The organism is Sphingomonas populi (assembly GCF_004208535.1).
Classification (GTDB): domain Bacteria; phylum Pseudomonadota; class Alphaproteobacteria; order Sphingomonadales; family Sphingomonadaceae; genus Sphingomonas; species Sphingomonas populi.
The window spans coordinates 17,701-75,020 of record NZ_SGIS01000007.1 but is presented as its reverse complement, the minus strand read 5'-3'; the positions used below and the strand labels follow the sequence as shown (position 1 = coordinate 75,020).

Genomic DNA, 57,320 nt, shown 5'->3' with positions numbered 1-57,320 from the left:
CCTGGGCGAGGATCGCCGCCGTTTCGACCATCTCGACCATGAACGTGGACCGTCCCCGCGCGAGATTGTCCGACGCGCCGACGCGGCTGAACAGCCGGTCGACGAGGCCGAGCGTGGCTGCGCTCGCCGGCACGTAGCTGCCGGCCTGCGCAAGCACCGCGATCAGCGCGTTCTGGCGAAGGAAGGTCGATTTGCCGCCCATGTTCGGCCCGGTCACGAGCCACAGCCGCGAGTCTTCTGAGAGTCGGCAGTCGTTGGCGACAAAGCGCTCGCCGCGCTTCGCCAGCGCATCCTCGACAACCGGGTGGCGACCGCCGACGATGTCGAAACAGGCATGATCGACCAGCGACGGCCGCACCCAGCCACCCTCGCACGCGCGCTCGGCCAGCCCCGCCGAGGCGTCGAGCCGGGCGAGCGCGTCGGCGGTGGCGGCGATAGCCTCGCGCCGGGCGAGCGCGGTGTGTGTGAGGTCTTCGAGATGCGCTGCCTCGGCGGCGAGCGCATGCGCGCCGGCCTGCGATACCTTGACCGCGACTTCATGCAGTTCGGGCGCGTTGAAGCGCACTACGCCGGCGAGCGTCTGGCGATGGGTGAAGCCGCTGTCAGGCGTCATCAGCGCATCCGCCACACGCGCGGCAACCTCGATATGATAGCCGAGCACGCCGTTATGCTTGATCTTCAGCGCGGTGATGCCGGTGCGGGCGCGATACTCCGCCTCCAGCGCGGCGATCGCGCGCCGCCCGCCCGCGCCGGCATCGCGCAGATCGTCGAGCGCGGCGTCATAGCCGGGCGCGATATAGCCGCCGTCCGAGGCGTCGATCGGCGGCGTCGCCACCAGAGACCGCGTGAGCAGGTCGATCAGCGCGCCGTGGCCGCGCAGCCGTGGCGCGAGATCGGCGAGCAGGGCGGGGGGACGCTCGACCCCGCCGAGCTTTTCGCCCAACCGCCACGCGCCATCGAGTCCGTCACGCAACTGGCCCAGGTCGCGCGGAGACCCGCGCCCCGCCGCGAGCCGGCCGAGCGCGCGGCCGATATCGGGCAGCGCCCGCAACGTCGCGCGGAGCGACTCGCGCAGGCCACCGTCCTCGCACAGCAACTGGACGAGATCGAGCCGCGCCTCGATCGCGGCACGGTCGACCAGCGGCGCGCCGATGTCGGCGGCGAGCGCGCGCGCGCCCGCGCCGGTCACGGTACGATCGACCGCGTCGAGCAGGCTGCCCTTGCGCGCGCCCGAGGTAGTGGCGGTGAGTTCGAGGCTCTCGCGCGTCGCCGCGTCGATCGCCATTGCCTGCGCGCTCTGGCGTAGCACCGGCGGGCGCAGGAACGGCAGCGCGCCTTTGCCATTATGGTCGAGATAGGCGACGAGGCCGCCCGCCGCCGCCAGCGCGGCGCGGCTGAACTGGCCGAAGCCGTCGAGCGTCGCGACACCGTACAGATCGCGCAACCGCGCCTCGCCGCGCGCGCTGTCGAAGCCGGGCTTGGGCCGCAGCGACGTCGTCACGTCGGCGAAAGCGCTGTCCTCGGCGGCGATCGTCTCGGCGGGGTTGAGCCGGGCGAGTTCGGTGGTGAGATTGGCGGCGCTCGTCTCGATCACTTCGAAGCGGCCCGTCGAAATGTCGGCGGCGGCGAGCGCCACCTCGCCGCCCGCCTCGCCGATCGCGACGCACCAATTGGCGGCACGCGCGTCGAGCAGCGCTTCCTCGGTCAGCGTCCCCGCCGTCACCACGCGGACGATGCCGCGCGCGACCAGCGTCTTCGATCCGCCGCGCTTTTTGGCTTCGGCGGGCGACTCGGTCTGCTCGGCGATGGCGACGCGGTGCCCGGCCTTGATGAGCCGCGCGAGATACCCCTCCGCCGCATGCACCGGCACGCCGCACATCGGGATCGCCACGCCATGATGCTCGCCGCGCGCGGTCAGCGCGATGTCGAGACAGGCGGCGGCGATCTTGGCGTCTTCGAAGAACATCTCGAAGAAATCGCCCATCCGGTAGAAGAGCAGGCAATCCTGCGCCTCGGCCTTGAGTGCGAGATATTGCGCCATCATCGGCGTGGGAGCGGAAACGGGGTCAGTCACGCTCCCAGCCGATAGAGGCTTGGGGTCGGCGGCTCAATGCCGCTGGTTGAGCATCGCGAACGTCTCGTCGTAGTGGCCGTCGTGCTCGGCGTTGCGCAGAAAGAGCACGCGCTCGACGGTGTTCTCCGGGCCGTGCGGGTGCGCTTCGAACAGCGCCATCGTCTCGGCGATATAAGCGTCGAGCGGCATCGAATTGGGGTTCTGCGCGTGGCCGGGCATCAGATCGGTCGCGACGGCGGGCGGCGCGATCTCGATCACGTCGATGCCGGTCGGCGCAAGCTGCGCGCGCAGCGACTGGCTCCAGCTATGGATCGCCGCCTTGGTCGCGGAGTAGGTCGGCGTCGCGGCCAGCGGCACGAAGGCGAGGCCCGACGAAACGGTGAGGATGCTTGCCTTGGGCTGCGCACGCAGATGCGGCAGCAGCGCGGCTGTCAGGCGGATCGGACCGAGCAGGTTGGTCGCGATCGTCGCCTCAGCGGTGTCGAGCGCGAAACCATCGGCGAGCAAATCTTCAGCCCGCATGATGCCGGCGTTATGGATGACGACGTTGAGCGCGGGGTGGGCGGCGGTGACCGACGCCGCGAACGGCGCGATCGCGTGCGGGTCGGCGATGTCGAGCTGCGCGACGGCGATGCCCGGAACATCGGCGGCGAGCTGTTCGAGCGGCTCCAGCCGGCGGCCCGCGACGATCACGCGGTTGCCGCGTTCGTGCAGCGCGATGGCGAGCGCACGACCGATCCCCGATCCGCCGCCGGTGATGAGAATAACGTTGCCGGTGATGTCCATGCTGCGTCTCCTGATGAAGGGTGATGGACGCGGATGTAGCGCCTCGGTTACGCATGGAAAGTAAGCACCGAAAAGTTCGGTACTTACCAAAAGGAGAGTTATGGAAGATACGTCGTGCCACCCGGAACTCGATCCTCGTGTCGAGGCGCTCGTCACCGATGTGATCGGCCGCGTCGCCGACAAATGGACGATGATCGTGCTGGAGGCGCTGACCCAGCATCCGGTGCTGCGCTTCACCGAACTCGTGCGCGAAGTAACCGGAATCAGCCAGAAGATGCTGACGCAGACGGTGCGCGCGATGGAGCGTGACGGGTTGCTGGTACGCACGGTCCACCCCGTCATCCCGCCGCATGTCGATTACCGGCTGACCGATCTCGGACACACGTTGAGCGAAGCGTTCTGCGGCGTGTGGACTTGGGCCGAGACCAATATCGACCGTATCGAGCGCGCCCGGCAGGACTTTGATACGCGCAAAATCCGATAGCGGCGTTCCCTTTCGGGGACAGGGACACTAAGGGCTGGACGCTTCTGGAGAAGGCTGCCCCATGTCGAACGAATCGAACGTCCAGTTTTCGGAGCGTGAAGCTCTGCTGTTCCACTCCGAGGGACGCCCCGGCAAGATCGAGATCATCGCGTCCAAGCCGATGGCGACGCAGCGCGATCTCGCGCTCGCCTATTCGCCCGGCGTCGCGGTGCCGGTGCTGGCGATCGCGCAAGATCCTGCACTTGCCTATGATTACACCGCCAAGGGCAATCTCGTCGCGGTGATCTCGAACGGCACCGCGATCCTGGGCCTCGGCAATCTCGGTGCGCTCGCGTCGAAGCCGGTGATGGAAGGCAAGGCGGTGCTGTTCAAGCGCTTCGCCGACGTCGACTCGATCGACATCGAACTCAAGACCGAGGACGTCGATCGCATCATCGACGCGGTCGAGCTGATGGAGCCGAGCTTCGGCGGCATCAACCTCGAAGACATCAAGGCGCCCGAATGCTTCGTGATCGAGCAGACCTTGCGCGAACGCATGAACATCCCGGTGTTCCATGACGATCAGCACGGCACCGCGATCATCGCCGCCGCCGGCCTCATCAACGCCTTGTTCCTCACCGGGCGCGACATCAAGACCACCAAGCTGGTGGTGAACGGCGCCGGCGCGGCGGCGATCGCCTGCGCCGCGCTCATCAAGGCGATGGGCTTGCCCGGCGACAATCTGCTGATGTGCGACCGTACCGGCGTGATCTATCAGGGCCGTGAGGGCGTCAACCAGTGGCAGTCGGCACACGCCGCCGTCACTGATCGGCGCACGCTGGAGGAGGCGCTCGACGGGGCCGACGTGTTCCTGGGCTTGTCCGCCGCCGGCGCGCTGCCGGCCGAATTCCTGGCCAAGATGGCGCCCAAGCCGATCATCTTCGCGATGGCCAACCCCGACCCCGAAATCAGCCCGCCCGACGCCAAGCGCGTTCGCCCTGACGTCATCATCGCGACGGGCCGTTCGGATTATCCGAACCAGATCAACAACGTGCTCTGCTTCCCGTTCATCTTCCGCGGCGCGCTCGACGTGCGCGCGACGACGATCAACGACGAGATGAAGGTAGCCGCCTCGCAGGCGCTGGCGGCGCTGGCGCGCCAGCAGGTTCCCGAGGAGGTCGCGGTGGCCTATGGCGTCCAGCACAGCTTCGGCCCCGATTACATCATCCCGGCACCGTTCGATCCGCGCCTGATGGAAATCGTCCCCGTCGCCGTCGCCAAGGCGGCGATGGATTCGGGCGTCGCCACCAAGCCGATCCTCGATATCGAAGCCTATCGCCAGAGCCTCAAGGCGCGGCTCAATCCGACCACCTCGGTGCTGACGCTCGCGTATGAAGGGGCCAAGGCGCATCCCAAGCGCGTGCTGTTCGCCGAGGGCGAGGAAGAGACCGTGCTGCGCGCGGCGATCGCGTTCAAGGACGGTGGCTACGGCGTGCCGGTGCTGGTCGGTCGTGACGACGTGCCGGATCGGCTGCGCGCGCTCGGCGTCACCGATCCTTCCACCTATGAACTGCACAACAGCCGCAATTCGCCGCTGGTGCCGCGCATGGTCGATTTCCTGTACGAGCGGCTCCAGCGGCGCGGCTATCTGCGCCGCGATTGCGAGCGGATGATCAATCAGGATCGCAACATCTTCGGCGCGGTGCTGCTCCAGCTCGGCGAAGCCGATGCGATGATCACCGGCACGACCCGCACGTACGCGCACACGATGCGCGAGATCCGTCGCGTCATCGATCCGGCGGCGGGGCGCACGCCGTTCGGCATTCACCTGATGGTCGGCCAGAGCCACACCGTCTTCCTCGCCGACACCACCGTCAACGAGCGGCCGACCGCCGAGGAACTCGCCGACATCGCCGAGGATACGGCGGCGGTCGCGCGCCGCATGGGGCATGAGCCGCGCGTCGCGTTCCTCAGCTATTCGACCTTCGGCAATCCCGGCGGCGACTTCCTCGACAATATCCGCGATGCGGTGACGGTGCTCGACGGGCGGCAGGTCAGCTTCGAATATGAAGGCGAGATGGCGGCGGACGTCGCGCTCAACCCCAAGCAGCTCGCCAACTTCCCGTTCGCGCGGCTGTCGGGGCCGGCCAACGTGCTGGTGATGCCGGGCCTGCAATCGGCCAACATCTCCGCCAAGCTGCTGCGCGAACTCGGCGGCGATGCGGTGATCGGCCCGATGCTGATCGGCATGGAAAAGAGCGTGCAGATCGCGCCGATGACATCGACCGCGAGCGAGCTGGTGACGCTGGCGGTGCTCGCCGCAGGCGGCATCGCGCGGTAAGTGCGGCAAACCAGATCCGTTCGTGCCTCGACGTCGCTCGGCACGAACGGGTCCGGGTAAGTTTCTCTACCCGGCCCGCGCCCGCACGAACGCGGCCGAAACCCAGCCCGAGCGACACGGCCCGGCATAGCCGCGCGGCGATGCCACCGGCGCCGAGACGCCGCAATCGGCCGCAGCGCCGCCGGCGGGCGGCACCACCACACCCTGCCAGCGCTGGTCGAGCGAATGCGAGCACAATAGCAAAGCGGTGCCGTTTTCCAGCCGCCCGATCTCGCTCGCTTCGGCGAACGGCGCGGTGCGTATCGGCAGATAGGGTTGGTCCTGCGGCGACAGGTTGACGACCGTTCCCGCCGCCGCGCACGCCGCGAAGCCCGGGCCGCCCTCGCCGATCCGCACGGGCTGTACCCCCGGCGACAATTGCGCCTCCTGCTCGCCGGCATTGTAGATCGCATCGGCATCGCCGCTCCCGCCGCGCGGGGAGCAGGCAAGCGATAGCAGGCACAGGGCCAGGGCGATGCGTTTCATATAGGTGATTCTACCGCGTTCGCAGGGATATGGCGAGCGCAGACGCCGACCTGTCGCGCCGAAGCACGGTGCCGAGGGGCAGTCATCGTTGGTGTAACACGCTTCATCGGAAAAGGTTCCGTTCATCGCTGCGACAGGGTTTTCATCGTGTCCGCGACCTGCTCAATAGCCTCAACGAAGCAAAAGACCTTTGGGGGGTCGCATGAAATTCCAATTGATCGCAGCGCGTTTTGCGCTGGTGTTGTGCTGCGCCCTAACGGCAACGGCCCCTGCGGCGGCTCAGTTCTGGCAGTGTGCGCCTTATGCTCGCACGATCTCGGGCATCGAAATTCGCGGCAACGCCAATACCTGGTGGGGTCAGGCCGCTGGCCGGTATGATCGCGGCCACGCTCCCAAGGTCGGCGCCGTCCTCGCCTTCGCCTCGACCGGCCATATGCGCCTTGGCCATGTCGCGATGGTCAGCGCGGTGGTAAACGACCGCGAAGTGCTGCTCACCCACGCCAACTGGTCGCGTCGCGGTGGCATCGAGACCAACGTTCGCGCGGTCGATGTCTCGGCCAATGGCGACTGGAGCAGGGTCAAGGTCTGGTACGGCCCGCAGCACGATCTCGGCACCACCGCTTATCCCACCAAGGGCTTCATCTATTCGGGCCATGCCGGCAATGACGATGTCGAGCCGGACACGAGTGCTCCTGCGCCGAGGATGACGCTGGCGAGCGCGCAGACCGGCGCGATCGAGACCGCCGCCTTCTAAAGCGCGCGACACACGTTACCCCCTAAAATCCACTTGCCATTTTAGCGCGTTCCCCGTCCGTTAGAGCGGTACAGGGGGAACAGGCATGTCGCAGGCAACACGCATTCTGCTGGCGCTGGTGAGCGGGCTGTTGATCGGCATCGCGCTGGTCGCGGTCGACGCGAAGCTCGCGCTGACCATCACCGGCTTCACCCAGCCGGTCGGGCTCGCCTGGCTGCACGGGTTGCAGATGGTGATCGTGCCGCTGATCGTCGGGTTGCTGGTGACCGGCGTGGGCGCCGCTGCCGATGCCGCGCGCGCCGGCAAGCTCGCACTGCGCGCGGTGCTGACGATGGTCGTCATCCTGTGGTCGACCACGATCATGTCCGCGATCGTCACGCCGCTGCTGCTCGATCTGTGGCCGTTGCCCGCAAGTTGGTCGGCGGCGCTGCGGCAGGCGCTGACCGGCGCGCAGCCGGTCGGCGCGGTGCCGACGCTGGGTGCGTTCTTCGAGACGATCGTGCCGTCGAACGTGGTGAGCGCGGCGGCGGGCGATTCCTTCCTGCCGCTCACCGTGTTCGCGCTCGCGCTCGCCTTCGCGATCACCCAGCTCGCGCCCGAACCGCGCGCGATGCTGACGCGCTGGTTCCAGGCGATCACCGATGCGTTGCTCATCATCATCGGCTGGGTGTTGCGGCTCGCGCCGATCGGTGTCGGCGCGCTCGCTTATGGCGTGGGCGCACGCACCGGCGCGGCGGCGTTCGGCGCTTTGCTGCATTATATCGTCGTCGTGTCGGCGATCGGCTTCGTCGTCTTGCTGTCGGCCTATCCGGTCGCGGTGCTGTTCGGCCGGGTCTCCCTGTTCAGCTTCGCGCGCGCCGCTGCACCAGCGCAGGCGGTGGCGATCTCGACGCAATCCTCGCTCGCGACCTTGCCGACGATGCTGGCGGCCAGTGAATCGCTCGGTGCCGCGCCTGCGGCGGCGGGGATCGTGCTGCCGCTTGCCGTCGCGATCTTCCGCGCGACCAGCCCGGCGATGAACCTCGCGGTCGCGCTCTATATCGCGCACTGGCTCGGCGTGCCGATCGGGCCGGGTGCGCTCGCGGCGGGGGTGTGTACGGCGGCGATCACGACGATGGGGTCGGTCAGCCTGCCCGGCACGATCAGCTACATCGCCTCGGTCGCGCCGGTCGCGTTCGCGATGGGCGTGCCAATCGAGGCGCTCGGGCTGTTGATCGCGGTCGAGACGATCCCCGACCTGTTCCGCACCGTCGGCAACGTGACGATGGACATCGCGATCACGGTCGGGCTGGGGCGGGCGCGGGAGGGTGGGCAAGAGCCACCGTTCGTCCCGAGCGAAGTCGAGGGACTGCAACGAGGCGCAGGTGTCTCGACTTCGCTCGACACGAACGGTTGAGGGTAGGATTACAGGATTACAGCGGCCCATTCCTCTACAACGCCAGCATCCGCTTCGAGCAGCATCTGCCCCGTTTTCTCCCGAAGCGCGCGATCGACATCCAGCCGCGCCAGCGCCCACACCGCTGCGCCGCGCACCACCGGCGCAGGATCGCCCAGCAGCCGCGCGACCGGATCGACCAGCGCCGGCACCCCACTGTTACCCGCCGCGATCAAACAATTGCGCACCATCCGGTCGCGACCGATCCGCTTGATCGGCGATCCCGCGAACACCGCGCGGAAATCCGCATCACTCAGCGCAAGCAGATCGGCGAGCGCGGGCGCGGCGAGTTCCGCGCGCGGCAGAAAGGCGCGGTTGGCGGCGGCGGCGGTGGCGAACTTGTTCCACGGGCACACCGCGAGGCAATCATCGCAGCCATAGATGCGATTGCCGATCCCGGTGCGAAATTCCTGCGGGATCGGCCCGGCATGTTCGATCGTCAGATACGAGATGCAGCGCCGCGCATCGAGCCGGTAGGGCGCGGGAAAGGCGTCGGTCGGGCAAGCGCGCTGGCAGGCGTCGCACGATCCGCAGCTATTGCGCCCACCCACATCGGGGTCGAGATCGAGCGTCGTGTAGATCGCACCGAGAAACAGCCAACTCCCGGCATCGCGGCTGACGATGTTGGTGTGCTTGCCCTGCCAGCCGAGACCGGCGGCTTCGGCGAGCGGCTTTTCCATCACCGGCGCGGTATCGACGAACACCTTGAGGTCGGTGCCCGGCGCCTCCGCCATCAGCCAGCGCGCCAGTGCCTTCAATGCGCGCTTGACGACATCGTGATAATCGCCGCCCTGCGCATAGACCGAGATGCGGCCTATGCTGCCTTCCTCCGCCAGCGCGAGCGGATCGGCGGCGGGCGCGTAGCTCATGCCGAGCGCGATCACGCTGCGCACCGCCGGCCACAATGCCGCCGGGCTTTCGCGCTGCCCGGCACGCTCGGCCATCCACAGCATGTCGCCGTGCATCCCTTGCGCGAGCCACTGGTGCAGCCGTTCACCCGCACGCGGCGTCGCGTCGGCGCGCGCCACGCCGCACGCCACGAAGCCAAGCTCCGCCGCTTTCGCCTTGAGCCGGCTGCCAAGCAGGTTGTGTTCGCTCATCATTGCCCGCTACCACGCCGCCATGCGGCCAGCACTCTTTCCGTTATTATTGCGCGAAAACGAGGCCCCGTGCGGAACCTTCGTGTGCGTGGAATGTCCCTCGACTGCGCTCGGCACCAACGGGAATGGAACGCGATGAACGATCTGGCGATCAGCGCGACCGGGCTGGTCAAGACTTTCGGCGGCAAGCGCGTGGTCGACGGCGTCGATGTCGCGGTGCCGCGCGGCGCGATCTACGGTGTGCTCGGCCCCAATGGCGCCGGCAAGACGACGACGTTGCGCATGTTGCTCGGCATCATCGAACCCGATGGCGGCCACCGCAGCCTGCTCGGCCACAGCCATCCGCGCGATGCGAGCGACCGCGTCGGCTATCTCCCCGAGGAGCGCGGCCTGTATCCGGCGATGCGCGCCAAGGACGCGATCGCCTTCATGGGCGCGTTGCGCGGCCTCGATCTCAAGACCGGGCGCAAGCGCGCGGTGACGCTGATGGAGGCGGCCGGCCTCGGCTACGCCACCGACACCAAGATTCGCAAACTCTCCAAGGGCATGGCGCAGCTCGTCCAGTTGCTCGGCTCGGTGGTCCACCAGCCCGAGTTGCTCGTGCTAGACGAACCCTTTTCCGGGCTCGATCCGGTCAACCAGGAACGGCTCGAAGCGCTGATCCTCGCCGAACGCGATCGCGGCGCGACGATCGTGATGTCGACTCACGTCATGGCGCATGCCGAGCGGCTGTGCGACCGGCTGACCATCATCGCCGGCGGCAAGCACCGCTTCGAGGGCACCGTCGCCGAGGCGCGCGGGCTGCTGCCGATGCGCGCGCATTACGTGCCGGATCGCGATGACCCCGCGCTTGCCGCGTTCTTGCCTGAAGGCGCGGTGCATCAGGCGGACGGTTGGCGCTTCCCGGTGCCCGACGGCGGGGTCGAGGCGGCGCTCAAGCGGCTGATCGACGGCGGCCACGGCATCGCCGGCCTATCGATCGAGCGGCCCGGATTGCACGACGCCTTTGTCCGCATCGTCGGCGCGAGCGCGCTCGAAGGCGCCCAGGAGATCGCGGCATGAGCGCCAATTCCAACCGCATCATCCGCCAGACGCTGACGATCGCGCGGCGCGATTTCGTCGCAACGGTGTTCACGCCGACCTTCCTGCTGTTCCTGCTCTCTCCCGTCATCATGCTGTCGTTCGGGCTGGTCGGCGCGGGCGGGGCTACGTCGATGGCGACCAATGCGGCCGAGAAGGCGCAGATCGTCGCGATCGTCGCGCCCGACCAGCAACCGGCGATGCGCGCCACCGACGCGCGGCTGCGCCGGCTGTTCGGCCGTTCGGACCAGCCGCCGGTGCTGACGTTCGAAACTCCCAAGGCACAACCCGCCAGCCAAGCGCGCGCGACGTTCGCGGGTGCCGGGGCGGACACCACCGCCGCGCTCTACGGTGATCTCGCCGCGCCGACGATCCTCTACGGTGCGCAAGGCCGCGGCGATTCGCGCTATCTCGCCGAGCTCGCCGAGGGCACGCTGCGCGCCGACAAAAGCGGCGCGCCGCCGGTGAGCACCGCCACCTTCAAACCGATTGCACGAGAACGCGCCTCATCGGGCGGGCACAGCCAGGCGGCTTTCTTCAGCGTGTTCGGCATTTTCTTCCTGTCGCTGCTGCTCTCGGGCCAGGCGGTCAGCACGATGGCGGAGGAACGCAACAACAAGGTGATCGAGATCCTCGCCGCCGCAGTTCCGCTCGAAGCGGTGTTCTTCGGCAAATTGCTCGGCATGTTCGGCTCGGCGGTGCTGTTCGTCGGCTTCTGGGGCACGCTCGCCAGCCAGATCGCCGCGTTGCTCCCCGCCGGCATGGCGGGCGGGCTGGGTGAGATCGGCCCGGCGATCGGCCTGCCGCTGTTCGTGCCCCTGTTCTTCGCCTATTTCGCGATGGCGTACATGCTGCTCGGCGCGGTGTTCCTCGGCGTCGGCGCGCAGGCGACCACGCCGCGCGAGTTGCAGATGCTGTCGCTGCCGATCACGATCGTCCAGGTGCTGATGTTCAGCCTCGCCCTGCGCGCGGCGGGTGGCGCCGACGGTTGGGTGACGCGCTTCGCCGAAATCTTCCCGTTCAGTTCGCCGTTCGCGATGGCGGCGCATGCGGCGAACTTCTCCGACGTGTGGCCGCATCTGCTCGCGCTGGCGTGGCAGGCGTTGTGGGTGGCAATCGCGATCACGGTCGGCGCGCGCGCGTTCCGGCGCGGGGTGCTGCAATCCGGGAGTGGACGCTGGTTCAGGCGTGCCGCGCGCGCGCCTGTAGCTGGCGAGTAGCAGGATCAACCCCCGTTCGGGCTGTATGTTGCGGTCGCTCAAGCTGCATCCGTGCATTCGCTCCTCGCGTACTTATATACCTCGCATCCTTCAAAGAGGCTCTCTGGAATGCACGATCGCAGACAGTTCCTGACGCTTTCCGCCTCGGGCGCGGCGGCGTTTCTGTTGTTCGGGTGCCGTGGCGCCACCGCCGCGCCGCCCGAGCATTTCGAGGTCACGCTGTCCGACGCGCAGTGGAAGACGAAGCTCTCGCCCGCCGCCTATGACGTGCTGCGCCACGAAGGCACCGAACGCCCCTTCACGAGCCCGCTCAACGATGAGCATCGCAAGGGTGTGTTCGCCTGCGCCGGCTGCGCGCTGCCGGCATTCGCGTCGAAGACCAAGTTCGACAGCGGCACCGGCTGGCCGAGCTTCTGGGCACCGCTCGCCAATGCCGTGCGGACGCGCAACGATGGGTCGCTCGGCATGTCGCGCACCGAAGTCCATTGCCGGCGCTGCGGCGGGCACCTCGGTCATGTCTTCGACGATGGCCCGGCGCCGACCGGCAAGCGCTATTGCATGAACGGCGCGGCGCTGAAGTTCACCCCGGCCTGATTGTCCTACCGCGTGTTCAGGGTTTGGCACCTGCCCGATCGGGCGCTAGAGCGGACGGCATGGATCGAGCAGACGTAATCATTCTGGGCGGCGGGCTGGTCGGCAGCGCGCTTGCCGTGGCGCTGTCGGCGCACAAGCTTACCGCGATCGTCATCGACATCGCCGATCCCGACGTGATCCTCGCTGCCGGGTTCGACGGGCGCGCCTCGGCGATCGCCAGCGCGCCGACCCGGCTGCTCGGTGCGATCGGCGTGCTCGAACGGCTTGAGGGCGCGGGCTGCCCCATCCAGGGCATTCGCGTCAGCGACGGTCTCGCCCCCGGCAAGCTCGATTTCGCGCCCGAGTCCGGCGAGACCGCGCTCGGCACGATGTTCGAGAACCGGCTGCTGCGCCGCGCCTTGTACGAGGCGGCACAGGCCGCCGAGGGCGTCGAGGTGCGGATGAAGACCCGCGCCGTCGCCACCACCCGCGACGCGCACGGCGTTTCGGTCACGCTTTCATCGGGCGAGGTCATCCACGCGCCGCTGCTGATCGCCGCCGAGGGTCGCGCCTCGCCGACGCGCGAGGCGGCCGGGCTGAAGGTGGCGCGCTGGCAATATGATCACAGCGCGATCGTCACCTCGCTCCACCACGAACAGCCGCACGAGAACATCGCGTTCGAGATCTTCTACCCGCAAGGCCCGTTCGCGATCCTGCCGCTCAACGACGACGCGCAGGGCCATCGCTCGGCGATCGTCTGGTCGGTCAAGCGGCACGAGGCGCCGGGCATGGTCAAGCTGTCCGAACGCGGCTTCCTCGCCGAATGCGAGAAGAAGATGGGCGGTTTCCTCGGTAAGCTCGGGCCGCTCGGCCAGCGCCAGAGCTATCCGCTCGGCTTCCACCATGCCGCGACGATCACCGCCGAGCGGCTGGCTTTGGTCGGCGATGCCGCGCACGGTATCCACCCGATCGCCGGGCAGGGCGTCAACGTCGGCTTCCGCGATGTCGCGACTTTGGTCGAGGTGTTGGTCGAGGCCAAGCGCACCGGCCTCGATCTCGGCGACCGGCAGGTGCTCGCGCGCTATGAACGCTGGCGCAGCCTCGATACGTTCATGGTCGCCGCCGCTACGGACGGGCTGACGCATCTGTTCGGCATTCCCGGCAAGGCGGCCAATGCGGTGCGCCGCTTCGGGCTGTCAGCGGTTGATCGGCTACCGCCGCTCAAGAACCGCTTCATGGCCGAAGCGCGTGGCGAGAGCGGCGACGTGCCCAAGCTGTTGCAGGGCATGACGGTTTAACATCGCCCTCGATCAGCCGAATAGCCCAACCCGTTCGTCCCGAGCGAAGTCGAGGGACATGCCTAAAGCGCAGGTGTCTCGACTGCGCTCGACACGAACGGGTTGAGTTTTATTTTTAAACAGAGGCCCTTCCCTTACAAAGCCGGTTTCGGCGTCCGGTCCGCGTTGCGCTTGTCGGCGACATAGGTCTGGCCGTTGTCGCCCTTGACGATGTCGAACGCGCCGGTTGCTTCGAACAGCGCGGGGAAGTTCTTCACGCCGTAGTTGCGGGGGTCGATCGGTGCCTGGCGCTTGGCGGTGCTGCCCGCCGCCGACATCGAGGCCCAGCCATCATCCCACGATGCCGCTTCGACCGCACCGCGCAGCAACTCGATCAGCTTCGCGTCCTGCGCGGTCGGCTTGGGCTCGGCGACTGCGGGCTTTCCGCTCGCTTTCTTGCCCGCCTTGGGCTTGGTGGCGGGTTCCGTCGCCGGCTCCTTGGCGGCGCTGCCTTCGAGGCTGTCGAGATACAGGAAGGTGGTGCAGGCGTTGACGAAGGGCGACGGCGTCTTGCGCTCGCCGAACCCGTACACGTCATGGCCGTTGGCCTTCAACTGCATCACCAAAGGCGTGAAATCGGCATCACTCGACGCGATGCAGAACGCATCGGGCTTCTGCGTGTAGAGCAATTCCATCGCATCGATGACGAGCGCGATGTCGGTGGCGTTCTTGCCGGTCGAATAGCTGAACTGCTGGATCGGCCGGATCGCGAATTCGTGAAGCTTTTCGCGCCAGCCTTTCAGGCCAGGGCTGCCCCAGTCGCCATAGGCGCGGCGGATGTTGGCGGTGCCGTATTTCGACAGTTCCGCCAGCATCGCCGCGATGTTGCTGTGCGAGACATTGTCGGCGTCGATCAGCAGCGCGATGCGGCGGTCAGGGGCCGGCGCGGCGGGTTGGTCTTTTTCCAAGCGAATTCCTTTTATTGACCGAAGTGCGGCGGGTGGCCAAGCAGTCCGGCATGATCCTGGCCCGCGATATCACGATGACCCGCGCGATGCGCGTGCCGATGCTGCTCGCGGGCATTCTCGCAGCCGGTAACGCGCGTGCGCAGGATGTCGATCCGGCGACCGGCGATATCGTCGTGCTGGGGCGCGGACTCGATCTGCCACCGGGCACGCCCGCCTACGGATCGGTGACGATCAATCGCCAGCGGCTGGAGAATGATGCCTCGGGCCGGGTCGAGGATGTTCTGCTCGACGTCGCCGGCTTCCAGCAGTTCCGCCGCTCGGACAGCCGCTCGGCCAATCCCTCCGCACAAGGCGCGACGCTGCGCGCGCTCGGCGGCAATGCGTCGAGCCGGACGTTGGTGTTGCTCGATGGCGTACCGATCGCCGATCCGTTCTTCGGTTATATCCCGTTCAATGCCGTGATCCCGAGTCGGCTCGGCGGCATCCGTGTGACGCGCGGCGGCGGATCGGGTCCGTTCGGCGCCGGCGCGGTGGCGGGCACGATCGAGATGACCAGCGCCAGCCGTGCGGATTTGCCGACCAGCTCCGGTCAGGCACTGTACGGCAGCCGCAACGCGCAGACGGTCAGCGCCACCGTGGCGCCGTCGGTCGGCAGCGGCTTCGTTGCGCTGTCGGGCCAATTCGAGCGCGGCGACGGCTTCCAGACCACGCCCGAGGATCAGCGCACGCCCGCGACCGTGCCGGCGCGCTACCGCGACTGGTCGACGGGCTTGCGCGCGGTCGCGCCGCTCGGGCCGGATACCGAGGTGCAGTTTCGCGGACTCGTGTTCGGCGACAACCGCACGTTGCGCTTCAAGGGCGCCGATTCCAGTTCAAGCGGCGAGGATGCCAGCATCCGCCTGATCTCGCACGGGCGTTGGCAGGTCGATGCGCTCGCTTATGTGCAGGCGCGCAATTTCGCCAACACAGTGATCAGTTCGAGCAGTTTCGCGTTGACGCTAGACCAGCGCAACACCCCTTCGACGGGCATCGGCGGCAAGATCGAGCTGCGCCCGCCGGTGGGGGGCGACCACGTATTGCGCGTCGGCGGCGATGTCCGCCTCGCCGACGGGCAATTGTTCGAGGATGCCTATGGCGCGGTTATCACGCGCCGCAACGCCGGCGGCAACACCAGCGTCGCCGGGCTGTTCGTCGAGGACAATTGGACGCTCGGCCGGCTTGTGCTGACCGGTGGCGCGCGAGTCGATCACTGGACGATCACCGACGGCTTCTTCCGCCAGCGCAGCGCCGCCGGTGCGCTCACCACCGACACCGCCTTCCCGAGTCGCGACGGCACCGAGGCGACCGGGCGGGCGGGCGCGCTTCTCAAACTCGGCGCGGTCGATCTGCGGCTGGCGGGCTATACCGGCTTCCGGCTGCCGACGCTCAACGAACTGTACCGGCCGTTCACCGTCTTCCCGGTGACGACCCAGGCCAACGCCAACCTCTCGCCCGAACGGTTGCGCGGCGTCGAGGGCGGTATCGACGCACGCCCCCTGCCGGGCATGACGCTGAGCCTGACCGGTTTCTACAACCGGCTCGGCGACGCCATCGCCAATCTGACGATCAGCCCCATTCTGCGCCGGCGCGGCAACGTCAACGCGATCGTCGCCAAGGGCGTCGAGGCGAGCTTCGACTGGCGGCGCGGTGCGTTCGATCTCTCGGCCAGCTATGCGTTCAGCGACAGCAAGGTCGATGCGCCCGGCATGGCGTTCAATGGGCTGATCCCCGCGCAAAGCCCGCGCCAATCCGCGAGCGCGACGCTGGCGTGGCAGCCGCGTTCGGGGTTGCTCGCTTCGCTCACCGCGCGCCATGTCGGGCGGCAATATGAGGACGATCTCCAGACCGATGTGCTGCGCGCCGCGACCACGGTGGATGCGTTCGTCAAACTGCCGGTGCGCAAGGGCGTGGCGGTGATCGCCCGCGCCGAGAATGTGCTCGACGAGACGGTGGTGACGCGCAATCAGGCGGGGTCGATGGACCTGGGCACGCCCCGGACCGTGTGGATCGGCGTTCGCTTCGGGGCGTGAACGTTTCCCAATGTTCGTCCCCAGCGACGTCGAGGGATGAGACCTCAGCCAGCGTTCTTGCGCCGCGTCACCCAGCCCTTGCGCGCCGCTGCCGAGCGCTGCTCGGCCGAGCCGGATTTATGCGCCTTGCCACCGCGCGACGCGGCGACATGCGTATCGGGCTTGCCGCGTCCCGAACCGGACAAATTGCCGCCGCCCGATTCCTTGTTGACCGTCGCCCAGGCACGCGCCTCAGCCTCTTTCTCGGGAACGCCGCGCTCTTCGTAGCTTTGCTCGATGTGCTCGGCCTTGCGCTTCTGCTTGGTCGTGTAGGCGTCCTTGTCTCCGCGCGGCATGATGGCTCTCCTTTGCTCGCTGCCCGCTAAAACGCGCGAAGCGATCACGCGTTTCCGGCTCAGCCCACGCCCAGTTCCACGCCTTGCCCAAGCGTCGCGACGAGCGCCTTGAGATCGCTCGACTCGGCCTCGCCCGGCGCCCAGCGCCCGGCGTAGAAGGCGATCAGCCGGTTGACGAAATCGAGCTTGAGCACCACCGCCGGCGACAGCCGGAACGGGTAGAGATCGGGCTGGCCCATGCTGCGATTGATCTCGTTGATCGCGAAGGCGAACGGAATCCAGTGCGCGGTCAGCGTCGCGGTGTCGGCGCGATAGGGATCGAAATCGATCACGCTGTCGGGCGTGCCGGGCGCGGCGGCGGGCATCGCATCCAGCCGGGTGCCGAACCCACCGATCGTCGCGAGCGTGTCGACGATGTGTGAATGGTGCGCGAAGGTCTCGGCGAAATCCTCCCACGGGTGCATCGTCGCATAGGCGGAGACATATTCGTCTTCCCAGCCGGCGCGCAGCGGATTGGCGTAATGCGACTGGAGCGCCGCCTGATAATCGGCACGCTCGTCGCCGAACAGGGTGCGGAACGGGATCAGGTCCGGCCCGAATTGCACCAGCCGCGACCAGAAATAATGACCGATCTCGTGGCGGAAATGGCCGACCAAAGTGCGGTACGGCTCGCCCATCTGGCGGCGGATGCGCTCGCGCTGCGCATCGTCGGCTTCGATCAGGTTGAGCGTGATGAGGCCGTTTTCATGGCCGGTGAAATGCCGGGGGGCGTAGCCCTGCTCGGCCGAGGTATCGTAGAGGAAATCGAAGGCGAGGCCGTGGACGTTCTGCGCCTTGGTCTCCAGCTTGAGGCCGAGCCGCATCAGCCCGTGCAATACGCGGCGCTTGGCATCCTCGATCTTGGTCCAGCGTTCGAGCACGCCGGCGATGGCGAGATCGGGGATGATGCGGTTGTGCCGGCAGGCGAGGCACATCGGCTGCGGGTCATCCACCGCGACCACCCAGTTGCACACGCCGTACCGCGCGTTGGCACAGGGCTGCACCGTCACGACTGCGCCGTTCGCGTCACGCCACGCGCCGTCGGCCACGTCGAGGTGGAGGAAGCCGTTCGCGATCGGCGCAAACCCAAGCGGATGCGCGCAACTCGGGCAGACGCGCGATTCGAAATGGAGACGCTGCCGGCAATTGGGGCAGGTGTAGGCGGCCACGCGATGTCTCCGGGAAAGGACTGTCCTCGTTCAACGCGATGCCGCAACGCGAGTTTCGCGTGAGGAAAGCGGTTCGCGAGATTTTGGTTGCATAGCAGCAACGCATGCCGTCTGTTCAACCTTATGCTCAAAGCCGGCCTGCACCACCTCACCGCCTACAAGTACAACCGCCCGATCCGGCTCGGCCCCCAGGTGATCCGGCTTCGCCCGGCGCCGCACAGCCGCACCAAGGTGCCGAACTATGCGCTCAAGATCGAGCCGGCCGGGCATTTCCTCAACTGGCAGCAAGACCCGCACGCCAACTGGCTGGCGCGGATCGTGTTTCCCGATCCGATCGACCATTTCTCGATCGAGGTCGATCTGCTCGCCGATCTCGACGTCATCAATCCGTTCGACTTCTTCGTCGAGGAATATGCCGAAAATTACCCGTTTCACTATGACGATGCGCTGAGGATCGATCTCGCCGCCTATTTCGATCTGGAGCCGCAGGGGCCGCTGTTCGAATCGCTGGTGGCGCAGCACGCCCAGCACCGTGGCCGCACGATCGACTTCCTCGTCGATATCAACGCGAAGCTTCAGGAGCGGATCGGCTATATCATCCGCATGGAAAGCGGCGTGCAGACGCCGGAGGAATCGCTTGAGATCGGCCAGGGCTCGTGCCGCGACAGCGCGTGGCTGCTGGTGCAGTTGCTGCGCCGGCTCGGGCTCGCCGCGCGGTTCGTGTCGGGCTATTCGATCCAGCTCGTCGCCGATGTCGAGCCGGTCGAGGGGCCGAAGGGCGTCACGCAGGACGTGGTCGATCTGCACGCCTGGGCCGAGGTCTTCATCCCCGGCGCCGGCTGGGTCGGGCTCGACGCGACCTCGGGCATGTTCGCGGGCGAAGGCCATATCCCCTTGTGCGCGACGCCGCATTATCGCTCTGCCGCGCCGATCAGCGGCATGGCCGAACCGGCCGAGGTCGATTTCCATTTCGAGATGAGCGTCAGCCGCATCGCCGAGGCGGTGCGGATCACCCGGCCGTTCACCGATGATCGCTGGGCGGCGCTCGATGCGCTTGGCCAGCGCGTCGATGCCGATCTGGCCGCGCAGGACGTGCGCCTCACCATCGGCGGCGAGCCGACCTTCGTCGCGGCGGACGGCGGCTCGGCGCCCGAGTGGAATGGCGACGCGGTCGGCCCGACCAAGGCGGGCTATGCGGACACGCTGATTCGCGAATTGCGCACCAAGTTCGCAGCCGGCGGGTTGCTCCACCACGGCCAGGGCAAATGGTATCCCGGCGAAACGCTGCCGCGCTGGGCCTATGCGGTCTATTGGCGCGATGACGGCGTGCCGATCTGGCGCGATGCCGCGCTGATCGCCGAGGAAGACGGCACCGGCAAGCCGCCGGTCACGGCGGAGATGGCCGAACGCTTCCTCGAACTGATCGCTTCGGGGCTTGGCCTGCCCGCCGGCCATGTCGTGCCCGCCTATGAAGACCCGCTCGCCTGGTCGCTCAAGGAAGCCGAGCTGCCGGTCAACACCAGCCCCGAAGACCCCAAGATCGACGATCCCGAGGCGCGCACTCGCATGGTGCGCGCGTTCGAACGCGGGCTGTCCACGCCGGTCGGCTATGTGTTGCCGGTGCAGAAATGGCAGAGCAAGGTGCAGGGCGGCTGGCTTACCGAACAGTGGAAATTGCGACGCGGCAAGCTCTACACGGTGCCCGGTGACAGCGCGCTAGGCTACCGCCTGCCGCTCGGCTCGCTGCCTTATGTGCCGCCGTCCGAATATCCTTACGTCAACGCGCGCGACACCAGTGAGCCGCGCGAACCGCTGCCCGATTTCCGCACCCAGCGCGCCGAGATCGCGGACGCCCCCGCCACCGAACAGCGCATCACCGAACGCGCGCCGGTATCCGGTGCGCAGCCGCAGGAGCGGGTCGAGCAGGAGATCGTCATCGGTGCCGTCCGCACCGCCGTCACCGCCGAGCCGCGCGGGCATTTCCTGTCGGTGTTCATGCCGCCGGTGCGTACGATCGAAGAGTATCTCGAACTGATCGCCGAGATCGAGACCGCCGCCGCCGCGCTCGGTGTGCCGGTGCGGATCGAAGGCTATGCGCCGCCGACCGATCCGCGCCTCAAGGTGTTGAAGGTCACGCCCGATCCCGGCGTGGTCGAGGTCAACGTCCACCCCGCCGCGAGCTGGGCCGAGACCAGCGAGATCACCGAGACGCTGTACGATATCGCGCGGCGGGCGGGCTTGACCGCCGACAAGTTCATGCTCGACGGCCGCGCGATCGGCACCGGCGGCGGCAACCATATCGTGCTGGGCGGGCCGACGCTGTACGATTCGCCGTTCGTGCGCCGGCCCGATCTGCTCAAGAGCTTCGTGCTCTATTGGCAGCGCCATCCCGCGCTCAGCTATCTGTTCTCGGGGATGTTCATCGGCCCGACCAGCCAGGCGCCGCGTATCGACGAGGCGCGGCACGACGGCCTGTACGAGCTGGAGATCGCGCTCGCGCAGGTGCCGGGACCAGCCGCAGGCGAGCAGCCGCCGGCGTGGATCGTGGATCGGCTGTTCCGTAATCTTCTGGTCGATGTGACCGGCAACACCCACCGCACCGAAATCTGCATCGACAAATTCTTCTCGCCCGACGGCCCGACCGGGCGGCTCGGGCTGGTCGAGTTCCGCGCGTTCGAGATGCCGCCAGACGCGCGGATGAGCCTCGCGCAGCAACTGCTGCTCCGCGCGCTGACCGCGTGGTTCTGGCGCGAGCCGCAGCATGGCCAGCTCACCCGCTGGGGCACCGCGCTGCACGATCGCTTCATGCTGCCGCATTTCGTCTGGGCGGATCTGCTCGACGTGCTCGGCGATCTGGGCGGTGCTGGCTATGCGTTCGATCCGGCGTGGTTCGAGGCGCAACGCCAGTTCCGCTTCCCGGTCCACGGCACGATCGATGCCGGTGGCGTGAGCCTCGAAATCAGCCACGCGCTCGAACCGTGGCATGTCCTCGGCGAAACCGGAGCGATCGGTGGAACGGTGCGCTACGTCGACAGCTCGACCGAACGGCTACAGGTGCGCGGGAGCAATCTCACCGCCGGGCGGCACGTTCTGACGTGCAACGGCCGCCGGATTCCGATGGCACCGACCGGCGTGCCCGGCGAAGTGGTCGGCGGCGTACGCTACAAGGCGTGGGCGCCGGCCGACTGCCTGCACCCGCGCCTGCCGGTCAACGCGCCGCTGACCTTCGACGTGCTCGATACGTGGAGCGGGCGGTCGCTGGGCGGCTGCGTCTATCACGTCGCGCATCCCGGCGGGCGCAATTACGACGCGGTGCCGGTCAACGGCTTCGAGGCGGAGGCGCGCCGCAAAGCGCGGTTCCAGGATTACGGCCACACCCCCGGCCCGATTCCGGTGCCGCCGGAGGAACTGCCGAGCGAGTTCCCGCTGACGTTGGATCTGCGGCGACCGGCAAACTTGCGGTAAACGCGCAACGCGCGCGTACACCTACTGCCCTCACCCTTCCCACCCGGCTTCGCCGGGCGGGCCCCTTCCCTCTCCCGATGGGAGAGGGAGGGAGGAGCGTAGCGACGGAAGGGTGAGGGCAGGGAATTTTGCCCGCCAGTTTACACCAGCTCCAGCGCCACCGCCGTCGCCTCGCCGCCGCCGATGCAGAGGCTCGCGACGCCCTTCTTCAGCCCGCGTGCCTCCAGCGCGCTAAGCAGCGTCGCCATGATCCGCGCGCCGCTCGCGCCGATCGGATGGCCGAGCGCGGTCGCGCCGCCGTTGACGTTGAGCTTCTCGTCCGGGATGGCGAGTTCGCGCGCGGCGATCATCGCCACCACCGCGAACGCCTCGTTGACCTCGAACAGATCGACCTCATCCGCGCTCCAGCCGGCCTTGGCGAGAACCTTGCGGATCGCCGGCACCGGCGCGCTGGTGAATCTGGCAGGCTGCTGCGCATGCGCGGCGGTGGCGACGACGCGCGCGACAATCGGCAACCCGAGCTTCTCCGCCACGCTTTGCCGGGTCATCACCAGCGCCGCCGCACCGTCCGAGATCGACGAGGCGTTGGCCGCCGTCACCGTCCCGTCCTTGACGAACGCCGGCTTGAGCGACGGGATTTTCTCGGGCTTGGCTTTGCCGGGCTGCTCGTCGATCGCGACGACGGTGTCACCGCCGCGCGCTTTGACGGTGACGGGGGTGATCTCGCGGTCGAACGCGCCGCTCGTGATCGCATCCTTGGCGCGCGCGAGCGAGCGCAGCGCGTATTCGTCCTGATCGGCGCGGGTGAGCTGGTATTCGCGCGCGGCATCCTCGGCGAACACGCCCATCGCCGTGCCGGGCTGATAGGCATCCTCCAGCCCGTCGAGCATCATGCTGTCGTAGATCGTGTCATGGCCGATCCGCGCGCCGCCGCGATGCTTGGTCAGCAGATAGGGCGCGTTGGTCATGCTCTCCATGCCGCCCGCGACCGCAATGTCGATCGATCCGGCGGCGAGCGCGTCATACGCCATGATCGCCGCCTGCATCCCCGATCCGCACATCTTGTTGACCGTCGTCGCCTCGACCGAGACCGGCAGCCCCGCACCGATCGCGGCCTGCCGCGCCGGTGCCTGCCCAAGCCCGGCCGGCAGCACGCAGCCCATATAGATGCGCTCGATCAGATCGGGGTTGACCCCGGCACGCTCGACCGCAGCGGCGACCGCGATCGATCCCAGTTCGGTCGCCTTGAGCGGGGTCAGCGCGCCCTGAAAGCCGCCCATCGGCGTGCGGGCATAGCTGGCGATGACGACGGGATCGGTCATGAACATCTCTCTCGGCTGCTTCGGCGTGCTGACGGGCGCGCTCCTGTTGGACGCGAGATAGGAGATGCGGCGGCGGTTTGCGATAGTGCGATGTCGCGATCGTAACGGCCGCGACATTCTGCTATGCAAGCGGCATGATCGCGGGGGGCGGGATGAAGAAACCATTCAATGTCTTGCAGGCGCGCATCCTCAAGGCGCTGACGAAGGCGCTGTTCCACAAGGTCGAGATGGCGATCACCCCCGATCAGGTCGTCGCCAACATCCAATATCAGTTCGGTTTGATGGAGGGCGGCAAGCCCCGCGAGATCGGCCTGACGCTGTATCTCGTCTGTCTGGTTCTGGGTGGGCCGTTGTTCCTGCTGCTCGGGCCGGGTTGGGGCGCACGCCGGGTCGCGCGGCGGCTGGAGCGATCGCAGAACGATCTGATGCAGGATCTCGCGCGCATTCGCGGCGTGATCTACGCGGGCTATTACGGCCACTGGCAGGGCGCCTCGCAGACCACCGAGCAGGGGCAAATCGACAACGAGGACAATCCCGTTCTCGCCCAGATCGGCTTCACGCTGCCGTTTTTTCGCGAACGCGGCGCGGGCGAGGTGCCGATCACCTTTTACGACAAGCGCGACCTGAGCCACGCCGACCTGGTCGATCACGCGAACGTCCCCGAGGCGGTCGATGTCATCGTGATCGGCTCGGGCGCGGGCGGCGCGGTCGCCGCCGCCAATCTCGCGCGGCATGGGCATGATGTGCTGATCGTCGAGGCTGGCGCGTTATGGGCGTCGCGCGATCTGAGCCACGAGGAGCGGCGGATGACTTCGCGGCTGTTCGTCGACGGCGGGCTGCAATCGAGCCGCGACCATGACGTGATCGTGTTTCAGGGCCGCTGCGTCGGCGGATCGACCGTCATCAACAACGGCATCTGCCTGCCGGTCAACCGCGAGGGCCTCACCCACCCGGATGCCGATGACGTGCTGGAACGCTGGGCCAGCCTCGGCGCGCCGGTCGACAAAGCGCGTTTCCATGCCGCCTATGACGCGATCACCGCGCGGCTCTCAATCCAGCCGATCGCGCACCGCGCCGGGCGCAACAATGGCCCGCACCTGTTGAAAGGTTGGGCGGCCTATGCGGCGGAGAGCACCAATCCGATCGACAAGGCAGCGCCGGCCGTGTGGTTCAGCAAGAATTTCGGCCCGCCGAATGGGGAGGCCGAATGCGCCTATTGCGGCTATTGCAACACTGGCTGCCCCTATGGCCGCAAGCAGGGCATGGCGCAGTCGTTCCTGCGCGACGCGCGCGCATCGGGCGCAGGCATCCTTGCCGAAGCCAAGGCGGAGGCGATCCTGTGGCGAGACGACCGGCAGGATGGCAAGCACGTCGCCGATGCGGTGACGGTGAAGCTCGCGGATGGCAGCGAGCGTGTGATCCGCGCGCGCAAGGGCGTGGTGGTGGCGGGTGGCGCGATGGCGTCGAGCCGGCTGCTTCAGGCGAGCGGTATCGGCGAGTCGGGCACCGGCCTGTCGTTCAACATGGCCTGCCCGGTCGTCGCGCTGATGCCGAGCGCGGTGAAGAGCTGGGACGAGGACCAGATGGCGACCTATGTCGACGCGCGCGACTTCCTGCTCGAATCGCACTTCCAGCCGCCGATGAGCATGTCGACGCTGATGCCCGGCTGGATCGGCGATCATGCGCAGCGGATGCGCAATTACGATCGGCTCGCCTCGGCGGGCGTGCTGATCCCGGTCGATCGCCAAGGCTCGCTGATCGATGGCGCGCTCCACCTCAAGCTGCGCGCGGATGTCGAGTTGCCCAATCTGCGCCGCGCGCTCGCCACGCTGTCGCGCGTGCATTTCGCGGCGGGCGCGCTCGAAGTCTATCCGGCGCTCGCGCGCGGCACCACGCTCCGGCGCGGCGAAGACATCGACGCCTTCTTCGAGCGCCATGTTCGCGAGGCTGACGATGTGACGCTCTCGACCTCGCACCCGCACGGCGGCAATGCGCGTGGGTCCGATCCGGCGACGAGCGTGGTCGATCTCGACTGTCGCGTCCACAATGTCGCCAACGTGCTCGTCACCGATGCCAGCACCTTCACCAGTTGCATCCGAGTCAACGCACAGATGACGACGATGGCGATGGCGCATTATGCGACCGAGCACGATCCGTTTTGAAGCCGGACGGCTTCTTCGACTGAATTGATGCGACGCAACATTTACCCGGCTTCGCGCTTTCTGCTAGGCGCGGGGTACGACCTCGCCGACATTCGACTGGAGAACACCCGATGCCGTCTTCGACGCCGATCACGCCTGTCATTCTCTCAGGCGGGTCGGGGACCAGGCTTTGGCCGATGTCGCGGCCCGAGCGGCCCAAGCAGATGCTGGCGCTGACTGCGGAAGAGACGATGCTTCAGCTCACCGCGATGCGCGCGACCGGCGAGCATTTCACCGCGCCGATCGTCGTCGCCAATGCGCGCCACGCCGATATGGTCGAAGAGCAGCTCGATAGCGTCGGCGCGACCGCGCAGGCGCTGATCTTCGAGCCGATCGGTCGCAACACCGCTCCCGCGATCGCGCTCGCGGCGCTCGCTGCCGACGCTTCGAACCCGCTGCTGGTGATGCCGTCGGACCACGTCATCGCCGACGTGGCGGCGTTCCATGCCGCGATCCACGCCGCGCTGCCGCTGGTCGCGGAGGGCTGGCTCGTCACTTTCGGCATCGCGCCCGACGCGCCGGAAACCGGCTATGGCTGGATCAAGGTCGGCGAGGAGATTTCGGGCGGCGTCCACCGCGTCGCCAAGTTCGTCGAGAAGCCGCCGCGCGACCGCGCCGAGGCGATGCTGGCGGCGGGCGACCATAGCTGGAACGGCGGCATCTTCCTGTTCCGCGCCGACATCTATCTCGCCGCGCTCGCGCTGCATGCCCCGGACATGCTTGCCGCCTGCCAGCTCGCGATGGCCAAGGCGCGGCGCGAAGGCACGCGCATCTTCCCCGATGCCGAGGCGTTCGCCGCCGCACCGGACGATTCGATCGATTATGCCGTGATGGAAAAGGCCGAGCGTGTCGCGGTGGTGCCGGTCAGCATGGGCTGGAACGATGTCGGCAGTTGGGATGCGCTCCACGCGATCAGCGAACTCGACGAGGCCGGCAACGCGCACGCCAGCGGGGCGGCGGGCGAGGTGATCGCGATCGACACCACCAACTGTCTGGTCCGCACCGATGGGATGCGCGTCGCGCTGGTCGGCGTCGATGATCTGATCGTCGTCGCCAGCGGTACAGACGTGTTGATCCTGCCGCGCGGCCGCAGCCAGGAGGTCAAGAAGCTGATCGAGGCGATGAAGGCAAAGCCCGCCGGCTGACGGCATTCCGCATCCACCACGCATGAGGGACGCAAATGACAGCCTATATCCTCTTCATCCGCGACGAACCCGTTCATGACGCGGCGGAAATGGCCGAATATCAGCGCCTCAACCGCGAACGCGGCAGCGACGGGTTCGACGTCAAGCGGCTGGCCTTTTACGGCGCGGCTGAAGGACTCGAAGGCCCGACGCCGGACGGTGTCGTCGTGCTCGAATTCCCGAGCGTCGAGGAAGCGGCGGCTGGTACACCAGTCCCGGCTATCAGGCGGCGATGCAGCACCGGCTCAAGGCCGCGAAGTACCGGGTGATGATCGTCGAAGGGGCCTGAGCAGACCGACGCGAACCTAGGGGCTCAGGCCCCCGCGTTGGTCAGCCGCTCTAGCTGGTCCGCGCTCAACGTCAGTCGCGTCGCGCCGAGCAGATCCTCGACCTGCTTCACGCTCGTCGCGCTGGCGATCGGCGCGACCACGCCGGGCTGCGCCGCCAGCCACGCCAAAGCGATTTGCGCCAGCGTCGCCCCGGTCTCTGCCGCAACCGAGTCCATCGCGGCGAGCACGCCCGATTTCTGCGCGATCAGCTCGGCCATGCGGCCGCCGCGTGCGCTCTGCCCCATGTCTTCGGGCGTGCGGTATTTGCCGGTGAGGAAGCCCGCAGCGAGGCCATAATAGGGCAGCACACCGATATTGTGCTCGACGCAATAATCCTGGAGCTGGCCTTCGAAGGGATGCCGGTTGACGAGATTATATTCGGGCTGGAGCACCTGAAAATGCGGCAGACCGGCCGCGCGGGCGGTATCGACCGCCGCCTTGAGCCGCGCGGCATGATAGTTGGACGCGCCGAGCGCACGCACCTTGCCGGCCTTGACCAGTGACGCGAACGCCTCGGTCACTTCGTCGAGCGCCGTCTCGGGATCGTCCTTATGTGCGTAATACAGGTCGATCGTCTCGACGCCGAGCCGCTTGAGCGATGCCTCGCAGCCGGCGACGATCGCCGCAGCCGACAGTGGCGATCCGCCTTCGACGGGCATCATGCCGACTTTGGTCGCGATCAGCACGTCGGCGCGCTTGCCCGACGCTTTGAGCCACGCGCCGATCATCGTCTCCGATTCGCCGCCCTGGTTGCCCGGCACCCAGCGCGAATATGCGTCGGCGGTGTCGATCAGGCTGCCGCCGCCCGCCACGAATGCGTCGAGCACCGCGAAGCTGGTCGGCTGATCGGCGGTCCAGCCGAACACGTTGCCGCCCAGCACGAGCGGCAGGATGTGGAAATCGGTCGCGCCCAAACGTCGGAGGTCGGTCATTGCGTGTCGTCCTGGTTGGTGTCGACGATGGTCGCGGCGTTGGCGTCGACGCTGTTCGCATCGAGCATCGCCGCCGCGTCGTCGAGCGCTTGTGCCTCGCTGCCGGACATCGCGCCGGGGGTGCTGCCGCCCGATCCGCAGCCGCCCAGCGCGAGCAGCAGCGCCGCCGCGCCGAGGAAGCGGTTCAAACGATCACTCCGAGACCGTATTGCCGGCATCCTTGAGTGCCTGGCCGGTCTTGTCCTTGGCCTTGTCGGCGGCGTTGCCGATCGCGTCGCCGGCATTGTCGAGCGTCGCCTCGGCCGATCCGAACGCCTTGTCGGCGGCGGCCTCGGTGCTGTTGGCGGCGGTACGCATGGTGGCGTTGGCATCGGCCGTCATCGTGTCGGCCGCCTGCGCACTCTCGTCCTTTGCCTTCTGGCTGCACGCCCCGAGCGCGAGCGAGGCGGCAACGCCGAGGAGGATGGTCTTCTTCATGGCGGCAGGTCTCCGGCTTGAATGCTGGCGAAGCGATATCGAAGCCGGACAACGCGCGCAATCGCCGGAAGTATCCGCGCGCGCAGACCGTCATTGACCGGATATAAAGATATCTTTATGTCTCATTCCGACATGACGATCGCTCTCGATATCTTCCGTGCGCTGGCTGACGGGACGCGGCTGCGCATCCTCGCGCTGCTGCGCTCGATGGAACTGTCGGTCGGCGAACTCGCGCAGGTGCTCGGCCAGAGCCAGCCGCGCGTCAGCCGCCACGTCAAGATCCTGTGCGACGCCGGCCTCGCTGAGCGGCGCAAGGAAGGCAGTTGGGTGTTTGTCGCACTGGGCGCGGCCGATCGCGTTGCGCCGGTCGCCGATGCGCTAGACGCGTGGAGCGCGGTCGAGACCGATCATTGGGCGACCGCCGACGCCGCCCGGCTGGCGGCGGTGCGCGCCGATCGCGCGGCATCGGCGGCGCAATGGTTCGAAGCGAATGCGCGTGAATGGGATGCGATCCGCTCGCTCCACATCGCCGAGGAGCAGGTCGAGGCCGCGATCGACGGGGTGATCGGCGCGGCGCGGATCGGCCAGTTGATCGATATCGGCACCGGCACCGGCCGCATGCTCGAACTGTTCGCCGCCCGCGCCGAACAGGCGCTGGGGATCGACCGCAGCTCCGAGATGCTGCGCCTCGCGCGCGCGAAGCTGTCGAGCCACGGCATCGACAATGCCGAGCTGCGCCAGGCCGATCTCTACGCGCTGCCGCTGGCGGACGCCGCCGCCGATCTCGCCATCGTCCACCACGTTCTCCATTTCGCGCAGCAGCCCGGCGCCGCGATCGCCGAGGCGGCGCGCGTGCTCAGCCCCGGTGGACGGTTGTTGATCGCCGATTTCGCCCCGCACGACCGCGAGGAACTGCGCACCCGCGACGCGCATACGCGGCTCGGCTTTTCGGACGAGCAGATGGCGACATGGTTCGCCACCGCCGGGCTCGCGCCCGACCGGATCGAGACGCTGGAGGGCGGCGAACTGACGGTGAAGCTCTGGCTGGCGCGCAAGCGGGTTCAGGCGGACACTATTGTACATGAGGTGAAGGCAGCATGACGATCTCGGTTTCGCAACTCGAAGAGGCGCGCCGCGCGCTGGAGGGGCCGTTGTTCGCCGATGTCGCGGGCGATACCGCCGTCTCGTTCGAATTCTTCCCGCCCAAGACGCCCAAGATGGAAGAGGCGTTGTGGGAGACGGTGAAGACGCTCGAACCGTTCGGGCCGCGGTTCGTCTCGGTTACTTACGGCGCGGGCGGCTCGACGCGTGAGCGCACGCACGCCACGGTCGCGCGCATCCAGGCCGAGACGGCGATGCCAGCCGCCGCGCACCTCACCTGTGTCGAGGCGTCCAAGGCCGAGATCGACGCGATCGCCGACGCCTATTGGCAGGCGGGCGTGCGCCACATCGTCGCGCTGCGTGGCGACGCGCCGGGCGCGGACGGCTTCGTGCCGCACCCGGACGGCTATACCAACGCCGCCGATCTGGTCGCGGGGCTGAAGCGGCTTCACCCATTCGAGATTTCGGTCGCCGCCTATCCCGAATGCCATCCCGATTCACGCGGGGTCTCCGATGATCTCGACAATCTCAAGCGCAAGATCGACGCGGGCGCGACACGCGGCATCACGCAATTTTTCTTCGAACCGGAGACGTTCTTTCGCTTCCGCGACCGCGCGGTGGCGGCGGGGATCACCGCGGAGATGGTGCCCGGCATCATGCCCGTCACCAATTTCGCCAGCATCGTGAAGATGTCGGCGCTGTGCGGCACCGAAGTGCCCGCATGGCTCGGCCGGCTGTTCGAGGGGCTGGAGGATCACGCCACCGCGCGCCAGCTCATCGCCGCGACGCTCGCCGCCGAACTGTGCCGCAAGCTTTATGCGGGCGACGTGCGGACGCTGCATTTCTACACGCTCAACCGCGCCGAACTGAGTTTCGCGATCTGCCATATGCTGGGCTTGCGCGCGAAGGTGCCGGCCAAAGTCGCAGTCGCGGCGTAACCATTCCCCTCCCGCTTGCGGGAGGGGTTAGGGGAGGGCCTGTCCACGGACGGACGCTCCTCCGACAAGCCCTCCCCCGACCCCTCCCGTAAACGGGAGGGGAGAAGGAAAAGACGATGACCCCACGCCAATCCCTGCTCGCCGAGGCCGCCAAGCGAATCCTCATCACCGACGGCGCGTTCGGCACAGAGATCCAGAACTGGAAGCTCTCCGAGGCCGATTACGCCGGTAATCTCGGGCTGTCGAAGGACCAGAAGGGCAACAACGACATCCTCGCGCTGTCCAAGCCGGAAGTGCCCGAGACGATCCACCGCGCCTATTTCGAAGCGGGCGCCGACATCGCCGAGACCAACACCTTCTCGGCCAATGTCATCAGCCAGGCCGATTACGGCGCAGAGGCGCTGGTCAAGGACATCAACATCCAGAGCGCTCGGCTCGCGCGCCGCATCGCCGACGAATATCAGGCGAAGGACGGTCGCCCGCGCTTCGTCGCCGGGGCAGTCGGGCCGACCAACAAGACCCTGTCGCTCTCGCCAGACGTTAACGATCCGGGTTTCCGCGAGATCGACTTCGATTACCTCAAGGCCGTGTACCGCGAGCAGACCGACGCGCTGCTCGAAGGCGGTGCCGATTTCATCCTGATCGAGACGGTATTCGATACGCTCAATGCCAAGGCCGGCATCATGGCCGCGATCGAGGCTGGCGATGCGCTTGGGCGCGATGTGCCGATCATGCTCTCGATGACGCTGACCGACCTGTCGGGCCGCAACCTGTCGGGCCACACGGTCGAGGCGTTCTGGCATGCGGTGCGCCACGCGCGGCCGGTGACGATCGGGCTCAACTGCTCGTTCGGCGCCGAGCAGCTTCGCCCGCACGTCAAGACGCTCAGCGCGATCGCCGACACGCTCATCATGGTCTATCCCAACGCGGGCCTGCCCAACGAACTCGGCGCGTATGACGAGATGCCCGAGACGACCGCCGGGCTGGTCAAGGAATGGGCCGACGCAGGCCAGGTCAACATCCTCGGCGGCTGCTGCGGCTCGACCCCCGCGCACATCGCCGAAATCGCCCGCGCCGTCGCCGGCCTGCCGCCCCGCGCGCTCCCCAAGCCTCCGGTGGTGACGCGGCTCGCCGGGCTGGAGCCGATGACGATGGCGGGATGATTTCGCCCTCTCCCCGCTTGCGGGGAGAGGGTGGCCGAGCGCAGCGAGGTCGGGAGAGGGGCAGTCCCGAGCGACATCGTATCGAACTGCCCCTCTCCCCGACCCTCTCCCCGCAAGCGGGGAGAGGGAGAAGAAGAAAGAACCGATGACCAACCTCTCCACCTCCTTCGTCAACATCGGCGAGCGCACCAACGTCACCGGCTCGGCGCGCTTCAAGAAGCTCATCATGGCGGGCGATTACCCTGCCGCGATCGAGGTCGCGCGCCAGCAGGTCGAGAGCGGCGCGCAGGTGCTCGACGTCAACATGGACGAGGGGCTGCTCGATGCCGAGCATGCCATGACGACCTTCCTCAAGCTGATCGCCGCCGAGCCGGACATCGCGCGCATCCCGTTCATGGTCGATTCGTCGAAATGGTCGGTGATCGAGGCCGGGCTGAAATGCGTGAGCGGCAAGCCGATCGTCAATTCGATCAGCATGAAGGAGGGCGAGGAGAAGTTCCTCAAGGAAGCGCGGCTGTGCATGGCCTATGGCGCCGCCGTCGTCGTGATGGCGTTCGACGAGGCGGGGCAAGCCGACACGCAGGCGCGCAAGATCGAGATTTGCGAGCGCGCGTACAAGCTGCTGATGACGATCGGCTTTCCCCCTGAGGACATCATCTTCGACGCCAACGTGTTCGCGGTCGCGACCGGCATCGAGGAGCATAACAATTACGGCGTCGATTTCATCGAGGCGGTGAAAGAGATCAAAAAGCGCTGCCCGCACGTCCATTTCTCGGGCGGGCTGTCGAATTTGAGCTTCTCGTTTCGCGGCAACGAGCCGGTGCGCCGCGCGATGCATTCGGTGTTCCTCTACCACGCGATCCCCGCCGGTCTCGACATGGCGATCGTCAATGCCGGCCAGCTCGACATCTATGACGATATCGATCCTGACCTGCGCGAAGCGTGCGAGGACGTCATCCTCAACCGCCCGCAGCGCAAGCCCGACGAGACGCCGACCGAACGCCTCATCGCGCTCGCCGAGCGCTTCCGTGGCACCGATGCGGTGGCGGAAAAGGCCGCCGAGGAATGGCGTGGCTGGCCGGTCGCCAAGCGGCTCGAACATGCGCTCGTCAAGGGCATCGACATGTACGTGGTCGACGATACCGAGGAATGCCGTCAGCTTTTCCCGCGCCCGATCGAGGTGATCGAAGGCCCGCTGATGGACGGCATGAACGTCGTCGGTGACCTGTTCGGATCGGGCAAGATGTTCCTGCCGCAAGTCGTCAAGTCGGCGCGCGTGATGAAGAAGGCGGTCGCGCATCTGCTGCCCTTCATCGAGGCGGCGAAGGAGCCGGGCGCGCGCGGCAAGGGCAAGATCATCATGGCGACCGTCAAGGGCGACGTGCATGATATCGGCAAGAACATCGTCGGCGTCGTGCTCCAGTGCAATGGCTTCGACGTGGTCGACATGGGCGTGATGGTGCCGTGGAGCGACATCCTCAAGGCGGCGAACGAGAATGACGCCGACATGATCGGCCTGTCGGGCCTCATCACGCCGAGCCTCGACGAGATGGTCACCGTCGCCGAGGAAATGAAGCGCGCCGGCTTCACCATGCCGCTGCTGATCGGCGGCGCGACCACCTCGAAGGTCCACACCGCGTTGCGCATCGCGCCGGCCTATGACGGCCCGGTCGTTCACGTCCTCGACGCGAGCCGCGCGGTCGGTGTCGCCTCGACGTTGGTCAGCGACACGCAGAAAGACGCGTTCGTCGCCAAGACTGCGGCGGAGTACGAAGCGGTTCGCATCGCGCGCGCCAACAAGGGCCAGAACGACCTGCTGCCGCTCGCCAAGGCGCGCGCCAATCCGTTCGCCGCCGATATGGCGCTGAAGCCCGCCGCGCCGCTCAAACCCGGCGTGCATGTGTTCCGCGACTGGGACTTGGCCGATCTGCGCGAGCTGATCGACTGGACGCCGTTCTTCCGCGCATGGGAACTGGCCGGCAATTACCCGGCGATCCTCGACGACAAGATCGTCGGCGAAAGCGCGCGCTCGCTGTTCGCCGATGCGCAGAAGATGCTCGACCGGATCATCGAGGAAAAGTGGCTCACCGCGCGCGGCGTCGCCGGGCTGTGGGTCTGCGCGCGCCATGAAGACGACGTGATCGTCGACACCAAGGGCGATTTCAACGCCGACGAGCTGATCGGGCTCGACATGCTCAACCTCGTCGATGGCACCGACGTGTTCCGCCTGCCGTTCCTGCGCCAGCAGATCGCCAAGCGGGAGGGCCGCGCCAATATGTGCCTGGCCGATTTCATCGACACCAAGGGCGACTGGATCGGCGGCTTCGCGGTCTCGATCCACGGCATCGAGCCGCATCTGGCCAAGTTCAAGGCGGCGATCGACGATTATTCGGACATCCTGCTCAAAGCGCTCGCCGATCGTCTCGCCGAGGCGTTCGCCGAGCGGCTGCACCAGCATGTCCGGCAGGACTTGTGGGGCTATGCGCCCGACGAGCAGCTCACCAACGAAGCGCTGATCCGCGAGCAATATCGCGGCATCCGCCCCGCGCCGGGCTATCCCGCCTGCCCCGAGCACAGCCTCAAGACGATGCTGTTCAAGATGCTCGACGCGCACCACGCGACCGGGGCGACGCTGACCGAGAGCTTCGCGATGCTGCCGACGGCGGCGGTGTCGGGCTTCTATTTCGGCCACCCGCAGGCGGAGTATTTCGGCGTCGCGCGGATCGGCGCGGATCAGGTGACCGATTATGCCACGCGGCGCGGCGTCGATCTGGACACCGCGAAGCGCTGGTTGCGGCCTAACCTCGACTGAGTTCGATCAGGCCGGCTGCATCGTCCCCGTGTCGATGAAGCGCTGGTGCCACGACAGCGCTTCGCCCGGCAGCGACGGCGCGTGCAGGCCGTAAGACCCGACCAGCGCGCGCTCGTAATAGTCGGTCAGCGCGTCGCGGTAGGACGGATGCGCGCAACGTTCGATCACCAGCCGCGCGCGGTGCTTGGGGCTGAGGCCGCGCAGATCGGCCAGCCCTTTCTCGGTCACCAGCACCGCGACATCCTGCATGATGTGATCGACATGCGCCGCCTGCGGCACGATCGCCGAGATCTTGCCGCTCTTGGCGGTTGAGGGCGTCATGAAGATCGAGACATAGGCGTTGCGCGCGAAATCGCCCGAGCCGCCGATACCGTTCTGGATGCGCGATCCCATCACGCAGGTCGAATTGACGTTGCCGTAGATATCGGCCTCGATCAGCCCGTTCATCGCGATGCAGCCCAAGCGGCGGATCAGTTCGGGATGGTTGCTGATCTCCTGCGGGCGCAGGATCATGCGGTCACGATAGCGCCCCATCTCGGCATTGAGCCGCGCCGCGGCTTCCGGGCTGAGCGAAAACGCGGTCGCCGAGGCCATCCGCAGACGGCCGCTGTCGAGCAGGTCGAGCATGCCGTCCTGAATCACCTCGGTATAGGCGGTGAGATCGTGGAACGGCCCATCGACCAGCCCGGCAAGCACGGCATTGGCGATGTTGCCGACGCCCGATTGCAACGGCAGCAGCGACGCGGGCAACCGACCCTTCGTCACTTCATGGCCGAGGAACTCCAACAGATGCTCGGCAATCGCCTTCGCCGATTCGTCGGGCGGCGAGAAGGGCGCATTGCGATCGGGCGAATCGGTCTCGACGATCGCGACGATCTTGTCCGGGTCGCAGCGCAGATACGCTTCGCCGATCCGGTCGTCGGGCCGGACGAGCGGGATCGGCACGCGATGCGGCGGCAGCGCGGTGCCGTAATAGATGTCGTGCATCCCTTCCAGCGCAGGGTTCTGCCAGCGATTGACCTCGAGGATCACCTTCTCCGCGCGGTCGAGCCAGGTCTTGTTGTTGCCGACCGATGAGGACGGCACCAGCGCACCGTCCGCCCGGATCGCGCTCACCTCCACCACCGCGACGTCAAGCGGCCCGAGGAAGCCCTGCCACGCCATCGGCGCGACCTGGCTGAGATGCATGTCGAGATAATCCATCTCGCCACGGTTGATACGGTCGCGCGCGATCGGATCGGAATTGTACGGTAGCCGCAGCTCGATGCCGTTGGCGCGCGCCAGCGCGCCGTCAAGTTCCGGCCCGGTCGAAGCGCCGGTCCACACCTTCACGCGCATCGGCCGGCCAGCGGCATGCTCGGCCTCGATTCGCGCGGCGAGCGCCATCGGCACCGCCTTGGGATAGCCCGAGCCGGTGAAGCCGCTCATGCCTACGGTCATGCCGTGGTCGATCCGCGCGGCGGCCTGTTCGGCGCTGGTGATCCGCGCGCGCAATCCTGCATGGGCGATCCGGTCGGACATTCGAGCATCTCCTTGATACCGGTCTATCGGCCGGGTGAATCCCATGTCGGCTGTGCGAAGGCGAAGACAATGGCTATTAAGAGGCCATCACTTGTGCGAAATGCGTGCGAATGTCTGATCTCGTTCAGAACCTCCGCACGTTTGTGCATGTCGCCGAACGGCTGAACTTTTCGACCGTCGCCGCGCAGAGCCATGCCAGCCATACCACGATTGCGCGCCGTATCGATCAACTCGAAGCGCATTTCGGCACGCGGCTGCTGCTGCGCACGACCCGGCGGCTGGCGTTGACGCGCGAGGGCGAGCGGCTGCTCGACCATGCCCGTGCCGTGATCGAGGAGATCGACCATGCCGAGGCCGATCTCGGCGGGGAGGCGCGGGCGCGGGGCGTGGTGCGCGTCGGCGTTACCACTGCGCTGGGGCTGCATTATGCGGAGCGGATCGTCGGGCTGCACGCGCAGCACCCCGATCTGCGGATCGAATTCGCGATCGCCGACTGGCAGGACACGCTCGACGAAGCCGGGCTCGATCTTGCGGTGCGGGTCGGCGATCCTGCACCGGAGGCGGCATATGCCAGCCCACTCGGGCAGATCGCGCGTGTGCTGGTCGCGGCGCCTGCCTATCTCGCCGCGCACGGCGCGCCGGCCACCCCCGCCGATCTGCTCGCGCACGCCTGTATCGCGTATGGCTATGGGCCGGCGCGCGCGACATGGGACATCGCCGGCCAGCCGTTGCGCGTGGGCGGCCCGTTTCGCGCCAACAGCAGCGAAGCCGTGTACCGCGCGGTGGCGAGCGGACTCGGTATCGGGCTGCTACCGCACATTCAGGTCAGCGGCGATCTCGCGCGCGGCGTGCTGCATCCGGTGTTGTCCGGGTGTGACATCGCCCCGCTGACGCTTTCGGTAACACACCGCTACGCCCGCCTGCGTATGCCGGTGCGGGTGCGCGCGGTGCTCGAATTCCTGGTCGCACAGTTCCCACACGGGCCGAATCCCGATTGATCTGCCGTAAGTGATACGCTCCAAGGGCTGCCGGAGATGCGACATGCATCCGATCGGGCGAGGGTGCGTTGGGCGGTTTCTTTGAAGAGGATACCCATGTCGAAAGCTTCCCTCTCGGTCGGTCCGAAATACCCGCAGGTGGTGGTGCTGATCGGCGCGACCGGCGATCTTTCGCGGCGCAAGCTGCTGCCGGGGCTGTTCCACCTCGTCAGTGAAGGCTTCATCCCCGATTGCAGAATCATCGGCATGTCGCTCGACGAGATGGATGCCGAAGCGTTCCGCACCTTCACCCGCGCCGCGCTCGATGAGTTCCGCACCCGGCCGATCGACGATGCCGAATGGACAAGCTTCGCCGCGTTGCTGGACTACCTGCCGATCGCCGCCGGCCCGGAAAAGCTGCGCGAAGTGGTGCTCGCCGCCGAACAGAGCCTCGGCACCGAGAGCCGCCGGCTCCACTATCTCAGCGTCCCGCCCAACGCCGCCTTGTCGAGCGCGCGAATGCTCGGCGCCGCCGGGCTGGTCGAGAATTCGCGCGTCGTCATGGAGAAGCCGTTCGGCACCGATCTCGCCAGCGCGGTCGATCTCAACGCCAAACTCCATGAGATTTTCGCCGAGGAGCAGATTTTCCGCATCGACCATTTCCTCGGCAAGGAACCGGCGCAAAACATCCTCGCCTTCCGTTTCGCCAACGGCCTGTTCGAACCGATCTGGAACCGCAACTTCATCGATCACGTCCAGATCGACGTTCCCGAGACGCTGGGCCTGGGCAAGCGCATCGGCTTTTACGAAAGCACCGGCGCGTTTCGCGACATGGTGGTGACGCACCTGTTCCAGATCCTCGCCTTCATGGCGATGGAGCCGCCGACCGCGCTCGAACCCGGCCCGATCAGCGAGGAGAAGAACAAGGTCTTCCGCTCGATGCTCCCGCTCGATCCGCAGAACGTCGTGCGCGGGCAATATACCGGCTACCGGCAGGAAGAGGGTGTCGATCCCGAATCGGATACCGAGACCTTCATCGCGCTGAAGTGCCAGATCGATAACTGGCGCTGGGCGGGCGTGCCGTTCTTCCTGCGCACCGGCAAGAAGCTGGCCGAGGGGCAGCGCATCATCTCGATCGCGTTCCGTGAACCGCCCAAGAGCATGTTCCCGGCCGGATCGGGCGTCGGCTCGCAGGGGCCGGATCACCTCACCTTCGACCTCGCCGACGCCTCGCGCGTGTCTTTGTCCTTCTATGGCAAGCGGCCCGGGCCGGGCATGCGGCTCGATAAACTCAGCATGCAGTTCGCGTTGCAGGAGACCGGGCGGATCGACGAGGTGCTCGAAGCCTATGAGCGCCTGATCCTCGATGCGATGCGCGGCGACCGTACCTTGTTCACCACCGCCGAGGGGATCGAGCGGCTGTGGCAGGTCTCGACGCCGTTGCTCGAAAATCCGCCGCCGGTCCGGCTGTACGAGCCGGGTTCGTGGGGGCCGAAGTCGATCCACCAGTTGATCGCGCCGCACGCATGGCGGTTGCCGTTCGAACGCGCGTGGCGTGGCGGGGATACGTCGAAGAAATAGGGAAGAAATAGGACGGTCAGGACGTGTAGCGCCGACATGGATGCCCCGCTCACCCGCCGCGCGATCTTTGCGCAGGCCTGGCCGATCATGCTTGGGCAGGCGATGATCCCGCTGGTCGGCCTCGTCGATACCGCCGTGATCGGCCGCACCGGCGACACGGTGGCGCTGGCGGGCGTGGCGCTGGGCGCGACCGTTATCAACTTCGTCTTCTGGAGCTTCGGCTTCTTGCGCATGGGGGTGACCGGGCTGACCGCGCAGGCGCACGGTGCGGGCGATGACGTGGAGGTCGCCGCGTTGCTTGCGCGCGGGGTCGCGATGGGGCTTGGCTTCGGTGTGGCGCTGCTGGCGTTGCAGGTACTGCTGATCCCGGCCGCCTTCGCGATTCTGGCGGGCGGCGCCGACATCGATCGCGCGGCGCGCGCGTTCGTTTCGGCGCGCTTCCTCAGCGCGCCGGCCCTGCTCGGCGCGTATGCGATCAACGGCTGGCTGCTCGGCCTGGGGCGGACGCGTGACGCGCTGGTGATCCAGATCGTCGCCAACCTCACCAATATCGTGCTCGACGTGCTGTTCGTCTGGCATTTTCATTGGGGCGTGCGTGGCGTCGGGCTGGGTACGGCGGCGGCGGACTGGATCGCGTTCGTCAGCGGCATAGCGATCGTGGCACGACGGCTCGGGCCTGCGGGCCGCGCGGGGCTGCAGCGTGCCGGGCTGTTCGGCGCGTCGGCGATGCGGCGGCTGCTCGCGGTCAACGCCGATATCATGATCCGCACGATCGCGCTGCTGGTGATGTTCACCTGGTTCGCCAATGCCGGCGCGCGGCTTGGCGCGACTCAACTGGCGGCCAATCAGGTGTTGATGCAGTTCGTCTCGATCTCGGCGTTCGTGCTCGACGGCTTCTGCTTCACCGCCGAATCGCGGATCGGCCAAGCCATTGGCGCCGGGTCACGCGAACGGTTCTGGCGGGCGATGCGGCTGACCGGCGAATTCTGTCTCGCCGCAGCCGCAGTGTTCGCGATCGTCGTGGCAGTTGGCGGCGGGGCGATGGTCGACGCGCTGGTGGCGAGCGTGGACGTCCGCCACGCCGCCTATGCGCTGGTGCCGCTGGTCGCGTTGGTGCCGCTGATCGGCGTACCGGCGTGGCTGCTCGATGGCGTGTTCATCGGCGCGACCGAAGGCCGCGCGCTCCGCAACGCCGCGATCGTATCGACCGCAACCTATATCGCGACCGATCTGCTGCTTCGGCCATTCGGTGCGACCGGGCTGTGGCTGGCGTTGATCACCGGCTATGCGTATCGCGCGGCGGCACTCGGCGCGTTCCTTCCCGGCCTCGCCGCACGCATCACGGTTGCGAACCGGGCAAGCGCCGCCTAGAGGCGCAGGCGTTTCTTCAATCGCCGGAGCCACGCATGTCCGATCAGATCAACCGAGTCGTCCTTGCCTATTCGGGTGGCCTCGACACCTCGGTGATTTTGAAGTGGCTCCAGCAGACCTATAACTGCGAAGTCGTCACCTTCACCGCCGATCTCGGCCAGGGCGAGGAGCTGGAGCCGGCGCGCAAGAAGGCCGAGCTTGCGGGCGTGAAGCCCGAGCATATCTTCATCGACGATCTGCGCGAGGAGTTCGTCAAGGATTACGTCTTCCCGATGATGCGCGCGAATGCGCTGTATGAGGGGCTGTACCTGCTCGGCACCTCGATCGCGCGGCCGCTGATCGCCAAGCGCCAGATCGAGATCGCCAGAATGGTCGGCGCCGACGCGGTCAGCCACGGTGCGACCGGCAAGGGCAACGATCAGGTCCGCTTCGAACTCGGCTATTACGCGCTCGCCCCCGACATCAAGGTGATCGCGCCGTGGCGTGAGTGGGATCTCACCAGCCGCACCCGCCTGATCGAGTTCGCCGAGCAGCACCAGATCGCCGTCTCGAAGGACAAGCGCGGCGAATCGCCGTTCTCCACCGACGCCAACATGCTGCACACCTCGTCCGAGGGCAAAGTGCTCGAAGATCCGTGGCAGGAAGTGCCCGACTACGTCTATTCGCGCACCGTCAACCCCGAGGACGCGCCCGACACGCCCGAGGTCATCACGATCGATTTCGAGGGTGGCGACGGCGTCGCGATCAACGGCGTCGGCATGTCGCCGGCGACCTTGCTTGAAACGCTCAACGAATATGGCCGCAAGCACGGCATCGGCCGGCTCGATCTGGTCGAGAACCGCTTCGTCGGCATGAAGTCGCGCGGCATGTACGAGACGCCGGGCGGCACGATCTATCACCTCGCGCATCGCGGTATCGAGCAGCTCACGCTCGATCGCGGCGCGGCGCACCTCAAGGACGAACTGGCGCCGCGCTATGCCGAGCTGGTCTATAACGGCTTCTGGTTCTCGCCCGAACGCGAGATGCTGCAGGCGGCGATCGACCACAGCCAGACCAAGGTGACGGGCACGGTGCGGCTCAAGCTCTACAAGGGCAATGTGTCGGTGACGGGCCGCAAATCGCCTTACTCGCTCTATTCGGAGAAGGTCGTCACCTTCGAGGACGATCAGGGTGCTTACGACCAGCGTGACGCAGCGGGCTTCATCAAGCTCAACGCATTGCGGCTGCGCTTGCTCGGCCGCCGCGACCGCTGAGGCGGCTGCGGGGTTCGCGGTTCGCCAGAGTGGCTCTGCATTGAACGCGCGAACCCCGAAGACTAGCGCCGCCACGCGTATTCCGCAGCGCCCCTGGTGGGAGACGCGATGGTGCATCGCGCTCGCGCTGCTGCTGGTCGCGGCGCCACTGCTGTGGCCGCTGGTTCCGCCACGCCTCCAGGCGATGTTCGGGAGCGACGCGGCACCGCTCTTCCCGTGGCGGCCAGCCATCGACCTGCTCGCCGCCGCGCTGACACCGATGCTGGGACTCGGACTGGCGATCAAGGCAATCGTCGTCGCGATCCCCGTGCTGACGGCTGCCGCTATGCTGTGGTTGTCGGACCAAGCGCATGGCCGTGTGCAGCCGAGCGCCTATTTCGCGCTGCCCTTCGCCTATAATCTCGCCTTCCTCCACGGCTTCCTAAACGCGACGCTGGCGATGGCGCTCGCGCTGGGTGCCTTTGCCGTGTGGCTGCGGCTGGGAGGGCGACCACGAATGCGGGCGGCGGTGTTCGTTATTCTCTCGGCGTTGATCTGCGCGACGCATGTGTTGGGCTGGCTGTCCCTCGGCGTAATGATCTTCGCCGCCGAACTCGCGCGCGAACGCGCCGTCGAACAGGACACTGTACGGCGCGGCTGGGGCGAATGCGGAGGGCGCGCCGCGCTTGCCTGCCTGCCGCTCGCTCCGGCAGCACTGATGCTGCTGACGTGGCATCCGGGCGGGGTGGATTGGCTGGGTAGCCTCCCGCTCAAGCCGGGCTGGCTGACGATGGCGCTGCGTGACCGTTGGCCGCTGTTCGACGCAGGCTGCATGGTCGTCATCGCGCTGGTCATCTACAAAAGCTACCGCGACCGGCGCTTCGTCCATGCGCCGATGCTCGTCGCCGCCACGATTGGTCTGCTGGTGCTGTTCGTCGCGATGCCCGCCGGGGCGGATATGACGGTCGCGCCCTATGCGATCATCCTCGCCTTGCTGTCGATCCGCTGCACTGCGCGCGTGAAGCTGCACCGCCGTGGTGAGGTGGCGTGGGCGGCGCTCGCCTTTCTGGCAGTGCGCGCCGTTGCGGGTGCCGCCAGCTTCGCGATTGAAAGCGCGGACTCGCTCCGCGTCGAGAGCGATGCGCGCGATTTCCTGCCCGCCGACTCCCATCGCGGCTTGTCGCACCCGCCTGCCGCCCGTTAGAAGCGCGCGGATGGTCGAACCCCAGCAAGCGCCGCGTTGGTGGCAGACACGTCTGTTCGTGATCGCCGCGACGCTGATCGCGATCATCCCGTTGCTGCGCCCCGAGATTCCGCCGCTGGTCGATCTGCCCGGCCATATGGGCCGCTTCCGCGTGCAGCTCGCCATCGCCGATCACCCGTTCCTGAAGGAATGGTATGATTTCAACTGGTCGCTGATCGGCAATCTCGGCATCGATCTGCTCATCATCCCGATGGCCAAGCTGTTCGGGCTGGAACTGGGCGTCAAGCTGATCGTGATGGCGATCCCGGCGCTGATGGTATCCGGGCTGCTGTGGATCGCGCGCGAGGTGCATGGTCGCATCCCCGCCACCGCGTTGTTCGCGCTGCCGCTGGCCTACAGCTATCCGTTCCACTTCGGCTTCGTGAATTTCGAGCTGTCGATGGTGATCGCGCTCAACCTGTTCGCGCTGTGGCTCAGGCTGGCGCGGCTCGGGCGGGTGCGGCTGCGCGCGGCGATCTTCGTGCCGATTTCATGCCTGCTGTGGGTGTGCCACACCTTCGGCTGGGGAACGCTCGGCGTACTCGCCTTCTCGGCCGAGCTGATCCGCCAGCATGATGCCGGGCATCGCTGGTACAAGGCGCTGATCCGCGCCGGGCTGGCCTGCGTGCCCTTGGCGCTGCCGATGGCGCTGATGATCTTCTGGCGCAGCGGCGATCATGTCGGCGGGCAGACCACCGACTGGTTCAACTGGCGCGCCAAGATCGGCTGGATGGTGATGGTGTTCCGCGATCGCTGGGAGCTGCTCGACATCGCCAGCGTCGCGGTGGTGCTAATGATCCTGGTCCGCGCGGTGCGCGACCCGAGCATCCAATATTCGCGCAATCTCGGCCTGTCGGCGGCGTTCCTGCTGCTCGTCTATATCCTGCTGCCGCGCATCGTGTTCGGCTCTGCCTATGCCGACATGCGGCTGGTGCCGTTCATGCTCGCGGTCGCGGTGATCGCGATCCGGCCCAAGACCGAGCTGTCGGTGCTGGGTACGTGGGTGCTGGCGACGCTCGGCCTCAGCTTCTTCCTCGTCCGCATCGCGGCGACGACGGCGAGCTTCTGGATCTACGCACAGACCTATGAGCGCGAGCTGAAGGCGCTCGATCATGTGCCGGTCGGCGCGCGGCTGGTCTCGTTCGTCGGCGAGAAATGCTATGGCGACTGGACCGCCTCACGGCTCGAACATCTTCCCGCGATCGCGCTCGAACGGCGCATGGCCTATTCGAACGACCAATGGTCGATGGCGGGCGCGCAATTGCTCACCACGCAATATGCCAAGGCCAAGCGCTACGCCCACGACCCGTCCGAGATCGTGACGGCGGTGCAATGCCCGCGCGAATGGTGGCGGCCGATCTCGACCTCGCTGGCGCGCTTCCCGCGCGATGCGTTCGATTATGTGTGGCTGATCCAGCCACCCGCTTATGATCCGCGCCTCGCGACCGGGCTGGTCGAAATCTGGCGTGACGGCACCAGCGTGCTGTACAAGGTCGACCATAGCCAGCCCGGCCCGGTGGTGAGCGACGTCGAACTGCGTGCGCCGGTATTCCGGCAGCACTGAACGCGTCGCCTAAAAATCGACCCAAATCCGGCGACACCGATCGCGGCTGAGGACGTGGCGCCCGCGCGCGATCACCGCGATGCACTTGGCCCCGCCAAGCCCGATCGCGGCGACGCGCGCCGAATCGTTGATCAGCGGCAGCGGACCTGGCTGCTGTTCTGGTCGATCGCCTTGCCCGCCAGCGCGCCGACAGCACCGCCGAGCAGCGTGCCGACGATGCGCGAATGGCCGCCGTCGATCACGTTGCCGAGAATGCCGCCGCCAGCCGCACCGATGATGAGGCCGGTCGTGCCGTCGTTGCGCTTGCAATAATAGCGGCCGTCATTGCCGCGATAGACGCGGTCGTTGGTGCTAAGCACGCGCTCCTGATAGGTTGGTCCGTCGCGGTAATAGCGCGAGGGGTCGTAGCCGCCCTCATCGCGGTCGTCGCCATAGGGCTGGACGTAGGGCTGCGGCGGGGCGTTGCGCGGGCCGTTATAATAGCCCTGATTGCCATAGCCGCGTGCGCGCGCGGCCTGATACCGGTCGAACTCCTGCCGGAAGATATTGAGTTCGTTGTCGAAGCGCTGTTGCGCGGCCTCGAAGCGGGCATCGTCGTCGCGTGTCTGCGCGATGGCCGGCGCGGCCAGCGCGAGCGACGCGGTCGCCGCGATGGCGGCGAAGCGGAAAATCGGGTTCATGGCATCCGTCCTTTCAGTGTGCCGTCGAAACGACACGGGAAGAGCTCGGTTGCACGGTCTGGCTGAACAGGGGGTTAGCCGGCCGCGCACAGCGTTTCGACAGCTTGGCTCCACGCGACGCGCTCGCTGTCGCAACGCGTGGCCACGACGAGATCGCGCGCGCGCTCGGTTGCAGGATCGACCGTGATCGTGCCGGCCCATTCGACCGTCGCATTGCCCGACAGCCGGACCAGGCCGGTCGCCTCCGCCTGTGCGCGGACCAGCCCGCCGCGGTTGAACACGGCGATTTCGCGGCCGAACTCGGCGCGGCTCGTGAGGCAGGCGGCATAGGTCGAGGCGGCCATCGCGCTGCCGCAACTGTTGGTGAGGCCGACGCCGCGCTCGAACGTGCGGACGAACAGGCCGGTTTTGCGCACCTCGACGAAGCTGACATTGGCGCGGTTGGGCAACCAGTCGGGCGCGGCCTCGCAAAGCGCGCCGATCGCGACCAGTTCGGCCTCGTCGATCGTTTCGACGAAGGTGATCAGATGCGGATTGGGAATGGCGATCGCGGTGAAGGCGCGGTCGCTGCCGAGCATCGCGATCGGCGTGTCGATGATCTCCGCGCCGGCGCCATGAAGCGGCCAGGCGGTCACATCGCGCGTTGCCGGGCCGGCGGTTTCGCGGATCGTCACCACGCCGGGCGCGAGATCGGGATCGCGTGCGACCGTTGCTTCCGACGTCTTGAGCCGCACGGTCGCAGCATCCAGGCCGAGCCGCTCGAACCCCGCGCGCGCGACGCAGCGCAGGCCGTTGAGACACGTCTCGGCCTCGCTGCCATCGCTGTTGAACATCCGCATGCCGAAAGCGTGCTCGCTGTCGCCCGCCGTCAGCAACAAGAGCCCGTCGCCGCCGACCGGTCCGGCGCGATCGGCAAGCGCGCGTGCTATCGCAGGCCAATCACGCTCGGCGACCGCGCCGTCGCGCGCGTCGATCAGCGGGAAGTCGTTGCCCGAACCGTGGCATTTGACGAAGTCGATCTGCATGGGGGCCGCATAGCGCAAGCCGATCCGCCCCGATACCGTCCGCGAAAGTTCGTGTCGCGCATCAGTCATGCTATTGCCCTGGCGGGGTGGTCTGGAGTGACGATGACCGGAGTGTTGCTGATCGCGGTCGTCGCGCTGGGATTGATGGTCCGCAACCTGCTCGGTCGCACGCGTGCGCTTGAGGCACAGGTGCGGGACCTGCGGCTCGACGGAGTGTTGCGTGAGCCGCCGACGCACGAACCGATCGTGGAGGCCGAGCATCCGGCCGAACGAACGCCTGCGCGCGTGCGCTTGCCCGACGTCACGTTCGAGGCCCCGACACCGGAGGCGGTCCCCGAACCCGCGCCTGCGCCTCCTTCGGCGGAACCTGCACCGCCGCCCCATCCGGCGCGCGAACCGGTGCGGATCAGTTTCGAGAGTCTTGTCGGCGGCAAGCTGCCGATCTGGATCGGTGGTGCGGCGCTGGTGCTGTCGGCGTTCTTCCTCGTGCGCTATTCGATCGAGAGCGGGCTGCTCGGGCCGGCGGCGCGCACACTGCTCGCCGGGCTGTTCGGGCTGGTGCTGATCGCCGGCAGCGAGGTGGTGCGGCGTCTGGCCGCTACCCGTGACGATCCGCGCATCGCCCAGGTGCTGGCGGGCGCGGGCACCGCGAGCCTCTATGCGACTCTGTACGTCGGTGCCGCCGTGTACCATCTGATCGGCGCGGGTGCGGCGTTCGCGCTGATGGTGGCGGTGACGCTCGCCGCGCTCGGCCTCGCGTTGCGGCATGGCTCGCCAACCGCGATCATGGCGTTGATCGGTGGCTTCGTCGCACCGTTGCTGGCGGGCTTCGGCGCGAGCGGAGTCGGGCCGTTGCTGGTGTATCTCGCGTTGCTGATCGCGGCTTTGTTCGGCCTGGCGATCCGGCGCGGCTGGGCGTGGCTGGCGCTGGCGGCATGCGGTGGCGGCTTCGCCTGGGCGAACCTGCTGATCGTGATGCTGCCGGGCGGCGGACTCGCCGGGGTCGGCGGGTTCGTGCTTTTGCTCGCGATCGGCGCGACGCTGGCGCTGCCAAGTACCGGCGCGGCCGCGCGGCGACCGTGGCTGCGGCTTTTGCCGCTGATCGCCGGGTTCGTGCAATTGCTGGTGCTGGCGCCCGCGCTCGATTTCTCCGCACTGTCATGGGGTCTGTACCTGTTGCTGAGCGCGGCGGCGCTGTGGCTGGGTTGGCGGGACGCGAAGCTCGTCCCCGGCGCGGGTGCCGCGCTCCCGCTGGTGCTGATGCTGCTCGCCACTGCCTTGCTCCAGCCGGTGCATGTGCCGGCGGCGTGGGCGGCGGTGGCGATCACTTTGCTGTTCGCGGTGCCCGGCCACGCGTTGCTCCGGCGCAGTGCGCTCTGGGCGGCGATCGCGGTGGGCGGCACCGCCGGGCCGGCGCTGGTAAGCATCGCCGTCGATCCGGCGCTGCTGGCGCCAGCGGCGTGGTGCGCGCTGCTGCTGGCACTCGCGCTCGCCTGTGGCGCGATCAGTTGGCGCGCGCGGGCGGAGGCGGACCCGCGCTTCCGGGTTTCGCCGGGCCTGGTCGGGGGCGCGGCGGCGGCTGCTTTGCTCGTCGGCATCGCGGCGGCGGAGGTGCTGCCTGATCCGTGGCGCTGGCCGATATGGCTTGCGATCGGCGTTGCGCTGGCGGGCTGGTCGCGGCGGGCGGGGGATGCCGCGCTTGGGCAGCTCGCCGTCGCACCCTTGTTTGCGACGATTCTTGCCGTCGCGTTGAACATCGACGGGACGCACGCCTATGTGGCGAGCGTCGTCACCGCCGCGCCGGCGCCGCCGCTCGCCGACCTGATCGCACTCGGGCTGTTGCCCGCCGCGCTGATCGCGGCGACCGGCTGGCTGCTGACAGATCGGGTGAGCCGCGTCGTGCTGGGTTGGATCGCGCTGGCGATCGGACTGGCGCTGGTGCCGGCGGCGTTGCCCGCGCCGTGGCATGCAGCGGGGCTGGGGCTTGCCACCGCGCTCATCATCGCGGCGCGGTTGCCGCTGCCCGGCGCGGCTGCGGCGGCGGGGATCGCGACGCTGGCGTTCGCGTGGCATCCGGTCGCCGAACTGGTCTGGCTGGCCGGGCGGTCGATCCTCGGCGACCGTTTGCCGTTCCTGCTGCTCCCGCCGATCGCGACGATCCTGCGCGAGCTGACGCTACCCGCCGCGCTGATCGCGGGCGCGTTGGCGTGGCGGCGTCCGGTTGCGGCGGTGTGGCGGCAGCGGGCGATCGTCGCGGTGGCGGCGGTCGGCGTCGTCACGCTGTACGCGCTCGCCAAGCAGCCGCTGGCGATTGGTGATGCGGCGCGGTTCACCGCGCTTGGCATGGCGGAGCGCGTGACGATCACGCAGGCGTTGCTCGTCGCGGCCTGGGCGATCGGGGCGCGGCAGCGCGTGCTGTCGCGGGCGCTGCTGGTGCTGGGGCTGGCGCGGTTCGTGTGGTTCGATCTGTTGATCCTCGATCCGGTGTTCGTGGCGCAGGCGGTTGGGCCGGTGCCTGTGTTCAATCTGGCGACGCTCGATGCCGGGCTGATAGCGCTGTGGCTGTGGCCGTGGCGGCACGATCGTCGCGGGCGGATCGCGTTGCTGGCGGCGGTGCTGGTCGCGGTCGCGGCGACGGTGCGGCAGGTGACGCATGGTACGATCCTGACCGGCGCGGTCGATCGCACCGAGACCTGGCTCTATTCGGCGGCGTTGCTTGGGCTGGCGATCGTGTGGCTGGGGATTGGCATCCGCACCCGCACCGCCGAACTGCGTGTCACCGGGCTGGCGCTGCTGACGGCGGTGACGCTGAAGGTGTTTCTGATCGACGCCGCCGCGCTGGAAGGGATTTTGCGCATCCTGTCGTTCATGGGGCTGGGGTTCGCGCTGATCGGAATCGGCTGGGCGTATCGCCGGCTCGTCGTCACGGAGCCGGCGCAAACATAGCTAAGGTTGCCTATGACGACAGCCGGTAGTGAGCCGCCAGCCGGTCCAGCGCGAGGGTGAGGACGAGGCGGCCGGCGCGGGTTGGCCAGCCGAGCGCTTTCTCGGCGGCGGGGAGCGCTTCGCCCGCGCAGATCACGCGCCAGAGGATGTCGGACAGGCCCGGCCCGGCGGCTGCGACCGCAGCGTCGAAGCGGCGCTTGGCGGCGATGTGGGCGGTTGTTGGATCGAGACCGCTCGCTCCGCCGCCATCGACGCGCGGCGACCAGCGCATCGTCACACTCGGGGCGAGCGCGGCCATTTCGTAATCGTCGCGGAGCCGCTCGCCCGCCTCGAACTGGCGCGCGTCGACCAGCCCGCGCGCGCGCAGCCAGCCGAGCGGCGACTCGGCGAGGTTGACGGTGACGGTGCGCCCGCTAACCGCTTCACTTTGCACGCCCTGCGCGTCGATCGCCCGTTCTGTCAGCTCACGCATTGAAATTCCTCCTGAATACAATAGGAAGCGGGTGACACGGCAGGCCGGCTGTAGGACAGGGGAAACCAGAATGGTTCATAACCTCACATGATTACCGCCATTCGCGAAGTCCGGCGCGCCAAGGGCATGACGCTCGACGATGTCGCGCGCGCCTGTTCGCCCACCACCACCGCGCAGACGATCGGGCGGCTCGAAACGGGCACGCGCACCGTTTCGGTGGCGTGGCTCAACCGGATCGCGGCGGCGCTCGGCGTGACGGCCGCCGATCTCGTGCGCTTGCCCGACCGTGCCGATATCGCAGTGGCGGCGGTGCTGGAGGCGGGCGGCGCGCAGGCGCCGCGCAAGCCGGCGAGCGTCGTCGCGCCGGTCGCAGCGCCGGGAATGATCGCGGTGACGGTCGCGGTGGGGACCGGCGATTACCGGGCGGGGGATGAGATCTGGTGCGAGCGGCTCGCGCCCGAGGCGTTTGCATCGGCACTCAACCGCGATGTGCTGGTGCCGCGACCGGCGGGGCGGTTCGTGTTCGGGCGGCTGATCGCGCAGGAACATGGCGAAGGTGGCGCGCGGTTGCAGGTGCTGCCGTTCGAACCGCGCGCGTCGCAGCAACTCGTGACGAACCCGCCGTGGATCGGGCGGGCGGTGCGGGTGTTGCGGGGGTTGTAGGGTCTGTCGTCCAACCGTTCTCCCGCGAAAGCGGGAGTCCGGGGTCACGTAGACCAGCGCCCGTTGCTCTGGACCCCCGCTTTCGCGGGGGAACAGTTAGGCGGGAAGTCTTATGCCGGCAGCGGGTTGCCGAACGGGCCGGGGCCTTTGCCGCGGCGGGTCTTGGGGATCGAGGTGCCGTTGCTCGGCAGCACCACGGTGGGGGCGTTGCTGTCGGGGCGGTCGAGGTCTTCGCCGGCGATCAGGCGCTTGATGTCCTCGCCGGTGAGCGTCTCGAGTTCGAGCAGCGCGTTGGCGATGAGGTGCAACTGGTCGAGATGATCGGTCAGGATCTGCCGCGCCCGCTCCAAACCGCCCTCGACGAAGCGCTTGACCTCGCTGTCGATCAGCCGCGCGGTTTCGTCCGACATCGCCTTGCCGCCGCGTGGCATCGCATAGCCGGTGAAGCTGTCGTCGCTGTCGCTGAAATCGAGCGGGCCGAGCCGGTCCGACAGGCCCCATTTGGTGACCATCGCGCGGGCGAGGCGAGTCGCCTGCATGATGTCGTTCGAGGCGCCTGAGCTGACCTTGTCGAAGCCGAACACCAGTTCCTCGGCGATGCGGCCACCGAACGCCACAGCGATATCGGCGTGCATCTTGTCGCGGTGGTAGCTGTAGGTGTCACGCTCGGGCAGCGGCTGGACCATGCCGAGAGCGAAGCCGCGCGGGATGATCGTCGCCTTGTGGATCGGATCGGCGGTCGGCTCGTGTGCGAAGACGAGGGCGTGGCCGGCCTCGTGATAGGCGGTCATCCGCTTCTCGTCGTCGGTCATCACCATCGAGCGGCGTTCTGCGCCCATCATTACCTTGTCGCGCGCATCGTCGAACTCGGCGGCGGCGACGAGACGCTTGCCGCGCCGCGCGGCGAGCAGCGCCGCCTCGTTGACGAGGTTGGCGAGATCGGCGCCCGAGAAGCCCGGCGTACCGCGCGCGATGGTGCGCGGATCGACGTCGAGCGCGAGCGGCACCTTCTTCATATGGACCTGGAGGATCTTGATGCGACCCTCGATGTCCGGGCGCGGCACCTGCACCTGACGATCGAACCGGCCCGGACGCAGCAAGGCGGGATCGAGCACGTCGGGGCGGTTGGTCGCCGCGATGATGATGATGCCTTCGTTGGCCTCGAACCCGTCCATCTCGACCAGCAACTGGTTGAGCGTCTGTTCGCGCTCGTCATTGCCGTTGCCGAGACCAGCGCCACGATGGCGGCCGACCGCGTCGATTTCGTCGATGAAGACGATGCACGGTGCCGATTTCTTGGCCTGTTCGAACATGTCGCGGACACGGCTCGCGCCGACGCCGACGAACATCTCGACGAAGTCCGAGCCGGAAATGGTGAAGAACGGCACGCCCGCCTCACCCGCGATGGCGCGGGCGAGCAGGGTCTTGCCGGTGCCGGGCGAACCGACCAGCAGAGCGCCCTTGGGGATCTTGCCGCCGAGGCGGGCGAACTTGGTCGGGTCCTTGAGGAACTCGACGATCTCCTGAAGTTCCTCGCGCGCTTCGTCGATGCCGGCGACGTCGTCGAACGTCACCTTGCCGTCGCGCTGGGTCAGCATCTTGGCGCGGCTCTTGCCGAAGCCCATCGCGCCCGAGCCGGAGCCCTTCTGCATCTGGCGCAGCACGAAATAGGCGATGCCGAGGAACAGCAGGAACGGCAGCGACTGCATCAGCATGATCTGCCAGAACGGCGAGCCTTCATCGGGCTTGGCGTTGATCTCGACGCCGGCCTTGCGCAGCCGGTCGGTCAATTGCAGATCGGACTGGATCGCATAGGTGCGGAACTTGCTGCCATCGGTCTGCGTGCCGGTGATGACCTCACCCGCGACGTTGACGTCCTTGATGGTGTGCGCCTCGACCTTGTCGAGGAACGTCGAATAGGCGATCGTATTGCTGCTGGTCGCGACATCGCGCGTGTCGAGCAGCATGACGAACATCGCAAGCGCGACCAGGATGCCCACCCAGATCAGCAGGCTCTTCATCCAGGGATTACCGCCCCCATTGTCGGGGCCGGGCCGCTTGTCGTTATCGTTCATGGAGACGCTACCTTTCGAGCCTGCAAGATAAGCAGCCTGATGTTAATGGCAATGGAACAGCGCCATTACTTACGCCGATCAGTGTGATCGGCGTGGCGGAGCGGGCCGGAATCGCCAGATTTCCCCCGCCGCAGAGGCGAGGACGCTGCCCTGGGTGGCGCGTTTGCCCGCTTCGAGCGACTCGAGCAGCGATTCGATGGTGTTGGTGGCGGTGGCCGGGTCGATCGTGCGGAGCGCGTGGGCGGCGAGGCGGCGGCGGATTTCGCGGGGCAGATCGGCGACTGTGACCGTCACATCGCCGGGGGTTTCGCGCGCGCGCTCGGACCATAACATTCGTGTCATGGCGGCGAGTGCGTCCTCGGCTTCGGCGGCGTGGGCGGCGGCGGCGGCGAGCCGGAGCGGGTCGAGCCAGTCGATCGCGGCGAGCGTGGTGCGGACGCGGGCGCGTTCGAATGCGGGGTCGCGGTTGCTGGGATCATCGACGAACGGCGCGCCCGCGGCGGTCGCGATGGCGCGCAGGGCGGCGCTTCGCCATCCGAGCAGCGGCCGCACGATCGCCGGCGCGGCGCGTGGCTGGCGCGCGCGGATGCCGGCCAGCCCGGCCACGCCCGAGCCGCGCGCGGCGCGCATCAGGAAGGTTTCGGCCTGATCGTCGGCATGGTGCGCGGTGAGCAGCGCGTCGCAGCCGGCATCGACCGCCCAGCGCGACAGGAGGGCATAGCGATGCCTGCGCGCCCACGCATGGAGGTTGCCGGTGGCGGGGCGCGGCTCGGCGATGGCGAGCGTCGCGTGTGGCACGCCGAGCGTCGCGCAATAGCCGGCGACCATCGCGGCTTCGTCGGCGCTTGCGGCGCGCAGGCCGTGATCGACCGTTGCGGCTGACACCAGTCCGGGGAATGCCGCCGCCGCGAGCGCGAGCATCGCCATGCTGTCGGGACCGCCCGACACCGCCAGCGCCAGCCGCCGGCCCACGGACAGGCGCGTGACATCCGCCCGGAACCGCGCGACCAGCGCCGGTTCGAGCGGTGTCACATCACCCGCATTTCGACTGCGCCTTGGCGCGGGTGACATCGGCCTTCATCGCGTCGCTCAACTTGGCGCCGTACACGTCTTCAAGCTCGCGATAGACCTTGCAGACGTCCGCCGCCGGCTTGCCGAGCCGCACCAGCGACTGGCCGAGATAATAGAGGCTGTCGGGCGCGCGCTCGCCATCGGGCCATTTCTTGTAATTGTCGTAGAAGGCGAGGCTGGCGAGGCTGGGCTTGCCGTCTTCGAGATACGAGCGGCCGAGCAGGTTCTGCGCGTAGCTCGCGCGTTTGTGCTTGGGGTAGGTGGCGGTGACGAGCTTGAACTGCGCCTCGGCCTCCGGGTACATTTTCGCCTGCCACAGCCGGTAGCCATAGAGATAGGCGTCCTCGGCAGGGTCGCCGCTCTGCGAGCGCTCGATCGCGGCGAGCTGCTTCTGGCGCGCGGGATCGGTGGTGGGCGGCGCGACATCATCGGCCTTGCCCGGGCGCGCGGCGGGCGGCTTGACGCCCGCGCCCTTGCCGCCGGCGCGGGGCGGCGGCGCATCGGCATCGCCCATGATCGGCGCGGGCGAGCCGGTGCCGCCGCCGGTCGATGCGGCGGTATCCTCCAGCGCCTTGATGCGCGCGTCGGTGCTGCGCTTGTAGGCGTTGAAGGCATCCTCGAGCACTTGCGTGCGGTGCTGGGTCGTTTCGATCTGGCCGGTGACGCCGCTCAACTGGCTCTCGAGCGCGTTGACGCGCGCGGTGAGATCGGACAGCGGGCTTCCCGACGGGCTGCCGGGGGTATCGTCGGGCGTGGCCGGTTTGATCTCGGGTTCGAGATACTGGCCGCCGCCGCCGGGGAACACCTTGCGCTGCACCGCGCGCATCTCACTTTCGAGCTTGCCGACGCGGCCCTCGACCGCCGAGGCCTGGCCGAATGCCGGTGCCGCAGCGCACGCGCTGCTTGCCAGCAGAACCAAGGCCAAAATCCGTCTACGCATTCCCATCCCTCGCAAATCCGCTGCCGGTATAGCTACGCCGCGCCGCCTGTCGCCAGCCTTTACGGATTTGGCGTCGCGGCCGGCGCTGGCGCCGACGACGCGGGCAGGGCGATATTGAGCGCCGCCGCGTTGGCTTCGGCCGCGCTCTCGCGGTGGCGCGGGGTCGCGCGCGCGGTGGGCCGCGCGGCGTGGGTGGCGGTGGCGAGCGGAGTCGCCACCGGGGCCGGCGCGGCGGCGGCGGTGCCGCGTGCGAGCAGCGCCGACGCGCTGATCGGCACGTCCTTGATCGGAAGCTTGCCGTCGCCGAGCGCGGGCACCGCGCTGCCGTTGATCGTCACGGTCAGCTTGTCGGGACGGCCGACGTTGATCATCAGGCCGGGCTTGTCCTGAGGCACCGAATAGCTGTCGCCCGGCTTCAGCGTGTTCTCATAGACCGTGCCGTCGCGGTCGTAGATGCGCAGCCACACGTCGTCCTTGGCGGTGAGCGCGACCTGGCCGCCTTGCAGCGACGGCGTCGCCGGGGCCTCGGGCACACTGGTCTGCACGGCGGTGTCGGTCGCGGTGGCGGCGGGCGCGCTGCTGTCGCCGCGGAACCAGGTGGTGCCGAACCACAGCCCGGCCGCGATCAGCAGCAACAGCGCGAGCGCGACGCCGATCACCGCGACGAGGCCGCTCGGCTCGCGCTTGGGCTCGTCGGGTTCGTAGGCGACATATTCGGTGCGGCGCACCGCCGGCTGGTGCGTGTTCTGCGCGCGCACGTCCCGCCCGATCGCGACCTCATCGACGCCGACCGCGCGGGCATAGGCCTTGGCGAAACCGACCGAATAGGTGATCGACGGGAGGGCGGCGTAATTGCCCTCCTCGATCGCCTGAAGCTGGCGCAACGGCACGCGGGTGCGCGCGGCGACTTCGTCGAGCGAAAGGCCCTGCGCCTCGCGCGCTTCGCGCAAACGCTCTCCGGGCGTGTGGGGGATCGGCTTGGCCGGTTCCACCGGTTCGGCGTCGGTCATTCACAGTCTCCGGCGCAGGCGGTTGCAACCCTGGTGAACCCGCGCGTAACGATCCGCCTGTTGCACCAGCGCACGCGCCAGCGCAACGGGCCGAACGTCGTAGCGAGGCGTTTCAGCGGTGCGGTTATTCCGCCGCGAGCGCTTCCTCGGCGCGTTCCTGCGCCTGACGGTTCCACATCTCGGCATACAGGCCGTCCTGGCGCAGCAATTCCGCGTGGGTGCCGCGTTCCTTGACCTCGCCCGCCTCCAGCACGACGATCTCGTCGGCGTGGACCACGGTCGACAGGCGGTGCGCGATGACGATGGTGGTGCGGCCCTGTTCGATCGCCTGAAGCGTGTCGAGAATCTCGCCCTCGGTGCGGCTGTCGAGCGCGGAGGTGGCTTCGTCGAGGATCAGGATCGGCGGGTTCTTGAGCAACGTGCGCGCGATCGCGACGCGCTGCTTCTCGCCGCCCGAAAGCTTGAGCCCGCGTTCGCCGACGCGGGTTTCGTAGCCCAAGGGCTGGCGCTCGATGAAGCCGGCGATGGCGGCGCCGCGCGCGGCGGTCTCGATCTCGGCCCGCCCGGCGCCTTCGCGACCGTATGCGATGTTGTAGCCGATCGTGTCGTTGAACAGCACGGTATCCTGCGGCACGATGCCGATCGCGGCGCGCAAGCTCGCCTGAGTCACCTGCGCGATATCCTGCCCGTCGATGGTGATGCGGCCGCCGGTGAGATCGTAGAACCGGTACATCAGCCGCGCGAGCGTCGACTTGCCCGCGCCCGACGGGCCGACCACGGCGAGCGTGGCGCCGGCGGGGATGTCGAGATCGATGCCCTTGAGGATCGGCTGGCCGGCATCATAACCGAAGCGCACGTTCTCGAAGCGGACATGCCCGCGCCCCACCGCGAGCGGCGGCGCGCCCTTGGGATCGATCACCTCGCTCGGCGTGTCGACCAGATCGAACATCGCGCCCATGTCGAGCACGCCCTGCCGGATGGTGCGATAGACCATGCCGAGCAGATCGAGCGGACGGAACAACTGGCTGAGCAGGGTCGAGACCAAAACGACGTTGCCGGCGGTGAAGCGGCCCTGGCTCCAGCCGATCACGACCAGCAGCATGCCGCCCGCCATCATCAAATTGGTGATCGCCGCCTGCCCGACGTTGAGCCACGCCAGCGAATTCTCCGATTTGACCGCCGCATTGGCATAGAGCGTCATCGCCCGGTCGTAGCGCTTGGCCTCGCGCTCCTCGGCGCCGAAATATTTGACCGTCTCGAAGTTGAGCAGCGAATCGACCGCATGCGCGACGGCGCCGGTGTCGAGATCGTTCATCCGCGTGCGTAAAGCGGCGCGCCAGTCGGTCACGGCGCGGGTGAACCAGATGTAGACGCCGACCATCACCAGCGTCCCCGCGACCAGCCACAGCCCGAACTTGGTCCAGAAGATGCCGATCACCATCGCCAGTTCGAGGATGGTCGGCGCGATGTTGAACAGCAGGAAATAGAGCATCGTGTCGATGCTCTTGGTGCCGCGTTCGACCACCTTGGTGACCGCGCCGGTGCGGCGTTCGAGGTGGAAGCGTAGTGACAATTGATGGAGGTGGCGGAACACCGTCGCCGCCAGCCGCCGCGTCGCGTCCTGCCCGACGCGTTCGAAGACTGCGTTGCGGAGATTGTCGAACACCACCGAGCCAAAGCGTGCGGCGGCATAGCCCGCGACCATCAGGCCGACCAAGGTGGTGAGGTCTGGCACGGGGCGGTGCCCGGCCATGCCATCGATCGCGCCCTGCAACGCGAACGGCGCGCCATAGACCTGCACCAGCTTGGAGGCGAGGACGAGCAGCATCGCCGCGACGATGCGCAGCTTGAGCGCGGGCGCGTCGGCGGGCCACAGATAAGGCAGGAAGCGCCGCAGCGTCGGCAGCAGCGGGCGCTCGCGCGCGTCGGAGGTGAAGGTTTCGGGAGGCATCGAGAGCGGATGTAGGCGCGGTCAAGCCGTATCGGAAGCGCTTCATGGAACAACTACGTCGTCCGATCGCTTTTACAGCGTGATATGGGCCGACGCTGCCGGCCCTAAGCGAACCGGAGGCGTTCATGGAACCGCTCTTCTACGTCATGGCGATCCTCGGCTGTGGTGACGGCAGCGCGCAATGCGCGCAGGCACGCACCGAGACCGTGCAATATCGCTCGATCGAGCAATGCCAGGCGGCGATGCCGGCGGCGTTGGCGCGCAACAGCGACATCGATTTTCCGGTCGTCTCGGCGGCGTGCCAGGCGAAGGGCGAGCGGCTCGCGCAGAATAGCAACACACGCGCGCACGGCTGATTGTTACCGCGTGAGGCGACGCTATAGCTCCGGGCCGTAAACGCGCGGCGGAGATCACATGCGGACAGTGCCGGGAATCCTGTTCGGCGTGGCGGCGGCGTTGCTGATCGTCGCCGGTGCGGAGTGGATAGAGACCGCGCTGTACCCGCTGCCGACGCTCGATGTCGCCGATCCCGCCACGCTGGCGAGGGTTGTCGCCGATATGCCTTTGCCCGCGAAGCTGCTCATCGTGAGCGGCTGGCTGCTCGGCGCGTTCGGCGGTGCGTGGCTGGGACTGCGCGTGTGTGACCGGCGCTTGATATTGTGGATCGTCGTCGGTGCAGTGGTCGCAGCCGCCCTCGCCAATGTGCTGACATTACCGCATCCCGTGTGGATGAAAGTGTGCGCGGTGGTACTGCCGATCATCGGCGGGGCGTTGGCGGCGCGAGTCCATCGCAAGCCGTATCCGGGTGAGGCTTTGCTGGGGTAAACCTCATCCGTTCGTGCCGAGCGAAGTCGAGGCACCTGTGC

Annotated in this window: 46 protein-coding genes and 1 pseudogene (1 of these 47 running past the window's edge); 27 read left to right on the top strand and 20 right to left on the bottom strand. The window is 67.6% G+C overall.

What is annotated here, in order from left to right; all coding sequences use genetic code 11:
- Together mutS and EWE75_RS06370 are read right to left on the bottom strand one after the other, a co-directional pair.
- Window positions 1-2,044, bottom strand: partial view of a DNA mismatch repair protein MutS gene (gene mutS, locus EWE75_RS06375; RefSeq protein WP_130155906.1) — the 5' portion only. The gene continues 527 nt to the left of window position 1, outside the view; 2,044 of the gene's 2,571 nt are visible here — the first part of the coding sequence; its start codon is at window positions 2,042-2,044; its stop codon lies beyond the left edge, outside the window.
- A gap of 63 nt (window positions 2,045-2,107) precedes the next feature.
- Window positions 2,108-2,860 (bottom strand): SDR family oxidoreductase, encoded by a 753-nt coding sequence (locus EWE75_RS06370; protein ID WP_130155828.1) that lies wholly within the window; start codon window positions 2,858-2,860, stop codon window positions 2,108-2,110.
- Window positions 2,861-2,960: 100 nt separating this feature from the next.
- Here EWE75_RS06370 and EWE75_RS06365 point away from each other — a divergent pair, with 100 nt between their 5' ends.
- Together EWE75_RS06365 and EWE75_RS06360 are read left to right on the top strand one after the other, a co-directional pair.
- Window positions 2,961-3,344 carry a winged helix-turn-helix transcriptional regulator gene (locus tag EWE75_RS06365; RefSeq protein WP_130155827.1) on the top strand — a complete coding sequence of 128 codons (384 nt, stop codon included), beginning with the start codon at window positions 2,961-2,963 and terminating at the stop codon, window positions 3,342-3,344.
- A 61-nt stretch (window positions 3,345-3,405) separates the two neighbouring features.
- The gene (locus tag EWE75_RS06360) at window positions 3,406-5,664 is read left to right on the top strand and encodes an NADP-dependent malic enzyme (RefSeq protein ID WP_130155826.1); all 2,259 of its coding nucleotides are present in this window, start codon (window positions 3,406-3,408) and stop codon (window positions 5,662-5,664) included.
- A gap of 66 nt (window positions 5,665-5,730) precedes the next feature.
- Here the strand turns inward: EWE75_RS06360 and EWE75_RS06355 are convergent, their stop codons facing one another.
- Window positions 5,731-6,189: a hypothetical protein gene (locus EWE75_RS06355; RefSeq protein WP_130155825.1), complete on the bottom strand. Its 459-nt coding sequence runs from the start codon at window positions 6,187-6,189 to the stop codon at window positions 5,731-5,733.
- Between the two features lie 202 nt (window positions 6,190-6,391).
- Here EWE75_RS06355 and EWE75_RS06350 point away from each other — a divergent pair, with 202 nt between their 5' ends.
- Both EWE75_RS06350 and EWE75_RS06345 read left to right on the top strand, forming a co-directional pair.
- On the top strand, window positions 6,392-6,943 hold the full coding sequence (locus EWE75_RS06350; protein ID WP_130155824.1) for a CHAP domain-containing protein: 552 nt from the start codon (window positions 6,392-6,394) through the stop codon (window positions 6,941-6,943).
- Window positions 6,944-7,028: 85 nt separating this feature from the next.
- Window positions 7,029-8,339: a dicarboxylate/amino acid:cation symporter gene (locus tag EWE75_RS06345; RefSeq protein WP_130155823.1), complete on the top strand. Its 1,311-nt coding sequence runs from the start codon at window positions 7,029-7,031 to the stop codon at window positions 8,337-8,339.
- 8 nt (window positions 8,340-8,347) lie between these two features.
- On the opposite strand, the gene queG is transcribed toward EWE75_RS06345, so the two are convergent.
- Entirely contained in the window at window positions 8,348-9,481 is a 1,134-nt protein-coding gene (gene queG, locus EWE75_RS06340) for a tRNA epoxyqueuosine(34) reductase QueG (protein WP_130155822.1), read from the bottom strand.
- Between the two features lie 132 nt (window positions 9,482-9,613).
- Between queG and EWE75_RS06335 the strand changes: the two genes are divergently transcribed.
- The 4 genes from EWE75_RS06335 to EWE75_RS06320 all read left to right on the top strand — a co-directional run bounded on the left by EWE75_RS06335 (window position 9,614) and on the right by EWE75_RS06320 (window position 13,649).
- Window positions 9,614-10,540 carry an ABC transporter ATP-binding protein gene (locus tag EWE75_RS06335; protein WP_130155821.1) on the top strand — a complete coding sequence of 309 codons (927 nt, stop codon included), beginning with the start codon at window positions 9,614-9,616 and terminating at the stop codon, window positions 10,538-10,540.
- Window positions 10,537-11,778 (top strand): ABC transporter permease, encoded by a 1,242-nt coding sequence (locus tag EWE75_RS06330; protein ID WP_130155820.1) that lies wholly within the window; start codon window positions 10,537-10,539, stop codon window positions 11,776-11,778. Before EWE75_RS06335 ends, EWE75_RS06330 begins: the two co-directional genes overlap by 4 nt.
- A 108-nt stretch (window positions 11,779-11,886) precedes the next feature.
- Window positions 11,887-12,372 (top strand): peptide-methionine (R)-S-oxide reductase MsrB, encoded by a 486-nt coding sequence (gene msrB, locus EWE75_RS06325; protein WP_130155819.1) that lies wholly within the window; start codon window positions 11,887-11,889, stop codon window positions 12,370-12,372.
- Between the two features lie 59 nt (window positions 12,373-12,431).
- Window positions 12,432-13,649 (top strand): UbiH/UbiF/VisC/COQ6 family ubiquinone biosynthesis hydroxylase, encoded by a 1,218-nt coding sequence (locus tag EWE75_RS06320; RefSeq protein ID WP_130155818.1) that lies wholly within the window; start codon window positions 12,432-12,434, stop codon window positions 13,647-13,649.
- A gap of 134 nt (window positions 13,650-13,783) precedes the next feature.
- Here the strand turns inward: EWE75_RS06320 and EWE75_RS06315 are convergent, their stop codons facing one another.
- Window positions 13,784-14,596, bottom strand: a complete 813-nt coding sequence (locus tag EWE75_RS06315; protein WP_130155817.1) for an NYN domain-containing protein — start codon at window positions 14,594-14,596, stop codon at window positions 13,784-13,786.
- A gap of 50 nt (window positions 14,597-14,646) precedes the next feature.
- Here EWE75_RS06315 and EWE75_RS06310 point away from each other — a divergent pair, with 50 nt between their 5' ends.
- On the top strand, window positions 14,647-16,665 hold the full coding sequence (locus EWE75_RS06310) for a TonB-dependent receptor plug domain-containing protein (RefSeq protein WP_231708243.1): 2,019 nt from the start codon (window positions 14,647-14,649) through the stop codon (window positions 16,663-16,665).
- Between the two features lie 44 nt (window positions 16,666-16,709).
- On the opposite strand, the gene EWE75_RS06305 is transcribed toward EWE75_RS06310, so the two are convergent.
- The gene (locus EWE75_RS06305; RefSeq protein ID WP_130155816.1) at window positions 16,710-17,000 is read right to left on the bottom strand and encodes a plasmid stabilization protein; all 291 of its coding nucleotides are present in this window, start codon (window positions 16,998-17,000) and stop codon (window positions 16,710-16,712) included.
- 59 nt (window positions 17,001-17,059) lie between these two features.
- Entirely contained in the window at window positions 17,060-18,208 is a 1,149-nt protein-coding gene (locus EWE75_RS06300) for a zinc-binding metallopeptidase family protein (RefSeq protein ID WP_130155815.1), read from the bottom strand.
- 123 nt (window positions 18,209-18,331) lie between these two features.
- Between EWE75_RS06300 and EWE75_RS06295 the strand changes: the two genes are divergently transcribed.
- Window positions 18,332-21,673, top strand: a complete 3,342-nt coding sequence (locus EWE75_RS06295; RefSeq protein ID WP_130155904.1) for a transglutaminase family protein — start codon at window positions 18,332-18,334, stop codon at window positions 21,671-21,673.
- Between the two features lie 140 nt (window positions 21,674-21,813).
- On the opposite strand, the gene EWE75_RS06290 is transcribed toward EWE75_RS06295, so the two are convergent.
- A complete protein-coding gene (locus tag EWE75_RS06290) occupies window positions 21,814-22,995 on the bottom strand; it encodes an acetyl-CoA C-acyltransferase (protein ID WP_130155814.1) in 1,182 nt (393 codons plus the stop codon).
- 152 nt (window positions 22,996-23,147) lie between these two features.
- Here EWE75_RS06290 and EWE75_RS06285 point away from each other — a divergent pair, with 152 nt between their 5' ends.
- From EWE75_RS06285 to EWE75_RS06275, 3 genes and pseudogenes are all read left to right on the top strand, one after another.
- Entirely contained in the window at window positions 23,148-25,157 is a 2,010-nt protein-coding gene (locus tag EWE75_RS06285) for a GMC family oxidoreductase N-terminal domain-containing protein (RefSeq protein WP_130155813.1), read from the top strand.
- Window positions 25,158-25,267: 110 nt separating this feature from the next.
- Complete coding sequence (locus EWE75_RS06280) at window positions 25,268-26,341, top strand: mannose-1-phosphate guanylyltransferase/mannose-6-phosphate isomerase (protein WP_130155812.1); 1,074 nt, start codon at window positions 25,268-25,270, stop codon at window positions 26,339-26,341.
- Between the two features lie 35 nt (window positions 26,342-26,376).
- Window positions 26,377-26,669 (top strand): annotated as a pseudogene (locus EWE75_RS06275) (DUF1330 domain-containing protein).
- A 24-nt stretch (window positions 26,670-26,693) separates the two neighbouring features.
- Here the strand turns inward: EWE75_RS06275 and EWE75_RS06270 are convergent.
- From EWE75_RS06270 to EWE75_RS06260, 3 genes are read right to left on the bottom strand one after another with little or no spacing between them, the layout of a single operon-like run.
- Window positions 26,694-27,641 (bottom strand): aldo/keto reductase, encoded by a 948-nt coding sequence (locus EWE75_RS06270; RefSeq protein WP_130155811.1) that lies wholly within the window; start codon window positions 27,639-27,641, stop codon window positions 26,694-26,696.
- A complete protein-coding gene (locus tag EWE75_RS06265; RefSeq protein WP_206364703.1) occupies window positions 27,638-27,829 on the bottom strand; it encodes a hypothetical protein in 192 nt (63 codons plus the stop codon). The genes EWE75_RS06270 and EWE75_RS06265 overlap by 4 nt, the downstream gene beginning before the upstream one ends.
- A gap of 4 nt (window positions 27,830-27,833) precedes the next feature.
- On the bottom strand, window positions 27,834-28,118 hold the full coding sequence (locus tag EWE75_RS06260) for a hypothetical protein (RefSeq protein ID WP_130155809.1): 285 nt from the start codon (window positions 28,116-28,118) through the stop codon (window positions 27,834-27,836).
- Between the two features lie 132 nt (window positions 28,119-28,250).
- On the opposite strand from EWE75_RS06260, the gene EWE75_RS06255 reads away from it, so the two are divergent.
- The 4 genes from EWE75_RS06255 to metH all read left to right on the top strand — a co-directional run bounded on the left by EWE75_RS06255 (window position 28,251) and on the right by metH (window position 34,132).
- Complete coding sequence (locus tag EWE75_RS06255) at window positions 28,251-29,219, top strand: ArsR/SmtB family transcription factor (RefSeq protein WP_130155903.1); 969 nt, start codon at window positions 28,251-28,253, stop codon at window positions 29,217-29,219.
- On the top strand, window positions 29,216-30,157 hold the full coding sequence (metF, locus tag EWE75_RS06250) for a methylenetetrahydrofolate reductase [NAD(P)H] (protein WP_130155808.1): 942 nt from the start codon (window positions 29,216-29,218) through the stop codon (window positions 30,155-30,157). Before EWE75_RS06255 ends, metF begins: the two co-directional genes overlap by 4 nt.
- Window positions 30,158-30,273: 116 nt before the next feature.
- Window positions 30,274-31,320, top strand: coding sequence for a homocysteine S-methyltransferase family protein (locus EWE75_RS06240; protein WP_130155806.1), 1,047 nt, complete (start codon window positions 30,274-30,276; stop codon window positions 31,318-31,320).
- A gap of 145 nt (window positions 31,321-31,465) precedes the next feature.
- Window positions 31,466-34,132: a methionine synthase gene (gene metH / locus EWE75_RS06235; protein ID WP_130155805.1), complete on the top strand. Its 2,667-nt coding sequence runs from the start codon at window positions 31,466-31,468 to the stop codon at window positions 34,130-34,132.
- Between the two features lie 6 nt (window positions 34,133-34,138).
- Here metH and scpC read toward each other — a convergent pair whose 3' ends face one another.
- Window positions 34,139-35,653 carry a succinyl-CoA:acetate CoA-transferase ScpC gene (gene scpC / locus EWE75_RS06230; protein ID WP_130155804.1) on the bottom strand — a complete coding sequence of 505 codons (1,515 nt, stop codon included), beginning with the start codon at window positions 35,651-35,653 and terminating at the stop codon, window positions 34,139-34,141.
- A 110-nt stretch (window positions 35,654-35,763) separates the two neighbouring features.
- Here scpC and EWE75_RS06225 point away from each other — a divergent pair, with 110 nt between their 5' ends.
- The 6 genes from EWE75_RS06225 (at window position 35,764) to EWE75_RS06200 (ending at window position 43,621) form a co-directional block, all read left to right on the top strand.
- Window positions 35,764-36,651, top strand: a complete 888-nt coding sequence (locus EWE75_RS06225; RefSeq protein WP_130155803.1) for a LysR family transcriptional regulator — start codon at window positions 35,764-35,766, stop codon at window positions 36,649-36,651.
- A gap of 96 nt (window positions 36,652-36,747) precedes the next feature.
- Window positions 36,748-38,211: a glucose-6-phosphate dehydrogenase gene (zwf, locus tag EWE75_RS06220; RefSeq protein WP_130155802.1), complete on the top strand. Its 1,464-nt coding sequence runs from the start codon at window positions 36,748-36,750 to the stop codon at window positions 38,209-38,211.
- Between the two features lie 36 nt (window positions 38,212-38,247).
- Window positions 38,248-39,582, top strand: a complete 1,335-nt coding sequence (locus tag EWE75_RS06215) for an MATE family efflux transporter (protein WP_130155801.1) — start codon at window positions 38,248-38,250, stop codon at window positions 39,580-39,582.
- A 35-nt stretch (window positions 39,583-39,617) separates the two neighbouring features.
- A complete protein-coding gene (locus EWE75_RS06210; RefSeq protein ID WP_130155800.1) occupies window positions 39,618-40,835 on the top strand; it encodes an argininosuccinate synthase in 1,218 nt (405 codons plus the stop codon).
- A gap of 40 nt (window positions 40,836-40,875) precedes the next feature.
- A complete protein-coding gene (locus EWE75_RS06205) occupies window positions 40,876-42,018 on the top strand; it encodes a glycosyltransferase family protein (protein WP_130155799.1) in 1,143 nt (380 codons plus the stop codon).
- A 10-nt stretch (window positions 42,019-42,028) separates the two neighbouring features.
- Entirely contained in the window at window positions 42,029-43,621 is a 1,593-nt protein-coding gene (locus EWE75_RS06200) for a hypothetical protein (RefSeq protein WP_130155798.1), read from the top strand.
- 131 nt (window positions 43,622-43,752) lie between these two features.
- Here the strand turns inward: EWE75_RS06200 and EWE75_RS06195 are convergent, their stop codons facing one another.
- Together EWE75_RS06195 and dapF are read right to left on the bottom strand one after the other, a co-directional pair.
- Window positions 43,753-44,301 carry a glycine zipper 2TM domain-containing protein gene (locus EWE75_RS06195; protein ID WP_130155797.1) on the bottom strand — a complete coding sequence of 183 codons (549 nt, stop codon included), beginning with the start codon at window positions 44,299-44,301 and terminating at the stop codon, window positions 43,753-43,755.
- Window positions 44,302-44,375: 74 nt separating this feature from the next.
- Window positions 44,376-45,326, bottom strand: coding sequence for a diaminopimelate epimerase (dapF, locus tag EWE75_RS06190; RefSeq protein ID WP_130155902.1), 951 nt, complete (start codon window positions 45,324-45,326; stop codon window positions 44,376-44,378).
- A 102-nt stretch (window positions 45,327-45,428) separates the two neighbouring features.
- Between dapF and EWE75_RS06185 the strand changes: the two genes are divergently transcribed.
- Complete coding sequence (locus EWE75_RS06185; protein ID WP_130155796.1) at window positions 45,429-48,272, top strand: DUF2339 domain-containing protein; 2,844 nt, start codon at window positions 45,429-45,431, stop codon at window positions 48,270-48,272.
- Between the two features lie 10 nt (window positions 48,273-48,282).
- On the opposite strand, the gene EWE75_RS06180 is transcribed toward EWE75_RS06185, so the two are convergent.
- Complete coding sequence (locus EWE75_RS06180) at window positions 48,283-48,744, bottom strand: DUF6456 domain-containing protein (protein WP_130155795.1); 462 nt, start codon at window positions 48,742-48,744, stop codon at window positions 48,283-48,285.
- Window positions 48,745-48,831: 87 nt separating this feature from the next.
- On the opposite strand from EWE75_RS06180, the gene EWE75_RS06175 reads away from it, so the two are divergent.
- Window positions 48,832-49,407, top strand: coding sequence for a helix-turn-helix domain-containing protein (locus tag EWE75_RS06175; protein WP_130155794.1), 576 nt, complete (start codon window positions 48,832-48,834; stop codon window positions 49,405-49,407).
- Between the two features lie 110 nt (window positions 49,408-49,517).
- Here EWE75_RS06175 and ftsH read toward each other — a convergent pair whose 3' ends face one another.
- The 5 genes from ftsH to EWE75_RS06150 form a co-directional block, all read right to left on the bottom strand.
- Window positions 49,518-51,482 carry an ATP-dependent zinc metalloprotease FtsH gene (gene ftsH, locus EWE75_RS06170; RefSeq protein ID WP_130155793.1) on the bottom strand — a complete coding sequence of 655 codons (1,965 nt, stop codon included), beginning with the start codon at window positions 51,480-51,482 and terminating at the stop codon, window positions 49,518-49,520.
- Window positions 51,483-51,560: 78 nt separating this feature from the next.
- A complete protein-coding gene (tilS, locus tag EWE75_RS06165) occupies window positions 51,561-52,553 on the bottom strand; it encodes a tRNA lysidine(34) synthetase TilS (protein ID WP_130155792.1) in 993 nt (330 codons plus the stop codon).
- A complete protein-coding gene (locus EWE75_RS06160) occupies window positions 52,516-53,472 on the bottom strand; it encodes a tetratricopeptide repeat protein (RefSeq protein WP_345789371.1) in 957 nt (318 codons plus the stop codon). Before EWE75_RS06160 ends, tilS begins: the two co-directional genes overlap by 38 nt.
- Before the next feature lie 80 nt (window positions 53,473-53,552).
- Window positions 53,553-54,503: a helix-turn-helix domain-containing protein gene (locus tag EWE75_RS06155; RefSeq protein WP_130155790.1), complete on the bottom strand. Its 951-nt coding sequence runs from the start codon at window positions 54,501-54,503 to the stop codon at window positions 53,553-53,555.
- 124 nt (window positions 54,504-54,627) lie between these two features.
- Window positions 54,628-56,454 (bottom strand): ABCB family ABC transporter ATP-binding protein/permease, encoded by a 1,827-nt coding sequence (locus tag EWE75_RS06150; RefSeq protein WP_165388277.1) that lies wholly within the window; start codon window positions 56,452-56,454, stop codon window positions 54,628-54,630.
- A gap of 125 nt (window positions 56,455-56,579) precedes the next feature.
- Between EWE75_RS06150 and EWE75_RS06145 the strand changes: the two genes are divergently transcribed.
- Together EWE75_RS06145 and EWE75_RS06140 are read left to right on the top strand one after the other, a co-directional pair.
- Window positions 56,580-56,810: a hypothetical protein gene (locus EWE75_RS06145; protein WP_130155789.1), complete on the top strand. Its 231-nt coding sequence runs from the start codon at window positions 56,580-56,582 to the stop codon at window positions 56,808-56,810.
- A 58-nt stretch (window positions 56,811-56,868) separates the two neighbouring features.
- On the top strand, window positions 56,869-57,279 hold the full coding sequence (locus EWE75_RS06140; protein ID WP_130155788.1) for a hypothetical protein: 411 nt from the start codon (window positions 56,869-56,871) through the stop codon (window positions 57,277-57,279).
- Window positions 57,280-57,320 lie beyond the last annotated feature (41 nt).

Excerpts from the sequence above, each read along its gene's own strand:
- EWE75_RS06370 (WP_130155828.1), bottom strand. The coding sequence starts at position 2,860 with ATGGACATCACCGGCAACGTTATTCTCATCACCGGCGGCGGATCGGGG.
- EWE75_RS06365 (WP_130155827.1), top strand. The coding sequence starts at position 2,961 with ATGGAAGATACGTCGTGCCACCCGGAACTCGATCCTCGTGTCGAGGCG.
- EWE75_RS06360 (WP_130155826.1), top strand. The coding sequence starts at position 3,406 with ATGTCGAACGAATCGAACGTCCAGTTTTCGGAGCGTGAAGCTCTGCTG.
- EWE75_RS06355 (WP_130155825.1), bottom strand. The coding sequence starts at position 6,189 with ATGAAACGCATCGCCCTGGCCCTGTGCCTGCTATCGCTTGCCTGCTCC.
- EWE75_RS06350 (WP_130155824.1), top strand. The coding sequence starts at position 6,392 with ATGAAATTCCAATTGATCGCAGCGCGTTTTGCGCTGGTGTTGTGCTGC.
- EWE75_RS06345 (WP_130155823.1), top strand. The coding sequence starts at position 7,029 with ATGTCGCAGGCAACACGCATTCTGCTGGCGCTGGTGAGCGGGCTGTTG.
- queG (WP_130155822.1), bottom strand. The coding sequence starts at position 9,481 with ATGATGAGCGAACACAACCTGCTTGGCAGCCGGCTCAAGGCGAAAGCG.
- EWE75_RS06335 (WP_130155821.1), top strand. The coding sequence starts at position 9,614 with ATGAACGATCTGGCGATCAGCGCGACCGGGCTGGTCAAGACTTTCGGC.
- EWE75_RS06330 (WP_130155820.1), top strand. The coding sequence starts at position 10,537 with ATGAGCGCCAATTCCAACCGCATCATCCGCCAGACGCTGACGATCGCG.
- msrB (WP_130155819.1), top strand. The coding sequence starts at position 11,887 with ATGCACGATCGCAGACAGTTCCTGACGCTTTCCGCCTCGGGCGCGGCG.
- EWE75_RS06320 (WP_130155818.1), top strand. The coding sequence starts at position 12,432 with ATGGATCGAGCAGACGTAATCATTCTGGGCGGCGGGCTGGTCGGCAGC.
- EWE75_RS06310 (WP_231708243.1), top strand. The coding sequence starts at position 14,647 with ATGATCCTGGCCCGCGATATCACGATGACCCGCGCGATGCGCGTGCCG.
- EWE75_RS06305 (WP_130155816.1), bottom strand. The coding sequence starts at position 17,000 with ATGCCGCGCGGAGACAAGGACGCCTACACGACCAAGCAGAAGCGCAAG.
- EWE75_RS06295 (WP_130155904.1), top strand. The coding sequence starts at position 18,332 with ATGCTCAAAGCCGGCCTGCACCACCTCACCGCCTACAAGTACAACCGC.
- EWE75_RS06290 (WP_130155814.1), bottom strand. The coding sequence starts at position 22,995 with ATGACCGATCCCGTCGTCATCGCCAGCTATGCCCGCACGCCGATGGGC.
- EWE75_RS06285 (WP_130155813.1), top strand. The coding sequence starts at position 23,148 with ATGAAGAAACCATTCAATGTCTTGCAGGCGCGCATCCTCAAGGCGCTG.
- EWE75_RS06280 (WP_130155812.1), top strand. The coding sequence starts at position 25,268 with ATGCCGTCTTCGACGCCGATCACGCCTGTCATTCTCTCAGGCGGGTCG.
- EWE75_RS06270 (WP_130155811.1), bottom strand. The coding sequence starts at position 27,641 with ATGACCGACCTCCGACGTTTGGGCGCGACCGATTTCCACATCCTGCCG.
- EWE75_RS06260 (WP_130155809.1), bottom strand. The coding sequence starts at position 28,118 with ATGAAGAAGACCATCCTCCTCGGCGTTGCCGCCTCGCTCGCGCTCGGG.
- EWE75_RS06255 (WP_130155903.1), top strand. The coding sequence starts at position 28,251 with ATGACGATCGCTCTCGATATCTTCCGTGCGCTGGCTGACGGGACGCGG.
- metF (WP_130155808.1), top strand. The coding sequence starts at position 29,216 with ATGACGATCTCGGTTTCGCAACTCGAAGAGGCGCGCCGCGCGCTGGAG.
- EWE75_RS06240 (WP_130155806.1), top strand. The coding sequence starts at position 30,274 with ATGACCCCACGCCAATCCCTGCTCGCCGAGGCCGCCAAGCGAATCCTC.
- metH (WP_130155805.1), top strand. The coding sequence starts at position 31,466 with ATGACCAACCTCTCCACCTCCTTCGTCAACATCGGCGAGCGCACCAAC.
- scpC (WP_130155804.1), bottom strand. The coding sequence starts at position 35,653 with ATGTCCGACCGGATCGCCCATGCAGGATTGCGCGCGCGGATCACCAGC.
- EWE75_RS06225 (WP_130155803.1), top strand. The coding sequence starts at position 35,764 with ATGTCTGATCTCGTTCAGAACCTCCGCACGTTTGTGCATGTCGCCGAA.
- zwf (WP_130155802.1), top strand. The coding sequence starts at position 36,748 with ATGTCGAAAGCTTCCCTCTCGGTCGGTCCGAAATACCCGCAGGTGGTG.
- EWE75_RS06215 (WP_130155801.1), top strand. The coding sequence starts at position 38,248 with ATGGATGCCCCGCTCACCCGCCGCGCGATCTTTGCGCAGGCCTGGCCG.
- EWE75_RS06210 (WP_130155800.1), top strand. The coding sequence starts at position 39,618 with ATGTCCGATCAGATCAACCGAGTCGTCCTTGCCTATTCGGGTGGCCTC.
- EWE75_RS06200 (WP_130155798.1), top strand. The coding sequence starts at position 42,029 with ATGGTCGAACCCCAGCAAGCGCCGCGTTGGTGGCAGACACGTCTGTTC.
- EWE75_RS06195 (WP_130155797.1), bottom strand. The coding sequence starts at position 44,301 with ATGAACCCGATTTTCCGCTTCGCCGCCATCGCGGCGACCGCGTCGCTC.
- dapF (WP_130155902.1), bottom strand. The coding sequence starts at position 45,326 with ATGCAGATCGACTTCGTCAAATGCCACGGTTCGGGCAACGACTTCCCG.
- EWE75_RS06185 (WP_130155796.1), top strand. The coding sequence starts at position 45,429 with ATGACCGGAGTGTTGCTGATCGCGGTCGTCGCGCTGGGATTGATGGTC.
- EWE75_RS06180 (WP_130155795.1), bottom strand. The coding sequence starts at position 48,744 with ATGCGTGAGCTGACAGAACGGGCGATCGACGCGCAGGGCGTGCAAAGT.
- EWE75_RS06175 (WP_130155794.1), top strand. The coding sequence starts at position 48,832 with ATGATTACCGCCATTCGCGAAGTCCGGCGCGCCAAGGGCATGACGCTC.
- ftsH (WP_130155793.1), bottom strand. The coding sequence starts at position 51,482 with ATGAACGATAACGACAAGCGGCCCGGCCCCGACAATGGGGGCGGTAAT.
- tilS (WP_130155792.1), bottom strand. The coding sequence starts at position 52,553 with ATGTCACCCGCGCCAAGGCGCAGTCGAAATGCGGGTGATGTGACACCG.
- EWE75_RS06155 (WP_130155790.1), bottom strand. The coding sequence starts at position 54,503 with ATGACCGACGCCGAACCGGTGGAACCGGCCAAGCCGATCCCCCACACG.
- EWE75_RS06150 (WP_165388277.1), bottom strand. The coding sequence starts at position 56,454 with ATGCCTCCCGAAACCTTCACCTCCGACGCGCGCGAGCGCCCGCTGCTG.
- EWE75_RS06145 (WP_130155789.1), top strand. The coding sequence starts at position 56,580 with ATGGAACCGCTCTTCTACGTCATGGCGATCCTCGGCTGTGGTGACGGC.
- EWE75_RS06140 (WP_130155788.1), top strand. The coding sequence starts at position 56,869 with ATGCGGACAGTGCCGGGAATCCTGTTCGGCGTGGCGGCGGCGTTGCTG.